Below are 57,104 nucleotides of genomic sequence, written 5' to 3'. Positions count from 1 at the left end.
GCTGCTTTCAGTATCCTGTAAGATTCTGGCAAATAAAGTTGCGATAACTGAAAGGAAAATGAAGGTGATTTAAACGAATATAGTGAAATAGGAATAACAAAAAGATAAAGAAGAATAGAGATGTTGAAATTTTTATTTTTAAGGGAGCGGGAAATACTTCAACCATTAAAACTTGGTAAGTTCTAACTTTTTGCCTATAAACTTCTGATCTATAGCGTCCTAAGCCGAATCGAGACCTTGTGGGTAAGTACTACACGCACGTGATACGTTACTGGTAGCAATCTACTCTTTTCGATCCCCTTTCACCCTTGAGCAATAGAATAGTCAAAAGCGGATGGGATTGTTTTCCTAAGCTTCGATGTTTTTTCATCTTTTTGATATTTTTTCTCACATCAAACGGTTTAGATAGAATTTTTTATTTTCAAGCTGCCATAATCATGATTCTTTTTCATGATTCCGTATTTTTCTGGAATATTCAGGCATAAATTATTCTGCCCGGTTCAGGACATCACAGATCTTTAATCTTGAGAGGTGAGCTGTTTAAAATAACTGCCCTTGAATGAGCTGGGCGCTAAACCACCAGCCACTTAAGGCTGACATGCCACAGAGCAAATTGGCCAAGACTTTATTCAGTTTAGATAAGGTCGATTGATAAATTTTGATATTCAGCATGTAAGCCAGCACGGCATAAACCACCCCAATGGCACCACCAAACAGCACCAGCAGTAACGACCAACCCGCCAGCAGATGCGCCTTGACCGGCAATTGAGTATAAGAATCGGCAGCTTGAGAGTTTGACATGGCTTTGCTCCTGATGATTTTTCTTTAAAACCAGCATCCACCCGAAAGTGGATGTGGCGCTCCTAGGAAGCATCATGAAGCAAAAAACAGGCCAGTTATTTATTTTAAATACAGCCAGCGAGTATAACGGTTGATATAGGCATTCAGCCCATCGCCATATTGGGCCAGCTGTTTCATATTCTCGACATGCTGCACACCGGCGCTGGCATAGCTATAAGTATAGACCCTGCTATTTTTACGGAACTGAACCCGAATAAACTCATGACCAATTTCATAATTGGCCACGCCAGAGTCATGGTTAAGATCAAGATAATGTTGCAAAGACTGCACCTGAAATATGCTATATGTCTTATTCCATATGAGGATTAATGGCTATTTTTCAAACAAAAACCAAACAATAAACACCTTAATTTTTATTATTCCTTTTCAATAAGATAGAGCCTTAAATCCAACTAATTTGTATCTCGATTTTGCGTTTTCTTTTTGTAGGGCTTCAACTGTTCTAACACCGCGAAAATTCAGCATTTTTGATTGATCCCATTAAAAAGCCCTATCGTGTGATAGGGCTTTCATTCAAAACAGAGGGTAACTGTTTGAGTGCTGTTGCTTAGGCATTCTTATTGTTAAATTGATTGCCTTGGCATTTGGTACACGGGGGTAAACGGTCTGTACCAATTTCTAAGTAAACGCGATGTCCGCATTGGACACAAAAATAGAAGCCTGTTCCTGGCTTGTCGCCTGCAGTTACCATCTTTGTTCTCCGTATGATTTAGAAATGGTCTATTCAGTATAACCAATCTGTGATGATTGTCTATTGTCCATTTCGACGAGTGATGATGGCGTTTGGGCGAAGGATAATTTTGATAGAAAATTAAGCTGGCTTTATAGAAATTTAATAAGAAATTTTTCCAATTTGAGTTGTAGATGCTAATTAATTTGGTATTAAATCCCGCAATCAGGAAAAGATTTTTTATTCTTATTTAATTTTTAAAATATATTTCTAATTCTATAAACGCTTATTTATCTCCCGTAATACCTATAAGTCTGCAAATCTGTCTTCTATAAAAAAATATCCCATTCAAAAATTGGATATTTTTTAAACCAATTTAGCAATTAGGATCGATAACAAAATTGGTTTGACTGAATTTCTGCCATGCCCCTATCGCAGCACCATCAACAACAAGAATTGAGATAATGCCCCAGTCGACCAGAATGCCTAATAAGGTGGTTGGGTCAAATGTCTTTTGAGGTGTGATGCTCGTGGTTTGGCAGCCTGGTTTTTCTGCCTTAATTACATAATTTTCTTTCTTCTTAAAAGTATAAACAGCACTACGCTGGCCCATATACTCTTCATTTACATATAGCTTGGCTAATTCATCATTACTACGAATATTTACAGTCTGTGTTGAACCATTAAACATCGTGGCACAGCCTGTCATAAACAACATAACACTCGCTAAAATTACAGCAGTTAATTTTCCCATAAACCCCTCATCAATTGCATTTTTACAAAAACGCTATTGCAAATTACAAAAAGAAAACAAACCACACTTTTCAATTAAAAAATTCAATTAATTTATTGAATTTATTTATTTTTTTAATTATTTTAAATTTAGTTTTATATATTTCTAATAAATTCTAAATCGCATTCAACCTTTAATATATTTTGAATAATGAATAGGGAATCAGCCTTAATATCGACCACTGGACGTATGACAGAAGTCCACTTTTTAATTCAATCTTAAAACCTCCTTCGAATCTTCTCTGTAAGCACCAATAAAAAACGCCCCAATGTACATTAGAGCGTTTTTAAACAATTTCAATAACTTTAATCTCCCCCTAACCCTGAGCCATACATGGCATAAGAAAAAAAGAGAAACTCCCTCCTTTCTTAAAGGAGGGTTGGGGAGGATTCATTTAATAATTAAGCCACATTCCCTTCCAAGAAGTCCTGCGCAAAGCGTTGCAATACACCGCCCGCCTCATATACAGATACTTCTTCTTCGGTATCTAAACGACAGGTTACTGGCACTTCCAGAATCTGATTTTTACCATCAGCGGTGGAACGCTCAATCACCAAAGTCAACGTCGAACGTGGCGCGATATTACCAATCACGCTATACAGTTCTGTACCATCCAAACCTAAAGTTTTACGGTCTGTGCCCGGCTTAAACTCAAGCGGTAACACACCCATCCCAACCAGGTTAGTCCGGTGAATACGCTCAAAACCTTCTGCCACAATCGCTTCAACACCAGCAAGGCGTACACCTTTAGCCGCCCAGTCACGGCTTGAGCCTTGGCCGTAGTCTTTACCGGCAACAATAATCAGCGGCTGTTTACGATTCATGTAGGTTTCAATCGCTTCCCACATCCGCATTACTTCGCCTTCAGGCTCGACACGCGCTTTGGAACCTTGCTTAATGGTACCGTCAGAACGTACCACCATTTCATTAAACAATTTCGGGTTGGCCAGCGTTGCACGTTGTGCCGTCAAGTGATCACCGCGGTGGGTGGCATAGGAGTTAAAATCTTCCTCAGGCAAGCCCATTTTCGCCAGATATTCACCTGCCGCCGAATCCAGAATAATTGCATTCGATGGAGATAAATGATCGGTGGTGATGTTATCGCCCAAAATTGCCAGCGGACGCATATTGGCCAAAGTACGCGGTGCAGCCAGCGCGCCTTCCCAATATGGTGGACGGCGAATATAAGTACTTTGCGGACGCCAGTCATACAGCGGACTTGCCGCCTGCTCCACTTCACCCAAGTCAAACATTGGAATATAAACTTTCTGGAACTGCTCAGGCTTCACCGAAGTTTTGACCAGTGCATCAATTTCTTCATCCGACGGCCAAATGTCTTTCAGATAAATTGGATTACCGTTCTGGTCGGTGCCCAACGCATCTTTTTCGATGTCAAAACGGATGGTACCGGCAATTGCATAGGCAACCACGAGTGGTGGAGATGCCAGGAAAGCCTGTTTTGCATAAGGATGAATACGACCATCAAAGTTACGGTTGCCCGACAGCACCGCAGTCGCATACAGGTCACGGTCAATAATTTCCTGCTGAATCTTTGGATCAAGCGCGCCTGACATCCCGTTACAAGTCGTACATGCATAAGCGACGATGCCAAAACCGAGTTTTTCTAAGTCTTTCAGTACACCCGCTTCTTCCAAATACAGCGCAGCTGCTTTAGACCCCGGTGCAAATGACGATTTCACCCAAGGTTTACGCACAAGACCGAGCTCATTGGCTTTACGTGCCAGCAAACCTGCTGCCACAGTATTACGTGGGTTTGAGGTATTGGTACATGAGGTAATCGCGGCAATGATGATGGCACCATCTGGCATCAAACCATCGGTACGCTGTTCAACAATACCGGCAATGCCTTTTTCTTTTAAGTCACTTGTGGATACACGTGCATGTGGATTGGATGGCCCTGCAATATTACGGGTTACCGTTGATAAGTCGAAACGCAGCACACGTGGATATTCCGCCTGTGTCATGTCAGATGCCCAAAGCCCAATTTCTTTGGCATAGGTTTCAACCAGTTTGACTTGTTCAGGCTCACGACCGGTCAGAGTCAAATAATCAATGGTGTTCTGATCGATATAGAACATCGCCGCGGTTGCGCCATATTCAGGGGTCATGTTGGAGATGGTGGCACGATCACCCACTGACATGCTGTCCGCACCTTCACCAAAGAACTCTAAATAGGCACCGACCACACGTTCTTTACGCAGGAATTCAGTTAACGCCAAGACGATATCTGTTGCAGTAATGCCCGGCTGACGCTGACCAACCAATTCCACCCCAATAATGTCCGGCAGACGCATCCAAGAAGCACGGCCAAGCATCACGTTTTCAGCTTCTAAGCCACCCACACCGACTGAAATCACGCCTAGCGCATCGGTATGCGGGGTATGCGAGTCTGTACCCACGCAGGTATCCGGGAATGCTACGCCATCACGGTTTTGAATTACCGGTGACATTTTTTCCAGGTTAATTTGATGCATGATGCCGTTGCCTGCCGGAATCACATCGACATTTTTAAAGGCTGTTTTGGTCCATTCAATAAAATGGAAACGGTCTTCATTACGACGGTCTTCGACTGCACGGTTTTTCTCAAATGCATCCGGATCAAATCCACCGTATTCCACCGCCAGTGAGTGATCGACAATCAGCTGGGTTGGCACCACCGGATTGACTTTGGATGGATCACCGCCCTGATCGGCAATGGCATCACGCAGACCGGCAAGATCGACCAGTGCCGTTTGCCCCAAAATATCATGACAGACTACACGTGCTGGATACCATGGAAAATCATGCTCCTGCTTGCGTTCAATCAGCTGGCGTAAGGACTGCTCTAAAATGGCTGGATCACAACGACGCACCAACTGCTCGGCCAGCACTTTGGAGGTATAAGGAAGTTTGGCATATGCGCCTGGCTGAATATCTTCAACGGCTTGTCGCACATCATAATATTCTAGCGGGGTGCCTTGCAGCGGTTTACGGTAGTTGTTATTCATAGCGTACCTGCCTTGTTCTGACTTCTTCTTTCAAAGTTTTGTTGTTTAACATTCATGCTGCTTGGCATTGTACGCTGCCCGAAGCCTATTTCCCAAATTTCATATATTTCATAAACTTAAGTTAAAAATAATACATTTTTGAAAAATTTGGTTACATCTAGTAGAAAATTCTGGCCAGAAATATGATTTTTTTTGAAAAATAGCGCAAAATTAACCTCATTCTTTAGTATTAGATACGGTTTCGAGATTAGAACATGAGTAATCTGACTTTCTCTGCATTCACTTTAAACGGTGTAGATGCGCAAAAATTCTTACAAGGTCAAGTCACGGTAGATGTCGAAAAACTGCCGCAAACCGAAACCCGTTATACTGCAATTTGTAGCCTGAAAGGCCGTATTCTGTTTGGTTTATGGCTGACCAAACAGAATGCTGAACAGTTTGAAATTGTAGTAACAGCCGATCAAGCTGAAGACTTTGCCAAACACATTAAAAAGTTTGGTGCTTTCTCGAAAATGAAACTGGAAGAAGCCGGTCAGGTTTATCCGGTCGTAAACGGTCTAAACACCCTGTTCACAAGTACTGAACAGGATATTCAAGCATGGCAATTAAAGGCGCTTGAAAGTGGTCAGGCCTGGATTCAGGCCAGCACCGCGGAACTGTTCCAGCCACAGGAACTGCGCCTGCATCAGCGTGAAGGCATTCATTATGACAAAGGCTGTTATTTGGGTCAGGAAGTGATTGCCCGTTTATGGTTTAAAGCCAAGCCAAAACACTGGCTGCATCTGATTCAAGGTACAGGCGATGCTCCGGCTATCGCCAGCAAACTGAACAATGATGTAGAAGTAGTGAATAGCCTGGCTATTGATAGCGGTTATCAAGCTTTGGTGGTAGCAAAACCGGATGCCTTAGCCGAGATGGATGTAACGGTTCTGGATTTACCTGAAGCTTTAAGCGGTGATGTGGCGCGGCCGCAAAATTAAGCGTGTCACTAGCAGATCTATGAAAAACAGCCCAAGTGACACGTGTAACTTGGGTTGTTTTTTTATCCGTCAAAAAAACGAGACTGATTTACAAATTGAAGCAATCCTTAAATTCAGGATTTTTTTATTATTGTTCCTACGTGGTTTGAAAAAATTACCGGATTCCGATACATCTATATTTACATTCTTTGATTTCATCTTATGATGATGAGTGACAATTTATTCCCCACACATAAATGGAATTATGTGGTCATTGATACAAGGTTTTATACAACGATGAAAAAACTGATTTTGGCAAGTCTGGTTGCCCTTTCGACACAATTTACCCTCGCCAACAGCAATAACAGTATTCCGACCGATCCGGCTTTCGCCAAAATTGAAGCCATGGTCAAAGCCAACAACCTGAGCGGTGCCTATCAGGAATTAGACAAACTGGCCAAAACCGGTAATCCGCAAGCGATTTATAATCTGGGTTATTTGACCCAAACCGGCCAAGGTACGGCCAAAAATGAAAAGAAAGCCATCGAGCTATATGAGCAGGCCGCGAAAAAAGGCTATCCGGTGGCGAATTATGTACTCGGTAAAAACCATCTGACCGGCACTTTGGGTCTAAAACAGGATACCAATAAAGCTAAACAGTATCTGCAAAAAGCTTCATCACAAGGCTTTCATGATGCCACCATTGATTTAGCGGTGGTGTATTTCTCTGAAAACAAAGCCGATTCAGATAAAAAAGGCCTGCAATTACTGGAACCCCTCATTAAAAAAGGCAACAATCAGGCCATTCATGCCAAAGCCTTATATGACATTAGCCTGGGCTTTAAAAACAAAAATGAAGCACCCATTCAGCAAGGCTTAAAGAGTATTCAGGATTTAGCACAAAAAGGCTATATTCCAGCGCTGATGGCAGTCGGCAATATGTTTACCAATGGCAACATCGTGCCGCAAAACCTGCCAGAAGCGAAAAAGATTTTCTCTGCCCTGGCCAAGGAAAATGTCCCGCAAGCCAAAGAATCGCTGGCTGTGGTGGACAAGATGATTGCCGATCAAGCCAAGAATCCACCAAAAGCAGCAGCCAAGAAAAGCTAATGCGCCTGACCGCAAAAAGCCCGATGATCGGGCTTTTTTTATTTGGGCCACATGAGGATTTAAAGAAAATACGATGACTGACTTAACCAGAAAGCCACCCCAATTAAACCCAATACCGTACTCATAATTAAAGGCTGGAGTGCCTGTTCATTCAGGCCATAGTTCTGGCCAAAAATCCCAAAGGCCACTGGCATCGGCAGTGCCGCCAGCAAGGTGCCGACAAACAGCATTTCCGAGCTGACATTGGGCAGACTCCACAACAAGGTGAAAATAACCAGCGGCATCAGCAGGACTTTCATCCCGACCAGCAACACACTTTGCAGATTAACCGAATGCAGCTGCATTCCGACCAGACTGCCGCCAATCACAAATAAAGCCAACGGCGATGCAGTTTTGCCGAGCATCTCCAGAATCTGATTGATACTGTCCGGCAGTTTTAAATTAAGCAAGACACAGGCCATCCCGGCAATAATCGACAGAATCACCGGATTTTTTAGCAGACTTTTTAAGGTTTTCAGATATAACGCCGAAAGATGATGGTTTTGCTTTTGCAAACCGGCTTCGGCCAGAAACAGCACCATCGCCACAATAATCAGGTTTTCAATAATTAGAGTTAATGACAGATAAATGGCGGAATGACTGCCAATCAGCAGGGTTAAAATAGCCGTGCCAATAAAACCGGTATTGGACATCGACGCGCCCATCGACAGTACACTGGCATGGGTCAGGCTATGCCGGAAATAGGTTTTATAAATGGCTAGCGCCAGAAAAAACATGATCAGCGAGCCCAGCCCATAACCAATAAAATAACCGGGATGCCAGATTTCGGCCAGGTCTTTACTGGCCAGGGCATACAGTAAAAAGGCTGGCAGTGAAACCTTCATCACAAACTGGCTCAGGGCCTGAATATGCGTGGCCGCCAGAAAATTGGTACGTACGCTGCTATAGCCCAGCGCCAGTACTGCCACCAAGGGCAGTAAAATATTCAGCAACAAAAGTGCCTTCCTTCTCTAGAGCGAGATCTAAAACGCATCATCCCTGATGCTGCTGTTGCTTATTCCTGAACAGGAAATGGATGGAACAAATCTTTTAAACCATGCGGCTGACAGCGCAAGTATTGCGGCGCGATGGCAATCTGCCCGCCCAGTTCAGCGGCGGCATGCCACGGCCAACGTGGATCATAAAGCATCGCTCGTGCCAGTCCAATGGCATCTGCATACTGATTTTGCAGAATTTCTTCAGCCTGCACCGCTTCGGTAATCAGGCCCACTGAAATCACCGGAATACGGTGCACCGCCTGTTTAATGGCATGAGCAAAAGGCACCTGATAGCTTGGCCCGATCTCGATACTCTGCTGGGCATGCAGACCGGCACTGGACACATGAATATAAGCCGCACCCAACTGTTCCAGCGCTTTGGCCACCCCAACCGTAGACTGGATATTCCAGCCGCCCTGCGCATCCATCCAGTCGGTAGCAGACAGACGCACCCCAATCGGATAACCTTCTGGCACCACCTGTTTCATGGCCTGGAACACCTCCAGGGTTAAACGAATCCGGTTTTCAAAACTGCCGCCATATTCATCATCGCGGACATTGGATAATGGCGACATAAACTGATGTAGCAGATAGCCATGGGCAGCATGAATTTCAATTAAATCAAAGCCAGCATCCACTGCACGCACCGCAGCACTGGCAAAGTCGGCAATTACCTGTTCAATTTCATTCAGACTTAGTGCATGGGGGGCATGATCGGTCGGGTTAAACGGCAAATTACTGGCCGATACGGTTTGCCAGCCCTGGGCATGATCCGGCGCAAACTGGTCTTTGCCCAGCCACGGTTTATCGGTAGATGCCTTACGTCCAGCATGCGCCAGCTGCACTGCAAATGGCATTGGTGACAAGGTTTTGACTTTGGCCAGCAAGGCTTTCATCTGCGCACGCTGCAAATCATTCCACAGGCCTAAATCGGCATAGCTGATCCGCCCTTCTGGCTGCACCGCCGTGGCTTCAATAATACATAAACCGGCACCCGACAAGGCATAGTTGGCCCATTGCTGCTCATGCCAATAGCTGAGCTCGCCTTTGTCATTGGCCGAATATTGGCACATGGGGGCAATAATAATTCTGTTGTCTAATTCAAGCGTGCCAAAATGGATAGGTTCAAATAATAATGCCATGGGGCGATCCTGCCTTATGATTTTCATGAAAATTATTCTAACCGAGATAGACGGCCGAATTGGCTAAAAGCTGTTTATTTTTACCGCTTTATGTAACCGAATTAAACTGTGGTGTTGATCAAAATACGCTGTGTTTTTGTCAGCCCGATGACAGCCATTTTTTCACAATCGCTCACACGTCAGACGCAGCGCGACAAGCCTGTTCCAGCCGGTTTAAATAGGCAGCAAAACCATCACTGACCCGGCTGTCCAGACGACTGCTGGTGGTGACCCGTACCTGGTTGCTCCAGACAATTGGCAAGTTTAAGCACTGCATCTGCTCGACCAGCTGCACATCTTCATGACAACTGCTGGCCTGAAAACCACCGGCTTTTAAATAGGCCGCAGCAGAAAAACTGAGATTGGCCCCATGCACATGCCGATGGTCCATTTTGTCCTGATAATGGCGCAGATATTTCTGCCGGGCGGCCGCAGATAAAGGCGACCAGTCTTTAATTTCAACCACGCCACAAATCAGTGCTGCCGGCTGATGGGCATATTGTGCAGATAACCACTGCGCATCGACCTGGGTATCGGCATCGGTACAGGCAATCCAGTCAGCACCTTTGGCAATCATGGCGCGCACGCCCAAATCCCGTGCCTTACCAACACAGCGTACTTCACAACACAAGTAGTCGATTCCGGCCTGTTGTACAATTTCAACAGACTGATCATCACAACTGTCCAGCACCACCAGCACCTTTACTTCAGACACAACGGGCGGTAATTGTGCAATGGCCTGCTGAATAGCCGCCAGACAGGCGCCCAGCGTTTCGGCTTCGTTATAGGCAGGCACCACCACCGCCATCCTCATATCAGTCCCTCCCGCGCAGCCACAGATTGTGCATCTTGAGTCCAGAGATCGAGCAGAAAATCCGGATCATTCATCTGCAAATAATGATGCAGCACCAAGTGTTGCCTTAAACAGGCATGTACCTGATCGCCATTCAGCTCAAAGCCTGCAATCGGGTAACGCCAGTGACAGGCCAGCAGCGTACCGTCTGCACTTAAACACTGCTGCAGCTGCTGCATTAGCTGCACTAATTCGGCCGGACGCAGGTAATAGGCCACTTCACTGAGAATAATCAGATCAAATAGACTATCATTTTCCAGCGCCAGATGGGTTTCAGGGACACGTTGTTGCCGCACCTGCACATGCGCAAACCTCGCCAGACGGGCCTGTGCCAGTTCAACCGCACGACGGTTGGCATCTACACAGATGAGCTGCTGACAACGCGGAGCCAGCAATTCACTGAAGATGCCATTGCTGCAGCCAATTTCCAGTACCCGCTGAAACCGCGCCTGCGGCAAGGCCGCCAGACACAGCTGCCGTTTACGCTGCTCATACCAGTGCTGCTGATAGTGCCAGGGATCATCATTGTCCTGGTACAGCTGGTCAAAATAGTCATCCGTGTTCAGTCGCATCAATATAGACCTCGTACGGGATTAAGAGTCGTGAAATAGTTTTTGCCGATACAATTGGCGGCTGGTGAATAGTGTCATCAGCCTCGATCTGAGTTTTAAAACATTGAATCGCCTGCTGTTTTAAAGCCAGCTGCTGTGCAGTTAAACGGAGTTTTCGTGCCTGCGCCCAGGGAATCCGTGCATCTGCCGGTATGGCCCAATGCCAGGCCCAAATCAGCACCTGATAACAGCGCTGCCGGTGCTGTCTGGCCCAATGCTGCACCACCCGTCCGGTGGCTTCATGATCGGGATGGCCATCTTGAGCGAAGGTGGTCACCAGAATATCCTCAGGCTGCACCCAGTTTTGTAGCTGCTGCAACAGTTCGGATTCAGCCTGCATCACCTGGCCATCTGCAATGTTCAGGGCAATGCGCTGGACCTTATGTTCCAGTCCCAGCACCGCCAAGGCATTCAGACTTTCTTGTGGCCGCAGCACATTCAGCTGCTCAACGCTATAACGTTTTGACCGAGGATGGCTGCCGGTACCATTGGTTACTGCAACCAGCAGCAGTTCACGCCCTGCCGCGGCCAGTTGCTGCATCAGACCCGCACAACCGAGAATTTCATCATCGGGATGTGGCGCGAAAATTAGTACCCGGCCACGCTCAGGAAAGTGCTGCGTCAGATTCAAATCCGGCAGCCCGGTCAGTCCAGACCAATTGAGCCACTGCGCCTGATCGGTACCGCTACCATAGATTTTCCGGTCACCGACTACCGGATCGATCAGAGTTGCCATGTTTGCCCCTCCTGTAGCGATAAGCGGCCAATTGCAGCCAGATCAAAAGCAGCATGACTCTGGCGCAAAAATACCGGCAAGTCGGCAGCCAACCGGGCAAAATGTGCCTGCTCGCAAAAAGGTCGTGCGCCTAGCGCTTTTCCGACCTTTTCCAGTACCAATAGCGCAGTATCCTCAACTTGGGCGCGTAACATCCGGATGATCAGTTCATGGCTGTGTGCCGGCGCTGCATCTATCTGGGCAGCCACATGGGTAAAAAACTGTCGTGTCACGGCCAGTCGGGTACTGATTTCGCCCAAATACAATTCATGATAGGCATGGGTTTTCTGCTGCACATGCTGCTGTAAATATTCAGCCAGACGTACTGTAGCACCATACCAGCAGGCCGCAACACCGGCTGCACCATGCCAGAAGCCCGGCCGATTCAGATAATCTCCGGGTTGTGCAATGCGTGTGGCTGGAGTGTGCTGAAAATGAACAGTTGCTGTGGCCGTCTGCTGCATACCGATGGCTTGCCAACTGCTATCATCTACTTGGATTGAAGGCTGCTGCATCTCGACCATCAATAATTGTGACTGGCCATCTGCACCGCGATAAGTCATTAAACCAAAATCCACCGCATATGCCGCCGAGCACCAAGCCTTATAACCGGAACAATAGCCCTGCTCATACTGTACAGGTTGTGGATGGCCTTCCGCGGCCCAGACTGCCCACCAGCCCGCCGGAACGGACTGAATCTGTAGTTCGTTTAAAATACTCAGCGCATCGAAATGTGATTCCAGCCATTTCACCAAAGTTAAATCGGTGGCCGCAACTTTGGCCAGCAGTTGCCAGCGCAGCAGGGTTTGCCCCCTGCCCGGATGAGGAAATTCAGGTGATACTGCCAGCAAACGGCGTAGTGTGGTGACGTAATCTTCGGCGGTAGGCGCTGTCTGCTGTTCAAATTCAGCCAGAATCTGGTCCATAGTGGTTCTATATTCCAAATATATAATTGTTCTCAATCTATCCGGTTGTCATCATTGCCAGCACAGTGACCACAAACGGGCATGAGTAGCCAAACTTGCAGTCACGGTACGGCGATGTTGATGTTTTTAACTGATGACCCTGTTTAGATTTAGCACGTGGCTGGGCAGATAAATATTGAAAATTGTTAACGTATTAGTGAATCACCGGCGAGACCTGGGCGCGAAGCGGCATCTTGTAGTGATACAGGAAGCTGTTATGGTGCAGATCATTTAAGAAAGTAGTACGCCAGTCGGCAATATCAAATTTTTTCAGACCATCCATTAAGCGACTGTAACGCTGTATCCGCTCTGCTCGCGGCATCTCCAGTGCCTGTTTCAGGGCTCGCGTCATGGCCTCGCGGTCATGTGGATTCACAATTAGTGCATCCGGCATCTGGTCTGCGGCACCGGCTTTATCGGACAGAATCAGCACGCCCGGATTATCGGCATCCTGAGCGGCAATATATTCTTTGGCCACCAAATTCATACCGTCTTTTAAAGAAGTGACCCAGCAAATATCCGACTGGCGGTAAATTTTCATCAGCACTTCATGTGCCAAGGTCTGATGACTGCAATTCACCGGCAACCAGTCTGCTGTAGCATATTGGCTGTTAATGGCGGCAATCTGGTCTTCTAAACGCTGGTACAGGCGCTGATAGGCGGGAATATCCATGCGGCATGGACAGGCAATTTGCAGGTCCACCACCTGCTGGTGATATTCAGGATAAGAAGCCAGGAAATGGGCAAAAGCATCAAAACGTTCTAGCAGCCCTTTGGAATAATCAATCCGGTCAACGCCGATAATAGTTTTTTGTTGGGCCAGGGAGTCAAAATCAAAGATATCTTGGGTGCTCGTTAAGGGCTGAGCGGCCGCGTGCTGGATGAGGTCTGGATTCACCCCAATGGGGTAACTCTTCATCATGGTCAGCTTATTCTGATAACGCAGGATATAAGGATGAATTTCCTCACCACTGAGCATGGTCTGGCAAATGCGCATACATTGCTGCTGATCGCGCTGGGTTTGCAGTCCAACTACATCATATTCACACAGGTCTTGCAGTAAACGTGATGCCACCGGAATTTCCCGCCACACCGCTTCATGAGCAAAAGGAATATGCAGGAAAAAGCCAATCTTGTTGTGCATACCTAACTGGCGGCAATGCCGAGCGATACTAAAGAAATGATAGTCATGCACCCAGATCACATCATCCGGCTCGGCAATCGCCTGTAGCTGTTCGGCAAACATGCGATTGACTTCCTGATAAGTCAGATATTCATCTGTGGAGTATTCAATTAAATCGCTGCGATCATGCATGGCCGGCCACAAGGCATTGTTGGCAAAGCCACAGTAATATTGCTGGTACTGCTGTTCAGTTAAGGGGCTGGTCAGATATTCCACACCCTGATGCTGCACCGAGTCGAATTTCAGCTGGGAAAATTGCTCGACTCTTTCACCATTCCAGCCCACCCAGATCCCGCCAATATCATGCAGTGCATCTTGCATAGCCACCGCCAGACCACCTGCGGCTTTTTTTTCAGGATTCGGTAAACTGACCCGATTGGATAACACGATTAGCTTTGACATTTTTACCCTCACATCCTCTTTTGATGGTCATTGCTCCTGTTTCGCAATGTATTTTTATTAAATGCAGCAACTCCGCCACGGCTTGGGTATTGGCCAGCCGATAGTGGGCCTGTGTCTCGCCTTCACCGACTTTAATACTCAAACCCTGATGCTGATTGACCACGGCAAATCCATCTTCATCCGTCACATCATCACCAATAAAAATGGGAAAAGTGCTGTTTTCTGGCATTGCTTCCAGTAAGCGACTAATTGCAAAACCTTTACTCGCTTGCTGAGGCAAAAGCTCGACCACACACTTGCCCTGCTTGAGCTTAAGTTGAGGATAACGCACTTGCAGCACCGCCATAATCTGCTGTGCAACCGGCGCAAGCTCTGGATATTCCCGGTAGTGCAGGGCTACCGAAAACTGCTTATCCTCAATACGTAAATTCGGGTAGGCGCGACAGGCCTGACTCAGGTCTGCCCGGAGCTGCTTATAATTAATATGACTTAAATCAAGTTGTAATTTCTTTGTACTATTCCACCAAATTTGTAATCCATGTAACTCAGCAATCGGCAGCGGTAACTGCTGTAACAGCTGTCTGGCCATCTCAATGGAACGGCCAGTAACCACACTCACCGGAATCCCCAACTGCAATAATTCGGCCAGGGTGTTTAAAGTCGAGGTGGGAATAAAACTGTGCTGCGGGTCAAGCTGAAAATCGGCCAGAGTGCCGTCTAAATCGAGAAACAGACTTAATTGACGTTGCTGCTGCTGACAGATCTCGATGATGTGTTGCGGCGTATGCATATTGCTCCTCATCTGGATAACTCATTTTTGTTTTGCCCTATCTTGGCGTTTTTTTATGGGCGGCATGTGATTTTCAACATTAATGATGTGCAGGCTTACATTTTTTTACCTGGACGCTGAATCGCTTTTATTTTTCTGTGAATGTTCAGTTTGAGCCGCAAGACTGATCCGGCTGCGCGGTACGGCAATTCACTTTATAATGCAGCCTTGCCCTGTCTTGTATTTTTCAAGATTCAACCCGATATTAGCTGCATCCTCATGCCGAAGCCTGTCCATGCCTGAATTACCTGAAGTTGAAACCACCAAAACCAGTTTATTACCGCTGCTAGAACAGCGTGTGCACGCCGTGCAGGTACGCCAGTCCAGCTTACGCTGGCCAATTCCAGACGATCTACACAAACTGGTCGGGCAAAAACTACTGAACCTGACCCGTCGCTCCAAATATATTCTGGCCCAGTTTGAACAGGACAGCATGCTGTGGCATCTGGGCATGTCCGGCAGCTTCCGCCTATGTGAGCCCGAGGCCGAACTGCGCAAACATGACCATCTGATTATCCAGTTTGATGATATTCAGCTGCGCTACCACGACCCGCGCCGTTTTGGCTGTATTCTCTGGCTAGATGAAAACTCGCAAAGCAAACTGATTGATACGCTCGGGCCTGAACCTTTAAGTGATGCTTTCAATGCTCACTATCTGGCCGATAAACTGAAAAACAAAAATGTCGGCATTAAAATTGCAATCATGGATAACCATGTGGTGGTGGGCGTGGGCAATATTTACGCCACAGAAAGTCTGTTTAATCTGGGCATTCACCCGGCACAACCGGCGTCGAGCTTAAGTCTGGAACAGATTGACAAACTAACTGTGGAGATCAAACGGATTTTAAAACAGGCCATTGATTTGGGTGGATCGACCTTACGCGACTATAGCAATGCCATGGGTGAAAATGGCTATTTTCAGCAAACCCTGCTGGCCTATGGTCGTGCCGGTGAAATGTGTGTCAACTGTGAAACCACACTGGAAAACCTCAAGCTTGGTCAGCGCGCCTCAGTGTTTTGCCCGGAGTGCCAACCGCTGAAGAAAGTCAAACTGGCTCGTCCTAAAACCAGCAAGCCAAAACATACAGCGAGGTAATACCCATGAAAACGGCCATCGTCCGTCATATTCTGGTGAAAGATAAAGATACTGCCGAGCAGCTAAAAAAGAAGCTGCAAGCGGGAGCAGACTTTGCCAAAATTGCCAAACAGTATTCCACTTGCAACTCAGCCAAACGTGGCGGTGAACTCGGTGAAGTGAAAAAAGGCCAACTGGTTCCAGTGATTGATAAACTGGTCTTTACGGCTGCTGAACGGGTGTTGCATGGCCCGGTCAAAAGCCAGTTTGGTTTTCATTTGGTGGAAATTAAATTCCGGATGGATTTTTAATCCCTCTAAATCCCCCTTTAGCAAAGAGGGACTTCTCCTCTCTTTATTAAAGGGAAGTTTGGGAGGGATTCTATAAAAAAATGGCGCCTTTGCGCCGTTTTCTTTTGCTTTCAATTACGCCTGCGGACGTTTTTTCAATTCGTCACGAATTTCACGCAGTAATTCAATATCTTCTGGAGTTGCTGCCGGTTCTGGCTCTGCTTCCTGCTTACGGCGCATTTTGTTCATCAGTTTCACCAACCAGAACACCACCCAGGCCAATAACAGGAAGTTAATGAAGATGGTCAGGAAGTTACCATAATGGAAAATGTTTAGACCCGCTTCCTGGGCAGCAGCCAGGGTTTGCACATTGTTCGGGTTATCACCCAGAATCAGGAATTTATTGGTGAAATCGACCTCACCCCCTAAAATCCATGAAATCAGCGGCATGATCACATCTTTTACCAATGAATCAATAATCTTACCGAATGCACCACCAATAATAACACCGACTGCCAAGTCCATCATGTTGCCTTTAATGGCAAACTCTCTAAATTCTTTTAAAATGCTCATATGCGCTCCAGAATATATCTTTATTTATGTGATGAAGTATACATAATTACTAGGATTTGATTTCTGCTTAATGTACGCTTTTTTCAATTATTTCCAAGTAGTTTTAGAACATTTAATACAAAAAAAACCGCCAAGTGGACCTGGCGGTTTCTTTTTTCTTCTTAATTTTAAAAATTAAGATTTGTTACGCTTACGTTCGTTTTCAGTCAGGTAACGCTTACGGATACGGATTGACTTCGGCGTTACTTCAACCAGCTCGTCGTCTTCAATGAATTCAAGTGCTTGTTCAAGTGTGAATTCAATTGCAGGAACCAGAGTTAACGCATCATCCGTACCAGATGCACGTACGTTGGTTAACTGTTTCGCTTTGGTTGGGTTCACCACCATATCATCTGAACGAGAGTTAATACCCACGATCATACCTTCGTAAACTTCTAACTGAGGTTTAGCGAATAGACGGCCACGGTCTTGCAAGCTGAACAGTGCATAGCCCAAGCAAGTCCCTTGAACCATAGAAATCAGTACGCCGTTTTGACGTTTTGCTACAGAACCCTGTTTCATTGGACCGTAGTGCGAGAAGCTAGAGGTCATGATACCGGTACCAGACGTCATGGTCATGAATTCAGAACGGAAACCAATCAGGCCACGTGAAGGAACAGTTGCTTCAATACGGATACGGCCTTTACCGTCCACTTCCATATTGGTCATCTCACCTTTACGGTTACCCATTTGCTCCATCACAGCGCCTTGGTGCTGTTCTTCAACGTCAAAAGTCACGTTTTCGTATGGTTCTTGCATTTCGCCATCAATCTCTTTCAAGATCACTTGCGGACGAGATACACCCATCTCGAAACCTTCACGACGCATGTTTTCAATCAGAACTGACAGGTGAAGTTCACCACGGCCAGACACTTTGAAACGGTCAGGACTGTCAGTATCTTCAACGCGCAGTGCAACGTTGTGAATCAATTCGCGGTCTAGACGTTCACGGATGTTACGTGAGGTCACGAACTTACCTTCTTTACCCGCGAACGGCGAGTTGTTGACCTGGAATGTCATCGACACGGTAGGTTCGTCTACAGAAAGCGGTGGTAATGCTTCAACATTTTTCGGATCACAGATGGTGTCAGAAATATGCAGCTCGTCCATACCGGTTACACATACGATGTCACCCGCAGATGCAGAATCTACATCAATACGCTCTAAACCGTGGTAACCCATGATTTTTAAGATACGGCCGTTACGTGTTTTACCGTCTTTGTCGATGACAGTGACAGGTGTGTTCAGTTTTACAGAACCACGCTGGATACGACCAACACCGATTACACCCACGAAGCTGTTATAGTCCAGTGAAGACACTTGCATCTGGAATGGACCATCAACGTCAACTGCTGGTGGTTCAACGATGTCTACGATGGTTTCAAACAACGGTGTCATATCTTCAGCCAGTTCTTCTGGAGATGGACCAGCAACACCACGTAAACCAGACGCATATACCACCGGGAAGTCTAGCTGCTCGTCAGTACCACCCAGGTTGTCGAACAAATCGAATACCTGGTCAATCACCCAGTCAGGACGCGCGTTTGGCTTGTCGACCTTATTGATGATCACGATTGGCTTCAAACCACGTGCGAACGCTTTTTGCGTTACGAAACGGGTTTGTGGCATTGGACCTTCTTGTGAGTCAACCAGAAGAAGTACGCAATCCACCATCGACATGACACGTTCAACTTCACCACCGAAGTCGGCGTGTCCCGGGGTATCCACGATGTTGATACGGTATTCAGTATCGGTACGTTTATCTAACCATTTGATTGCAGTGTTTTTTGCAAGAATGGTAATACCACGTTCACTTTCAATAGCGCCTGAATCCATGACACGCTCAATCTCGCCCGCTCGTTCACCGAGAGCACCTGATTGTTGTAAAAGTTTATCTACAAGAGTGGTTTTACCGTGGTCAACGTGCGCGATAATCGCGATGTTGCGGAGAGTTTTAATATCTGACATGTAAATTCGATACGCTTTAAATTTGAGGGCAAATTATACAGAAAAATACTCTCATTTAGTAGTGACACTTTATTGACAATCGAACTTTTTTCGACAGAAGCGACGATTTAAAGTTTGTAAAGACGTGTAACTCGATTAGAATACCGCCACCTAGCCTAATTTGCTTTTGACTTATGTCTGAATTTAATTCATCTCCTGATCAAAAACCGCAACTGGATTTGGTCTATGGTCTGAATGACCGTCCTAAACCATTTATTGCTTTTCTTGCTGCCTTCCAACACTTATTGGCCATTATTGTCCCGATTGTGACACCAGGTCTGTTGATCTGTCTGGCCTTGGGTGTTTCCAAAGAAGACACCAACATGATTTTATCGATGTCTTTGGTGATTTCGGGGATTGCAACTTTCCTGCAAGCTAAAAAAGTAGGCCCTTTTGGTGCCGGACTGTTAATTGTTCAGGGCACCAGCTTTAACTTTATTGGCCCAATCATCGGGATTGGTTCTGCAATGGTCGCAGCAGGTACACCAGTTGAGTCGGTTATGGCCGCTATTTTTGGTGTGGTGATTGCCGGTTCATTTATCGAGATGGGTGTTTCACAAATTCTGCCATGGGTTAAAAAACTGATTACCCCGCTGGTGACCGGGATTGTGGTCCTGCTGATTGGTTTAACCTTAATTAAAGAAGGTTTAATCAGTATGGGCGGTGGCTATCAGGCCATGTCGGACAAGACTTTCGCCAATGCCGATAACCTGATCATGTCTTGTACCGTTTTAGCGTTAATCATTATCCTGAACCGGATTAATGTGACCTGGATTAAAAGCTCCGCCATCCTGATTGCCCTGATCGTGGGTTATATTGTGGCTGGTTTTATGGGTCATCTGGACTTCTCTGGTCTGCAGGAAGCGCCACTGGTACAAGTGCCAACTCCAATGCACTTTGGTCTGGAATTCTCCTGGAGCCTGTTCATTCCAATGGCCTTTATTTACCTGGTCACGTCGTTAGAAGCGATTGGTGACATCACCGCAACCTCTAAACTGTCGAACCAGCCTGTGGATGGTCCAAAATGGATGCAGCGTATTAAAGGTGGCGTACTGGTCAATGGTGCCAACTCATTACTTGCGGGTATTTTCAACACCTTCCCAAGTTCGGTATTTGCACAAAACAACGGTGTGATTCAGTTAACTGGTGTGGCTAGCCGTTATGTCGGAATCTGGATTGCCGCGATGCTGGTGATTTTAGGTTTATTACCGGCTGTTGCTGGCGTGATTCAGGCTGTGCCTCAAGCCGTTCTGGGTGGTGCTGTCATGGTCATGTTTGGTGCGGTAGCCGCATCGGGAATTAACATTTTATCGGGTATTCATCTGGATCGTCGTGCCCTGCTGATTATTGCCATTTCTCTAGCACTGGGTTTAGGCGTTGCACAAGTGCCACAAATTCTGGAACATCTGCCAGAATTATTCCGTAATATCTTTAGCTCAGGTGTTGCGACCGGCGGTATTGCAGCGCTGATTCTGAATATTGTATTACCTGAAACCAAGAAGTAATTTCATGTCCAGAAAACACTGTCTGAGCCGGACTTGGACAGTGTTTTTCTATTGGAGAGCGACTCATGGATGCTAAAAGCGAAGTGCTATTACGACAATATGATTATTTATCAGGTCGTGTGTTACTGATCAATGCGCCTACAGACCAGCTGTTCGCTGAATTCGGTGAATCGGTCCAGCCTTTTTTCTGGACATGGAATTTTAACGATTACCACTATTTCCAGAACCAGACTGCCCCCGTTCATTTTGGTGCCGACTTTCCAGAAGGCGAATTTGATCAGGCGGTTATTTTTGTGCCGAAATCTAAAGAACTGCTGAATTATGTGCTGCACAATGTTGCCGCCCATCTGCAAACCGGCAGCAGTGTTTTTCTGGTCGGTGAGAAAAAAGGCGGCGTCGAACGTGCGGCCAAACAGCTACAGCCTTATGGTAAAGCCTTAAAACTCGACAGTGCCCGTCATTGCCAACTCTGGCAATTAACACTAGACTGCAGCGTCGAGAAAAAAGCACTGGCCGACTGGGCGCAGCGTTATACTGTAGCGACGCCGAAAGGCGATCTACAGATTTGTGCCCTGCCAGGTGTGTTCAGCCAGAACCGGCTTGATATCGGTACAGCGGTCTTCCTGCCTTATTTAAGCCAGGTGCCATCGGGTAAAATTGCCGATTTTGGTTGTGGCGCCGGCATTATCAGTGCCTATCTGGCCAAGCTGAATCCAGATAACCGTATCTTCGCGCTGGATGTAGATGCTTTTGCACTTGCTTCAACCCAAATGACTTTTGAGCACAACCAGCTCAATCCGCAGCAGCTTGAGATTAAAGCCGTCAGTGGCATTGAAGATGCACCGCTGTTTTTACATGCCATTGTCAGCAATCCGCCTTTTCATCAGGGGATTCAGACCGACTATGATGCCAGCGAAAAACTGTGTAAAACTGCGCGCCGCCACCTGAAATCGGGTGGTGAACTGTGGATTGTGGCCAACCGCTTTTTAAATTATCCCCTGTTGATTGAACAGAGTTTTGGCCAGTGTACGGTCAAGGCAGATCAACAAGGTTTTAAAGTGCTGTTCGCGAGCACTCAAAAAAATGTTAAGGAAGTATGATGAGCGAAACTCAACACAGCCGACAGCTGCAGCGTAAGCTCGGTGCTCGCCACTTAAATATGATCGCCATTGGCGGATCGATCGGGACCGGTTTATTCCTGGCCTCCGGTGCGACCATTGCCAATGCTGGTCCGGGTGGTGCATTACTGGCCTATGCCCTGATTGGCGTCATGATCTATTTCTTGATGACCAGCTTGGGCGAATTGGCGACCCACAATCCGACCTCAGGTGCATTCTTTACCTATGGCAGCAAATATGTCGAAGGTGGTTTTGGTTTCGCGCTAGGCTGGAACTACTGGTATAACTGGGCCATTACCGTGGCATTTGAACTGGTTGCGGTACAATTCATCATGAAGTTCTGGTTCCCGGATATTCCCGGTTTCTACTGGAGTGCCCTGTTCCTGACCGTGGTGTTTGCGATTAATGCCCTGACAGTCAAAGGCTTTGGTGAGTCCGAGTTCTTCTTCTCTTTAGTCAAAGTGCTCGCAATTATCATCTTTATTATTATTGGTCTGGTCATGATCGCCAAGATCATGATGACCCCGGATGTTGCAACTTTTGGTAACTGGAGCAAAGGTGAAGCGCCATTTGTCGGTGGTTTATCGGCCCTGATTGGTGTGGCGATGATTGCCGGTTTCTCCTTCCAGGGCACGGAAATGGTCGGTGTGGCTGCGGGTGAATCCAAAGATCCGCAGAAAACCATTCCGATTGCAATCAAACAGATTTTCTGGCGTATCCTGTTGTTCTATATCGTGTGTATTTTCATTATCGGCACCCTGATTGCCTATGATGATCCACGATTACTGCAGGCCGCTGCAACAGATGATGTGGCACTGTCACCCTTTACCTTACTGTATGAGCAGGCCGGTTTTGCCTTTGCTGCCAGTGTCATGAATGCAGTCATTCTAACGGCGATCCTGTCTGCGGGTAACTCAGGCATGTATTCATCTACGCGTATGCTGTTTGATATGGCACGTAAAGGCAGTGCACCAAAAGCCTTTGCCCGCCTTGATCCACGTGGCGTACCGATGAATGCGCTGTATGCCACTACAGCCATTGCTGCATTATGTTTCTTGACCACCTTTATTGGTGAAGAACAGGTCTTTAACTGGCTACTAAATATGTCAGGCATGTGTGGCTTTATTGTCTGGCTGGGTATTGCGGTTTCTCATTATCGTTTCCGCAAAGGCTATCTTGCTCAGGGCTATAAACTTGAAGATCTGGCGTATCGTGCCAAGTTCTTCCCGTTCGCACCATGGTTTGCCTTCACTTTATGTGCGATTGTGGTCTTGGGCCAGAACTATCAGGCGGTACTTGATGGTGAGTGGCTGGCTGTGCTTTCCACCTATATCGGGATTTTATTGTTCCTGGCCATCTGGTTAGGCTATAAATGGAAATACAAAACCAAGCTGATTCCTTATCAGCAGATGGATGTCCAGCCGATGAAGATCGACCGTGAATAATTGATTCAGCTTTCTTTAAAAGCACTCAACAAAAAAGCAGTCCAAGTGACTGCTTTTTTTATGATCTCGATAAATGTGGCTTAGCTATAACGCATCACAAAATTTCGGTCATCAATCACAATGGCCTGACGGCAAATGCCCTCTGCCTGACGCTGCTGCTCGAAAACCTGTGCTGGCATTGCATCAAAGCTGTCAAAGAAACAGACCTCTTCTGCATCCATCGAATAGATTAAGGAATGATTCCCCACGCCTTCTAGTGTGTCATAGAACACTATCACAAAGCGGCCCTGCTCAACACATGTCTGCAAAGCGCTATAGCTGAGTGCCGGCTGTAGCGGAATCTGTAATTGCTGCGCTTCCTGATAACACAGCACTTCCGTCGGGTGCTGGTGCGGATCAGGATCGGTATGAAAGCTCACCTCAAGCCCCAGCTTTTTCAACCCCACTGCTAGCGCAATTCCGAAAGTGCCATCTTCATTATTATGCCGGCACAGCTGGACCAGATCGGCAATTTCCAGATCAATCCCATAGTGCTGAAAAATCTTCCAAATAGCAAAAATACCACCATTGGCTTCAAGTTGAAGGAGTTGATCCGGAATTTCTGTGCTCATAATCCATCTTACCCAGACTGCGGGATTTTTAAGGCAATAAAATTCCATTATAAAAAAAAACGACTCCGAAGAGTCGTTTTTTCTAAGGTCTACTCAAATTATTGAGCAGCTGCTTCTGGTTGTACAGTAACTGTACGGCTACCAGTGATTGTCGCGAATACACGACGGTTCATAGCACGACCTTCTTTGGTGTTGTTGTCAGCAATCGGTTGATCCCAAGCGAAACCTTGAGTTGACAGACGAGCTGGGTCAACGTTGTATTCGTTTACAAGTGAAGATTTCACAGAGTTCGCACGAGCTAAAGATAAACGTTCGTTCAGTGCACGTGGACCAGTGTTGTCTGTGTGACCTTCGATACGCGCTGTTGCGTTTGGATACTCAACCAGTTTTTCAGCAACTTTAGCGATTTCTGGCTTGTATTGATCTTTGATGTTTGATTTGTTGGTATCAAAGAATACGCGAAGTTCCATGTTCAGGTCTTCAGTCAACTCTTGTGGAGCTGGTTGAACTGGAGCAACTGGCTCAACTGGAGCAACTTCTACCACTGGAGCAGCTGGTTTTAAACGGCCGCCAAGAACAACGTTCAGACCTGCTAAAGCAGTGTAGTTCCAGAAATCTTCATCGATGTTATAAGTAGCACGTGCTTCAGTACGCAGCGCTAATGCATCGTTTAAGTGCCAGAATGCACCCACACCAGCATTACCTAAAGTACCTTCATCTTCCCAACCTGCATCAGAAATTGAACCTTCACCTTCATATTTATAGTGACCAGCACCTAATAATACGTATGGCTTCACTTTGCTGTCATAGTTCTTAGTGATCAAATCAGAAGTCGCGTAGAAGTTACCATTGATTTGAGTTTGCTTATATTCAGCACCCGGAGCAACGCCTTCAACATCACCTTTCACTTGGTTATATTCAGCTTCGAAACCTAACCAAGGAGTCAGTTCAACACCGATAGCTGCACCAACGAATAAATCGTCTTGAAGCTCAGGACCACCAGTTAAGTGATCTTCCCAGCTGTTGTTGTGTTTAGTGTCTTGGAAAGTGTAACCAAGCATTAATGGAGTAACAGTTACGCCTGCGTTTGCAGCTGCTAAAGGCGCAGCTACGAGCATTGCCAATGCAATACGACTCATTTTCATGGATTTATCCTCCAGAGATAACAAATTGTTGTTCAAGCTCAAGCCTAAAGTTTTGGCTATCCTGAGATAGGCTTTTTTTACCCCAGTTTTCTTTTTAAGCTAGTCACTTTGAATCATACAAACACTTTATTCTTTTTCCAAGTGCTTGATAATTTTAATCAAGTAAATTATTGACAAAATTACTTACAATTTCCGTTGTAATTCGGTAAATTTTTACTCAATTTTTTGTTGTGGATAGCTTATTGTCACTTCCACTTTATTTTAGCAGCTTTATAGAAAGATGCGTAAAAATAATGACAACCTAGAAAAATATTACAAAACAATATTTTGTATTACAGAAACATAATAAAAATATAAAGATTATAGGTCTACTTAGTATGTACCCAATTAAATCTCACACTTCAGGCTTTAGTCTGTTTGAACTCATTGTGGTGCTTGCCATCATTGGCATCATTAGTGCGATTGCTTTGCCTCATTTTCAGCAATATCTGGCCCAGCAAGAAGCCAAGCGCATCCGTTATTTACTGCAATATAGTATTAACCTGGCCAAATCCCAAGCCCTCACCTATCGCGCCAATATTGTAATTTGCCCCAGTGCCGATCTGCAGCAATGTCAGAATAATCAATGGAACAGCGGTTTTATTATTTTTATCGATCATAACCGCAACCGAAGCCTCGATGCAGGTGAATCTATTGTCTTAACTGAAAAGACCCGCCTGAAATACGGTAACCTGGAATGGAAAGGCGCCCTGTCTCTGCCCAGTCTCAGATTTAACGCCCAGCAGGGTTTACCTTTAGGCTCTAATGGCAGTTTTTATTATTGTTCAGGTTTTACCCCCAATCAGCGTATTTTCCTCAGTAATCGTGGTTTTCTACGCATAGAATTTCCCAATAGCTGCTAAAACTTATGCGTCTAAAGATGTATGAAAATTACGCTTTATTCTGTGGATTTTTCCCCTATACTGCTAGGGCTTAAGCTCAAAATAAATATTGAATTGATTAGAAACAGATTGGAGATACAACGATGACGGATATCGTAATTGTTAATGGTGCACGGACAGCAATGGGTGGTTTTCAGGGTAGTCTTGCCAGTTTAACCGCACCCGACTTAGGTGCAGCCACCATTCAAGCCGCTATTTCTCGTGCTGGCTTACAACCGACCGATATCGAAGAAGTCATTATGGGCTGTGTTTTACCGGCCGGCTTAAAACAGGGTCCTGCACGTCAAGCCATGCGTAAGGCAGGCTTACCGGATTCAACCGGTGCTGTAACCATTAACAAACTGTGTGGTTCAGGCATGAAAGCGGTCATGCAAGCCGCAGATATGATTAAAGCCGGTTCAGCAACTTACGTGGTTGCAGGTGGTATGGAATCAATGACCAATGCGCCGTACATTCTGCCAAAAGCACGCGGCGGTTTCCGTATGGGCCATGGCGAAGTCAAAGACCATATGTTCCTAGATGGCCTTGAAGATGCAGAAACCGGCCGTTTAATGGGTTCTTTTGCACAGGACATGGCCAATACCAAAGGTTATACCCGCGAGCAAATGGATGACTTTGCTATTCGTTCATTAAAACGTGCACAAACTGCAGTGAATGAAGGTTATTTTACCGATGAAATCGTGCCTGTAACGGTGTCTACCCGTAAAGGCGATGTCGTGGTCGATAAAGATGAACAACCATTCAACGCCAATATTGAAAAAATTCCAACACTACGCCCAGCGTTTGCTAAAGATGGCACCATTACTGCGGCCAATGCCAGCTCTATTTCGGATGGTGCATCTGCACTTGTATTAACCTCAGCAGACAACGCTGCAGCAAAAGGTTTACAACCGCTAGCCAAGCTGATTGCCTATGCTTCGAATTCACAGCATCCATCTGAATTTACCATTGCGCCAGTCGGTGCAATTCAAAAAGTTCTGGATAAAACCGGCTGGACGGTTGCAGATGTGGACCTGTGGGAAATCAATGAAGCTTTTGCCATGGTGACCATGTGTCCAATGGACGAGTTCAAACTGGACCCAGAAAAAGTCAACATCAATGGCGGTGCCTGTGCACTTGGTCACCCAGTTGGTTCGACCGGTTCACGTATTATTTTAACCCTGATTCATGCCCTGAAACGTACCGGCGGCAAGCGTGGTATCGCAGCCCTGTGTATCGGTGGTGGTGAAGCAACTGCAGTGGCGATTGAGTTAATTTAATCTTTTAAACCCCTCTTTACCTTGCACTTCGTTAAAAGCAATACTTTTAATTTGTTCAGGGTTTGGGGAGATTTAATTCAGTCAATCCTCCCCTAACCCCTCCTTTATTAAAGGAGGGGGATTTTAAAAGACAAAAATAAAAAGCCTTCACTTGGAGGCTTTTTATCATCACAATTAAAGTAACCGTTTAAATTTTAATACTTAAAGAATTTCTTTACGCAGTTGTTCCGGTGACTTCATCGACAATAAACCTGGTGCAACATCAAATGCGGTTTTCGCACCGTACTGACCCATCTGGTTCATGCGGTAACACGCACGTGCATAAGCCACCAGTACGCTTGCCGTAAACTCAGGATTACTCTCCAGTTTTAAAGAGAATTCCATGACTTGATTATGGGCATCGCTGGTATTGCCACTACGAATCACGAATCCACCATGTGGCATACGATTGTGTTCATTGCGAAGAGTTTCTTCATCAATGAAGTTTACCGTTGTATTGTAGTCCGCAAAATAATCCGGCATGGTCACAATGGCCTGTTCAACCTTGGCTGCGTCTGCACCCCCTTCAAGTACCACATAGCACTCACGCGTATGCTTATCTCGGGTGCTTAACTCTGGACGTGAACCACTACGCACCTTGTCCATCGCATCGGTGGAGGGAATGGTATATTGCACACCCGCTTTCACACCCTCAACACGACGAATCGCATCTGAGTGACCTTGACTCAAACCTTTACCCCAGAAGGTATAGGTTTCACCGTCTGGAAGTAATGCTTCACCGAACAAACGATTGATGGAGAACATACCCGGGTCCCAGCCAATCGAAATCATGGCTGTTTTCTTGTTCGTAAGTGCTGGCGCATTTACAGCATCAAAGAACTCTGGAATACGTGCGTGTGTATCAAAGCTGTCGACAGTATTAAATTTACTTGCTAATTCAGGGGTCTGTTTAGGCAAATCATCTTTCGATCCACCACATAAAATCAGTACATCAATCTGATTCTGGAAGTCAACCAATGCATCCATATGAAAAACTTTGGTTTCAGTAAAGCAGGGTGAAACAGTTTCAGGCGCACGGCGAGTAAAAATACCCACAAGCTGTAAATCTGGATTCTTTTGAATGGCAGTTTCCACACCACGCCCTAAATTGCCATAACCAGCAATACCAATACGAATAGAATGTTGCATACAGACAAGTCACTTCAAGCTAATAGTTAAACTTTTCCAAATCAGATTCATAAAACGAAGATGATTGGGTGCTTCTTCTGTGGATTCAAGCCATGATTCAGCCTGCTCACAGAATGCACCATATTGTGCCACAATGTTGTATTTGCACCAAATTAAAGCAAAGTCAGTCGCGATGCTGATCTAAATCTATCGCATAAAAACAAAAAAACCTCCTGACGGAGGTTTTTCGCAACGGGTGAAATTAAGCACCCGTTTGATAACGTGCCTGAGCCACGGCCGTCGAAGCCTGATAAGGATGGGTAAAATCACCCAGACCGGCTGCCGCTTCCTGAATATCTTTACCTTCTTTAATCACGAAGGTATCGAAACCGGAACGCTTCATATAGTTCAGTACGTCTTTAAATACATCACCTGTTGCACGAAGTTCACCTTCAAAACCCTGACGGCGAAGCAGTGCAGCAAATGAATAACCACGACCATCATTAAAGCCAGCAAACTCAATAAAAATGGCATCGAGTTGATCTAACGGAAACTCATTGGTTTCAGGCGAAGCATCTACGGTTAAGTACAATGCTTTTTTACCTGAAACATTAGCAAGTTGATCGAGCTGCTCAACCGTTAAAACCACATCACCTTGTGGTAACACGCCATCTTCACCAATAATTTGGTAAGTATTGTCTGCAATCGTGCCATCTTTAGAGAGCACTTGTAGTGCGGTATTAAGCATATGCACGCTCCTTAAATGGTTGAATGCCAACACGGCGATAGGTATCAATAAACTCTTCACCTTCCTGGCGCAGGTCAAGATAAGTATTTAAAATTTCTTCCACCACATCTGGCACTTTTTCCGCAGCAAATGATGGCCCTAAGATGTCACCGATTGAGGCATCATGATCAGCATTACCACCCAGGGTAATCTGGTAGAATTCCGCGCCTTTTTTATCAACACCTAAAATCCCGATGTTGCCGACATGGTGATGACCACAGGCATTCATACAACCGGAGATGTTCAGATCCAGTTTACCCAGGTTGTAAATGGTATCAAGGTCATCAAAACGGCGTGAAATCGCTTCAGAAATTGGAATTGATTTGGCATTGGCCAGCGAGCAGAAATCACCACCTGGACAGCAAATAATATCAGTCAAGAAACCAATGTGCGCACGCGCTAGGTTGTGTTGATCCAGGGTTTGCCATAAGGCAAACAGGTCTTTTTGTGGTACATCCACCAAGGCAATATTCTGCTCGTGTGTAGTACGCAGTTCACCGAAGGTGTACTGATCCGCCAGGTCGGCAATCAGGTTCATTTCTTCCGTGGTGATATCACCCGGGGCAATACCGGCACGTTTCAGTGAAATGGTGACAATACGGTAGCCTTTCACTTTGTGTGCATTGGTATTGATGTTAAACCATTGCTTGAACTTCGGATATTGTGCAAACAGCGCGGTGAAGTCCTCATCTGCATAGTCCTGATAATCGAATGGCGTAAAGTTCTCATCCATTTTTTTCAGGGTGTCTGCATCGACTTTTAAGGTTTTCACCGTATGTGCAAATTCAGCTTCAACTTTCTCGGCAAATACTTCTGGCGTGAGTGCTTTTACCAGAATCTTGATACGTGCTTTATATTTGTTATCACGACGGCCGTGCAGGTTATAGACACGCAGCACTGCTTCCAAGTAAGCAATTAAGTCTTCACGTGGCAGCCATTCTTTAATCACTGCACCGATGATTGGGGTACGACCCAAACCACCGCCAACCATGATTTTATAGCCCATTTCGCCGGCTGCATTGCGTACAATATACACACCAATATCATGGAAAGCAGTTGCCGCACGGTCAATTTCTTCAAGTGCAGATACCGCAATCTTGAATTTACGTGGCAAGAAGGCAAATTCTGGGTGGAAAGTCGACCATTGACGGATCAGCTCACAGGTCGGACGCGGATCGGCAATTTCACCAGCGACCACACCGGCATACTGGTCCGTGGTGGTATTCCGGATACAGTTACCTGAGGTTTGAATCGCGTGCATCTGAACTGTGGCCAGTTCAGCCAGCATATCTGGCACGTTTTCTAGTGCAGGCCAGTTAAACTGAATATTTTGACGTGTTGAAACGTGGGCATAACCACGGTCATAGGCCTTGGCCAAGGCAGCGACTTTACGCAGCTGGGTCGAGCTCATTAAACCATAAGGCACGGCAATACGTAACATTGGCGCATAGCGCTGTACATATAAACCATTTTGGAGACGAAGTGGACGATATTCATCTTCTGTCAATTTGCCCGCTAAATAACGTTCCGTCTGGTCACGGAACTGCGCAACACGTTCATTAATCAGTTGCTGATCGAAATCAGTATATAAATACATGGCGTACAGCTAGTAGTTTCATTATAACGACCGACAGGATAGCGACATTTTATCTATCAACAAAATGCGTTTTTTACATATTTCATAGCGATTTTATTGATAAGTCAGCTGAACTTGCGCTGCAATCACGACTTTACAGCCATTCATTATTATTTTCTGGATCTTTCATTATTTTTTGCGTTATTTAGCATTTTTTTTCATAAGATGTTTATCCTCACTTTTGGGTCTGGATAAACATCTTATATTGGCTGATAGACCTCTTTTATAGACCTGACGGTTACCAGTTCCCCTGCCCCAAGCCTTGACCACGGAAATCATAACGGGCTTTGGAGCGCGAGAATTTAATCGGGCAGGCCAACTGCGCTTCAGTGTCTGGGCTGTCCTGTTCCAGTGGCACTTGAACCACCCATTCGCGTTGCTGGGCCAGTGGTGAATGCAGTGCTTCTTCTAAATACAGCACCGGTTCGACACAGACATCCTGCTCGGCAAATATTTGCTGCCATTCTGCCCAGCTTTTGGATTGAATTTTATTGCCAATGGCCTGTTTCACCACCTGCCGATCGCCTGAATCAAAAGAACTTCCTTTTTCCACAATTAGTGGCAACTCCAGAACCGTGGCCAAGCCCTGCATAAATTGTGGCTCCAGCCCACCGATCGAAAGATAGCGGCCATCTGAGGTACGATAGTAATCATAGAAAATCGCGCCATTTAAATGGCCAGCTTCGGGACGCTGCTGTTCCTGTCCGGCCAGGCTGGCTGCCGCAGCCATATTGTTTAAGGCCGCCACACAGTCAGTCATGGAAATATCAATATATTGTCCCTGTCCGCTGCTTTGCCGTTCAATGACTGCGGCCAATATGCCGACCAGCGCATGTAGCGAACCACCTGCAACATCAGCAATCTGAATGCCCATTGGCGGTGGCCCGGACTGTGCCCGGCCACTATGCCCGGCAATACCGGAAAGCGCTAAATAATTGATATCATGTCCAGCCTTGGCCTGATAAGGACCGCTTTGTCCATAGCCGGTAATGGAACAATAAATCAGTCCGGGATGAATTTCTGCCAATGTGGCATAATCCAGCCCCAAACGCTGCATTACCCCAGGGCGAAACTGCTCAACCACAATATCGTAATCTTTAATTTTGGCTTTAATTTGTGCAATGCTGTCCGGGTCTTTTAAATCCAGCGTCACCGACTGTTTATTGCGGTTCAGGTAACTGTGCGAAGTCGCCTGGCCATTGGCATAGGGCGGAAATAGCCGGACCAGATCGGGACGGTTCGGTGATTCAATATGCACCACTTCTGCGCCTAAATCGGCCAGATAAAGCGTGGCAAATGGTCCGGGTAACAAGGTGGAAAAATCTAAAACTTTGAGTCCGTTTAAAGCGTATGACATTGGAGTTTTTACTCTATTTGTGTTGATTTTTTCATCATCTTAGAAATATAAAAGCATAAACACAATGTCATGTTCAGCCATTTACCTTGATCATTTCGGCAATTTAATATGTAAAATGGCAAAATAACTCAAGTAAATTGCCAAAAACTTTATTTTTAATGTCATTTAGGTCAAACATACGTGATTACCAAAGACAAAGAGTCAGAAGGCTTTAATATGAGCCGCGATACCATCAGTATCCACTTCGTAAATGCGGCTCTAACCGGTGTCAAACGCCTTGGCATGGACGTCGAGACCTTATTATCACACGTGGGTATTGAGGCCGAGCTGTTACGCCAGCCCAAAGCGCGAATCTCGCCAGAACAATATACCCGTTTTATTAAAATGCTGTGGATGGTGACTCAGGACGAGCACATCGGCTTTGATGTTCAAGGCCGCCGCTTAGGTACTTTTGCCATCATGTGCCAGCTGATTATCCATGCCAAAACCTTGGGTGATGCCTTAGAACTGTCCTCCCAGTTCTATAAACTGTTTGGCGATGAATGGTCGGTGACGCTGGAACGTGACAAACACGAAGCCCGTCTGGTGCCGTTAATTCCTAAGAGCATGGACCCGGACCACTTTATTACTGAAAGTATGCTGATGATCTGGCATGGTCTGGCATCGTGGTTAATTGAACGCCGTCTGCCGCTGGAACGTGTCCACTTTGGTTATGAGCGCCCTGCCCATGCCGATGAATATGATGCGCTGTTCTTCGCCCCAGTGATGCAGTTTGATATGCCGCGTACCGAAATTACCTTTGCGGCCGACTATCTGGACTTGCCAATTCGCCAGAATGAAGAAACCCTGGAAGAATTCCTGAAAGCGGCACCGGCACAGTTATTAGTGAAATTCAAAAATACCAACTCTTTAACTTCACGAATTCGTGATGTCTTAAAGAGCCAGATTGGCGAAGAAATGCCAACCTTGAATGATGTTGCCTCAATGCTGTATCTGTCGCCGCAAACCCTGCGCCGCCGTCTGGCAGCCGAAGGTAAAAGCTATCAGGGCGTCAAAGATGCCTTACGTCGTGATGCCGCGATTCACCTGTTGCTGAATCCGGAACTGACGCTAGAAGATGTAGCGCAACAGGTCGGCTTTAGTGAAACCAGTACCTTCCACCGTGCCTTTAAAAAATGGACTGGAGTGACACCAGGGCTATATCGCCAGTTACACGGTTATCACTAAACATTTTTTAGACAACGTCTTTTCAGGTTTGATCTTCCTCTCCGCCCTCACCGCCAAGTGAGGGCTTTTTTTATTGGCGAAAAGCATCATCTGACCTCGCCCGTTCTCGTCATTGCACTTCATCAATTAATCATTACACTCAAAAAGCATAACAATTTAAAACTCATCAAAGGGATAGCACATGAGCGAGGCTTATATTATTGATGCCATTCGCACACCACGCGGAAAAGGAAAAAAAGATGGTTCGCTCTATGAAGTGAAACCGATCAGTCTGGTCACCACCCTGTTACGTGAATTAGAACAGCGCCATCAACTGGATACTGCCCAGGTCGATGATATTGTGCTGGGTTGCGTCACACCGGTCGGTGATCAGGGCGCCGATATTGCCAAAACAGCAGCGATTGCTGCCGGCTGGAACAATAATGTGGCAGGCGTGCAGATCAACCGTTTCTGTGCCTCGGGTTTAGAAGCCGTGAATCTGGCCGCGCAAAAAGTCCGATCTGGCTGGGAAGATCTGGTCGTTGCCGGTGGGGTGGAATCAATGTCCCGCGTACCAATGGGTTCAGATGGTGGCCCGTGGGCGCTGGACCCGGAAACCAACATGGCGTCGGAATTTGTCCCGCAAGGCATTGGCGCCGATTTAATTGCCAGCATTGATGGCTATAGCCGCGCCGATGTCGATGCCTTTGCCGAGCAGTCACAAAAGAAAGCCGCGGCTGCGCAGGCCAATGGTCATTTTGAGCGTTCAATTGTGCCGGTCAAGGACAAAGCCGGGGTGGTAATTCTAGTCAAAGATGAATTTATTAAACCGAATACCACCGCGGAAGGCCTGGCCAAACTTAATCCAAGTTTTGAAATGATGGGACAGATGGGTTTTGATGCCATCGCGCTACAAAAATATCCTGAAGTCGAGAAAATTCAGCATGTGCATCATGCCGGTAACTCCTCCGGTATTGTCGATGGTGCTGCGCTGGTGTTACTGGCCTCGGAAAAAGCCGTACAGGAACAGGGTTTAAAACCACGCGCCAAAGTGCTGGCCACGGCACTGGTTGGTGCTGACCCGACCATTATGCTTACCGGTCCGGCACCGGCAGCCCGTAAAGCTCTGGCCAAAGCTGGCTTAAGCATTGAGGACATTGACCTGTTTGAAGTCAATGAAGCTTTTGCGGCGGTGGTGATGCGGTTTATTAACGAGATGCAGGTCGATCCGGCCAAAGTCAATGTCAACGGCGGTGCAATTGCCATGGGTCATCCACTCGGGGCCACCGGTGCCATGATTTTAGGCACCCTGCTGGATGAGCTGGAACGTCAGGGCAAAAAACGTGGTCTGGCCACCTTATGTGTCGGTGGCGGTATGGGTATTGCCACCATTATTGAACTGGTTTAAGGAGGAGCCGCATGAGCGCTATTCAATTCGAAAAAAACGCCGACAATATTGTAATCTTAACGCTAGACTCGCCAAACCAGTCCGCCAACACCATGAATGCAGATTTCCGTGCAGCTTTGGCAGAAACTGTGGAAAAACTCAAAGCCGATGAACAGATTGCCGGAATTATCTTCCGTTCGGCCAAAAAAACCTTCTTTGCCGGCGGTGATCTCGATGAACTGATTCAGGCCCAGCCGGAACAGGCCAGCGACTTTTTCCAAATGGTAGAAGGCATTAAAGCCCAGCTGCGTTATATCGAAACGCGTGGTATTCCGGTGGTGGCTGCCTTAAATGGTACAGCGCTTGGCGGTGGCTGGGAACTGGCATTGGGCTGCCATCACCGCATTGCCTTGAATGACCCAAAAACCAGATTCGGTTTACCGGAAGTGACTTTGGGCCTGTTACCAGGTGGCGGCGGCATCGTGCGAATGGTACGTCTGCTCGGCCTGCAAACCGCTTTTCCATTTTTAATCGAAGGCAAACAGTTTGGGGTAGAAAAAGCTCTGTCTTTGGGCTTGATCCATGACACGGCCGACTCAGCAGATGAAATGCTGCAAAAAGCCATCGACTGGATTCAGGCACATCCGAAATCACAGCAACCGTTTGATGTAAAAGGCTATAAAATTCCGGGTGGTGATCCGAAACATCCGGCTGTGGCGCAGATGCTGGCGATTGCTCCGGCGATTTTACGTGACAAGACCAAAGGCTGTTATCCGGCACCGGAAGCGATTATGTCGGCTGCGGTCGAAGGCGCGCAGGTCGATGTCGATACCGCACTGACCATTGAATCACGTTATTTTACCTATCTGGCGACAGGTCAGGTCTCTAAAAATATGATTGGCACCTTCTGGCACGGCCTGAATGCCATTAAATCCGGCGCCAGCCGCCCACAGGATATTCCGCAGTGGCAGGCGAAAAAAGTCGGTATTTTAGGTGCCGGGATGATGGGTGCCGGAATCGCCTATGCCGCAGCCATTAAAGGCATTGCAGTCATCCTAAAAGATGTTGCTATAGAAAATGCCGAAAAAGGCAAAGCCTACAGCCAGAAACTGCTGGATAAAAAAGTTGCTCAAGGGCGGATGACTGCAGAAAAACGTGACCAGATTCTGGCACGCCTTACCCCAACGGCCTCAACCGCAGATCTGGCTGGTTGTGACCTGATCATTGAAGCGGTGTTTGAAAATCAGCAATTAAAAGCACAGGTGACCCAGGAAGCCGAAGGCTATCTGGCTGCCGATGGCGTGATGACCTCTAATACTTCGACCCTGCCCATTAGCGGTCTGGCGCAAGCCGCGAAAGATCAAAGCCGTTTTATTGGCCTGCATTTCTTTAGTCCGGTCGATAAGATGCAACTGGTTGAAATTATTAAAGGCCAGAACACCAATCGTGAAACCGTGGCCAAGGCCTATGACTTTGTCCAGCAGATTGGCAAGACGCCTATTGTGGTCAATGACAGTCGTGGTTTCTTTACCAGCCGTGTGTTTGGTACCTTTGTGCAGGAAGGTCTGCGTATGCTGGCAGAGGGCATCCATCCGGCCAAAATTGAAATGGCCGCGCTCAAAGCCGGGATGCCTGTTGGACCGCTGGCGATTCAGGATGAAGTCTCGCTGACCTTATCCGAGCATGTCGCGGCAGAAACCCGCAAAGCCTTGCAGGCGGAAGGCAAAGAACGCCCACGCTCAGGTGCAGATGAAGTCATTGAAACCATGATCCATCAGTTTAACCGTAAAGGTAAAGCAGCCGGCGCCGGGTTCTATGACTATCCTGAAGGTGGCAAAAAATCGCTCTGGGAAGGCCTCAGTTACTGGAAAAAAGAGCAGACTGTCGATGAGCAGGAACTGATTGACCGCTTCCTGTTTGTCCAATCGCTGGATACTTTGCGCTGTCTGGAAGAAGGCGTGCTGGAATCGGTGGTAGATGGCAATGTCGGCTCGATTTTCGGGATTGGGTTTGCTCCGTGGACCGGTGGTGCCCTGCAGTTCCTGAATCAATATGGCCTAAAAGATGCGCTAAATCGAGCACAAGCTTTGGAACAGCGTTATGGTGAGCGTTTTGCCCCGCCGCAGTTATTGAAAGACAAAGTCGCGCAAGGCGAACAAATTTAAACCCATCCAGCTTGGTAGCATTCAAGAGGCCTTTAGGGCCTCTTGTCTGTTCTGGCGACAGTATTAAGCCGTGCCTCGGCGCAAGGAAAGCATTTTCTTGGCTTGGACTTTGAAATAATTATGTTATAAAGTTTCAACAGATTCAGTTTTCTTTTTATCCAATTGGGCAGTTTGTTATGACCGACCACTCTTCTCCAGAAAAATCTCCTTGGGGTTGGAAAGCACTTATTATTTTCTCGGTTTTAGGTGCGTTATTTCTTGGCCTGTTCTATCTTGCCGTGAGCAATGAACCGGACTATATGCCAAGCCAGCAGAATAAACACAACACCCAGCAACATGCCTTTAAAAATGCGCCTGCCATGTCTGAAGAGGCTTTGGCCAAAGCTCAGGCTGACCGCGAAGCGCGTGAAGCTCGTGCGGCGGCCAGCGCAGAACAGCATCAGATGACCGAAGCGGAACACGCTGCCATGGATGAAAGCCATACCGATACCACGGGACACGGTCACTAATCAGCAAATATTAAAAAAGCGGACTTCACGTCCGCTTTTTTATGGGATGCAGATTGCTATTTTTCTTCGGTTGGATGCAATTCACGGCGCATCCGAATATGTGGAATGCCGCAGTCCAGATATTCCTCACCCTCGACCTGAAAACCAAGCTGCTGATAAAAACCGGTGGCATACACTTGTGCCGACAACACCAGAAACGGACGCTGTTCCTGCTGGGCCTGCTGAATAATGGCTTCCATCACTTTCTTGCCCAGACCTAAGCCCCTGTAAGACTTTAAGACCGCAACCCGGCCAATGCTATGGTTGGAGAGCAACCGTGCGGTGGCAATCGGCTGCTGCTGTGCATACGCGACAAAATGTAGCGCTACTGCATCCTCCTGATCCCATTCATCTTCCGGGGCAATCGCTTGCTCCTGAATAAAAACCGCTTCACGAATCTGTTTGGCATCGGCCTGCAAGTCCTGCCAGCTGCCAGCATGAATACTGATCTGGCTCATTGTTTTATCCTTAACATTTACGTCCGATATCCTGCTGGTCCCACTGATCATTCAGCAATAGCTCCAGCGAATGTTTCTGAATGCCATAGAGTTCTTTTAAGGCCTGAATCTGGGCCAGCACCGCCGCATCTGGCGCAGTATAGTCTTTGCGTTTGGTGGCCAAAATCATCTTGTTTTTGCTGGTATGTTCCAGTGACACAAACTCAAACACCTTGGTTTCATAGCCATAGGCTTTCAGCAATAAGGCCCGGATGGTATCGGTGAGCATTTCCGCCTGCTGTCCGGCATGAATCCCAAAATGCAGCATCGGTTGCAGCACTTTCGGTGCCTGTAACTGCGGACGCAATTCTTTATGGCAACACGGCGCACACATAATCATTTGTGCATTCAGGCGAATGCCAGTGTGAATGGCAAAGTCGGTGGCGACATCACAGGCATGCAAGGCAATCATCACATCCAGCTGTTCCGGTGCATAGGTACGAACATCGCCCTGGAAAAAGTCCAGTTGCTGAAAGCCAGAATCTTGCGCCACCTGCTGGCAGAACGCGACCATTTTCGGATTCAGTTCCACACCGGTCACATACGGCATCTGCTGATGCTTGGCCAGATAGTCATACAGGGCAAAAGTTAAATAGCCTTTGCCGGAACCAAAATCGACAATATGCAAGGGCTGATCTTGAGTGTTGAGCTGCTCCACTGCCCCGGAGAAAATTTCCACAAATTTATTAATCTGTTTCCATTTTCGTGCCATGCTCGGAATGATCTGGCCGTGCTGATCGGTAATGCTTAAATGCTGCAAAAATGGGCTGTCCTGTTCGACATAACGCTGTTTACTGCGGTCATGACCTTGCGTAGCAGTTGCCGGTGCAACCTCAGCTTTTTTCTTGTTCTTTTTCAGCTGCAGGTCTTCATCCAGGGTCAATAAATTGGCCTGTTTGCAGCAGTCAAGTAGCGCAGTGACCTGAGCCAATGCCTCAGATAAAGGATAGTTTTTGGTGACATCCTGGGTTTTATATCGGTACACACAGTTCAGTACAGCTTCATTTTGTAAAGAAATGACCCGGAAGGTCATTTTTTCCAGCTGTTCAAGTTCGCCTTTGTACTGACTCAGAATTAAACGCTCAAAACGCTGTGTTTCAATGGCTTGCTGAAACGCATCTAGAAATTGTTGTTCCGGATTGGGAGAAGTCGCCAATTGAGACATGAGTAAAACCTGAAATGAATTGCAGCTAAAGTGTAAAGCGTCTTACGCGAAATGCAAAATTGAATTACTATACATTTGTATATTTTAATTATAACGATCCCACGCTTATGAATGCACCCTTGGCACCTGACTACGATCCGGTTGAAGAACGAATGAACTTCATCAGCCATGCCATAGGCGCGGCTTTGGCACTGGTGGCCGGTATTTTTTTAGTGATTAAAGGCAGTTATTTGAGTATCGGACCCTGGATCGGGCTGTGGGTCTATGCGCTGAGTATGTTCCTGCTGTTTTCGGCGTCCAGTCTGTACCACTATGCCGACAGTCCGCAGCGCCGCGGCTGGTATAAAAAGCTCGATCACACCGCTATCTATTATTTAATTGCTGGCACCTATACCCCTTTTCTGTCTATCGCCATTCCCACTGCCAAAGCACAATATCTGTTAATCGCACTGTGGATTATTGCCCTGATTGGCACTGTATTTAAGCTGGTGTTCATCAACCGGTTTCAGAAAATTTCGCTAATTGCCTATCTGGTGATGGGCTGGTTAGCACTTCTGGTGATTGATGATATGCAACGCTTTTTAAGCCGGCCTGCGCTAACTTTTTTATTGATTGGTGGAATTTCTTATACGATTGGTGCATTGTTTTATGCGTTAAAACGGGTAAGATACACACACGCTATCTGGCATATTTTTGTATTGATCGGGGCAGGATCACATTTTCTGTCTATCTATCTGTACGTGATTTAATTGTTTTGATTCTCCATTTCAGTGACCCTGAGCGCGTTGAATCGAAACGATTGCCGTTGTTTTTTTAAGAAATTACGCCTTTTTTAAAAAGATTACGCTTGTAAAACTAATTTTTTATTTTTAATAAGTGTAAGGTCATTCATGGCGTCATCAACTTCTGCTGCAATCAATGAAGAAGCAGCACCAACGAACTCAAAATTTCGTGTCCTCACCGCGAGTCTGGTAGGCACTACCATCGAATTCTTCGATTTTTATATTTATGCGACTGCTGCGGTCATTATTTTCCCGTACCTGTTCTTCCCGACCAGTACCGATCCAATGACCGCCACCATTCAGTCTCTGGCCACCTTTGCCATTGCCTTTATTGCCCGCCCGATTGGCGCGGCACTGTTTGGTCACCTCGGTGACCGTATTGGCCGTAAAGCCACCCTGGTCGCTGCGCTGCTGACCATGGGGATTTCCACTGTCGCCATTGGCCTGTTACCCACCTATGCACAAATCGGCATTGCCGCACCGTTACTGCTGGCCCTGTGCCGCTTAGGTCAAGGTCTGGGCTTGGGCGGTGAATGGTCAGGTGCGGTTTTACTGGCCACCGAAAATGCGCCGGAAGGCAAACGTGCCTGGTACGGCATGTTCCCGCAACTGGGTGCTCCAATTGGTTTTATTCTGGCCACCGGTTCCTTCCTGCTGTTAGGCGCGTTCATGAGCGAAGAAGCGTTCATGAGCTGGGGCTGGCGTATTCCTTTTATTTCCAGTGCTTTACTGGTGATTGTTGGTCTGTGGATTCGTTTGAAACTGCATGAAACACCGGCTTTCCAGAACGTTTTAAATAAACAGAAAGAAGTGAATGTACCGTTTAAAGAAGTCATGACCAAACATTGGGGCATGCTGATTTTAGGCACCATTGCCGCGATCTGTACGTTCGTGGTGTTCTATCTGACCACGGTATTCGCGCTCAACTGGGGCACCACCCAACTCGGTTATAGCCGCGCCGACTTTCTGGAATTACAGCTGATTGCTACCCTGTGCTTTGCAGCGTTTATTCCACTCTCAGCAATTTTGGCAGAAAAATTCGGCCGTAAAGCCACGTCTATTGGGGTATGTATTGTATCGGCGCTCTTTGGTCTGGTTTTTGCCAGCATGCTGGAATCTGGCAATACCTTGGTGGTGTTCCTGTTCCTGTGTATTGGTCTGGCGATTATGGGGCTGACCTATGGTCCAATTGGCACCGTTCTGTCAGAAATTTTCCCGACTTCGGTACGTTATACCGGGTCTGCGCTGACCTTTAACCTGGCCGGTATTTTCGGTGCCTCTTTTGCTCCGCTGATTGCCACCAAACTGGCGACCGAATATGGTCTGGCTGCCGTGGGTTATTACCTGACAGCTGCATCTATCTTGTCACTTCTGGCCTTCTTGGCGATTCGTGAAACCAAGCATGATGATGTCAACAGCCAGATTTAAAATGTTCATCTGACTGAAAAAACCAGCGTAGATAACGCTGGTTTTTTTATTTGTGATGCAAAATCATACACAAACACACTATTGCATCTGGCCAAGTTTAGAAACAATAAAAGCTTATCCCCCACCAGCAGGTCATTGTATGGATCGTCTGATTGAAACCCTTCGGGAAGAACAACTGGTGAAAGTCATTTTGTTGCTGGATGATGGCAAACGCCATGAAGCGGTGCAGTACCTCAGAACAGACAGTCATTTGACTGAAGCAGAAGCCCAGCAGCTGATTGATGAACTGATTCGCCAGCACGGTCTGGCCATGGATGCCTCCAAGGGTGAATGTGCCCCCAAACCGATAGACGACATCAGCACACCCTATTTTGATACTGAAGATCCACCGCGCCCGCAGCTGCATACCGAAGCACAAGCCCCGGTCGAAACACCGGCAAATGGCATTGAAGATTTAAACCGGAACAATCACCGCCTGAATATTGGGGTGTTGGTCTTGATTGGCGTCGTGATTCTGATTGCCTTGCTGTGGTGGGTCTTTTAAAACACCTCCCCTTTGGCATTAGCAGAGTTCAATAATATCAATGGTTGGTGGTACCCGAAAACGAAATGGCACACCCACCATTCCAGTACCAACAGTGACAAACACATCGGCATGTTCATGCCGGTACAGGCCTTTTTTATGACCAACAATAGACACGCGTTTCATTACATAATCGGTCAGCCACGGCAATTCCACCTGACCGCCATGGGTATGCCCCGACAGCATTAAGGGATGAGTTGGCAATTTCGGCACCATATCAACCGTATCAGGGTTATGCGACAAAATCAGCCACGGCTTGTCTTGCGGTAAATCCGGCATATAGCGCATATCGGTACGGCCGGACCATAAATCGCCAATCCCAATCAGGCGAAACTCGTCAAATTCGACAATCTGCCCTTCAATATCAATCACATGATTAACCTCAAGCGCATGTTTGAGCAGTTCCTGAATCGGCGGACCAGGATACTGTTCATCATGATTGCCGGTCACAGAATAAATTGGCGCTTTAATCTCTTTTAGTATTGCCAGCTCATCGGCCAGTTTATTTTCCGGCTCATAGGTCCAGTCACCTGCCACCAGCACCATTTCCGGTTCTTCCTGGTTAATCTTGGCGACAATCTGCTTGAGCTGGCGTTCATGCCCGGAAAATAGACCTATATGCAGGTCGGCAATCAGGGCAATTCGGACTGGTCGTTGTAGCGGCTGATCGGGCAGCATCTGATAGCGGGTGGTTTTCACCAAAATCAGATGCGGTTCAATAAAACGCGCATAGACCAGCACACCACTGACCAGCCCGATAAAAATGGCTTCATGCAAGGAGTAATAGCCAATCCAGCCGGCATAAATACTAAAGAAAAACAGCGGAATTAATAAGTAAGACAGATAAAAGGCCAGCAGATGCACAAAGGCTTTAAAGGGATGAATCGTTTCTGTATTGGCCTGACTACGCCATGCCTGCGACACAGCCCAAACTGCCAATATGGCCAGGCCGATATAGAAATACAGTATAATTGATTGGCTATCCCACATAGTTATGCCCGACTCTCCCCCGGCGACTAAATTCGTCCGTTCTTATATTTATCTTTTCACAGCTGGCAATTATACTCAAACCAAATTTTGGACTTGTTTTAGACAATATGATACATCCTGACAAATTTAATTTGCAATCAAATACATACGCGAGAAGTTCTATGTCTTCTTCTACCGCGGCCATGCTGTTGAGTTGCAGTTTAGTGTTGGGAGTCAGTGGCTGTTCAACCCTGCCCAAACAGATTGAATATCCGGTTCAAATGGCTTTTGAAACGCCAACCGAGCATACCCATCTGGCCCAGATTGTATTGCCGCTGCGTGAAAAAAATCCGCAGCTGACCGGTTATCGGGTGCTGTACGATCCGCTGGAAGCCCTGTCAGCACGCTTGTATTTAATTGATAAGGCAGAAGAAACCCTAGACCTGCAATATTATATCTGGGACAACGACAAAATCGGGGCGCTGGCACTACATTCAATTATTCGCGCAGCTGATCGCGGCGTGAAAGTGCGCTTGCTGGTCGATGATAACAATGCCAAGAAAATGGAAGGTATTTATCTGGCGCTGGACCAGCACAGCAATATCGACGTCAAGCTATACAATCCGTACCGCTTCCGTAAATACCGCGCCATGGACATGGTGCTAGATTTAAAACGTATCAACCGGCGCATGCACAATAAAAGCTTTATTGCTGATAACCAGATTGCCCTGATTGGCGGGCGTAATATGAGTAACCAGTATTATAACGTCAGCGACAGCTACCAATTTTCCGATGTCGATGTGATGCTGGTCGGTTCTGCCTCCGATGAAATCATTCACTCCTTTGATGAATACTGGAATGATGATTATGCCTATTCGGTCAAGCAGCTGGTCAATCCACAGCAGCATCATCTGCGTTATGAAAGCCTGAAACAGCAGCTCGAAGACCATTCTGCAGAAGTGGCGGTACAAAATTATCTTGATTTAGCCACACGCTCCCAAGCCATTGAACAGTGGTTTAACCACAAAATCCAGTTTGACTGGGTCAAAGCAGAAGTGGTGAAAGACTCGCCAAGCAAGATTAAAGACCGCGCACCCAAAGAAGAATTACTGAATTTCCAGCTGCTCAGTCATCTGGAAAAACCGACTGAAAGTGTGGATATTATTTCGGCCTATTTTGTGCCGGAAGAATCTGGAGCCGACCGCTTAAAACAGCTGGCCAATGACGGCGTACAGGTGCGGGTACTGACCAATTCCTATAAGGCCAATGACGTTCCGCTGGTACACGCGTTTTATGCCAAATACCGTCAGGACTTACTGGAAAATGATGTCGAGCTGTATGAGTTTTTATATGCACCCGAGGCCGAGCATCTGAACAGCAATACCGAAGAACTGTCGAAAAAAGCCAAAGTCAGCTTAAAAGGCCTGAGCCGTTCCAGCCTGCATGCCAAACTGATGGCACTGGATGAAAAACAGGTCTTTATTGGCTCTTTTAACTTTGACCCGCGTTCGGCCTATTTAAACAGTGAAATTGGCGTATTGCTCAACAGTCCGACGCTGGCGAAATCGGTGCATCAGACCATGGATGCCAATTTATCCAAATATGCCTACCGTCTGGTGCTGGATGCACAAAACAACATTAACTGGCGCGTCGTCAACAGCAAAGGCGAAGAACGCGTATTTGTTAAAGAACCGAAAATGAAATGGTATGAAAAAGCAGCCATGAAAATCATTTCCTGGCTGCCAATTGAAGGCTTTATGTAAACCTGCAACACAGGTTAAAGCTTAAGCACTGGCCTGCTGAATCAGGACTTTTTGATGCAGCTGCTCTAAGCCCTCAATCATCTTGTTTTGAACCAGCGAGGTCAGGCTTTCCACCGTATGCCCTTCTACCGAAATCGGGTTTAGAGCCATTAAATGTGCGGTGACTTTCGGCATTTCCAGCACATTTTTAACATGCTCAATAAAGGTCATTTCATTGATAAACGGCGCTACGGTATCCAGCTCGCCCTGCTGGTTGATATAACAGATCAGGCAGATTTGCACCGGACGCTGCGCTTCAATTGCCGCACCCAATAAACGGCCATGTACTTTTTTAATTTTAGTCCCGTCCGAAGTGGTGGCTTCCGGGAAAAACAGTACCGGCACATCCTGTTTTAAAAACTGGGTAATCTGGTCGCGGATTTTAATTGAATCTCCCGAACCGCGTTTAATAAATAAGGTCCCGCCACCTTTGGCCAACTTTCCAAACACCGGCCATTGCTCAATTTCAGCTTTGGCCAGAAAAAATACCCGTGCGCCAGAACCGAGCACCGGCACATCTAGCCATGACACATGGTTGCTGACCCATAAGGCCGGCTGGGTGGGAATTTCTCCATGCACTTCAACTTCAATATTGAACACCTTGCACAGCTGACGGCAAAAATGCTGCACATAACGGGTATTCTGCGGATTATTCGGCTGCTTATACAAGCTGTGACGATACACCAGATAAAAGCCTTCGCTCACCGCTGCCAGACCGGCAGTGATTTTTTTAGAATAGAGAAAAAATTTGGACAAACTATTCATTGAAGCGGATGAAGATAAAGAAACTTGAGACATAGCATAATCGTGAATTGCGAAAATCACAGCAAGAATTGTTCAGAGAACTGTATTCTATCTTGAAGCAATTGACCAGACATTGATCATAAGCATCGAAAAACTGTCCAGATCGCTCAATTGAAATGCGCTATGCCAATTCTTCTACAGTCTTGCTGTAATGGATAGATCCAGAACGAATCCCTTGATGCAATGATCATCCTGAGGGATCAGATACAACGATCAAACTACCTATCCCCCTCTCACAAAGAGGATGATACTGATTCCAAATTGAGGATTGTGAGGATTCGCCTGCTTTTTGTCATGCTGCTGTAATCATCTTCATCTAGTTCACGCAGCTGGCGCTTTTTGCTCTAGAATAGAATTTTCATGAGGAGAAATGCCCAGGTGCCAGATTACCAGCAACATCAAGGTGGTGAACGCGTTGTGCTCGTGAGCGTCAGCGTACAGATTTTAGAAGACCTTGATGCAGAAGAATTTCATCTGCTTGCAAAATCTGCAGGTGCTGAAGTTTTGCAGCATGTGTTTGCCCAGCGGATTAAACCCGATGCCAAGTTATTTATCGGTTCTGGTAAAGCGGACGAAATTGCTGCGCTGGTTGCAGAACTCGAGGCTGAACTGGTGATTTTCGATCATGCGTTGACGCCGGCACAGGCACGTAATCTTGAAAAAATCATGAAATGCCGTGTGGTCGACCGGACCGAGCTGATTCTGGATATTTTCGCCCAGCGCGCCCGGACCTATGAAGGGAAATTGCAGGTCGAGCTGGCACAATTGCATCACCTCTCCTCACGCCTGATTCGTAGCCGCGGCAATCTGGACAGTCAAAAAGGCGGGATTGGTTTACGTGGTCCGGGTGAAACCTTGCTGGAAACCGACCGCCGCCTGTTAAGAATTCGTATGGGCCAGCTGAAAGCCAAACTGGATAAAGTCCGCCAGACCCGTATGCAGGGTCGTGTGGCCCGTCAAAAAGCCGCCGTTCCTACCGTATCACTGGTTGGCTATACCAATGCCGGCAAATCGACGCTGTTTAATATTCTGGCCAATAGCGATGTCTACGCCGCCGATCAGCTCTTTGCTACGCTCGACCCGACCTTACGCCGGCTGGAATGGGATGGGATTGGTACGCTGGTGCTGGCCGATACCGTGGGTTTTGTCCGTAATCTCTCGCACTCGCTGGTGGAATCATTTAAGGCCACGCTGGAAGAAACTCTGGAAGCGACCTTGTTGCTGCATGTGATTGATTCCAGCAGTCCGGACATGCTGGAACAGATTGAAGCAGTTGAGCGCGTCCTGAAAGAAATTGGCGCAGATGTGCCGGTGCTCAGGGTTTATAACAAAATCGACTGCACCGGCGAGCAAGCCAAAATTGTCTATGCCAAGCCACATCAGCCGGAGCGGGTTTATATTTCTGCGCATTCCGGTCAGGGACTGGAGCTGTTACGTCAGGCCGTGCATGAATGTCTGATGGGCCAGATTCAAAGTTTTGATGTGGTGTTAAAACCGGCCTATGGCAAATTACGCAACCAGTTTTATGAACTGAATGTAATCCAGTCCGAGCACTATGATGAGCAGGGACAACTGAATCTGCGCGTAAATATGGCCCCGGCCAAACTGGAACAGATGATCCGTCAGGCGCACTTGCCGCTGGACGAAATTCTGGGTGCCAAGGCTCAGCAATTTAAACGGCCTTTAGAAGAATTTGAAATTGATGATGAGATCAGTTAAAACTTGAACAGTAAAATATGACCGACTGATAAAAAATGAACAGGCTTAAACGTATCGACTGGCCAGCTTGGATTGGCACACTGCTCTTAATTATTGTATTTCGTGAAACAGCCGTCTGGATTGCGACCTATTTCAACCATCCTGAACTGGGCAACCTGATGGGTTTACTCAGCCTGCTGGTGGTGCTTTTCCTGTGGCGCCGACTGCATAAAATTCCAGCCCGGATTGTCGATACCAACAATAAAATCATGAAAGAAAGTGCGTTTGCCTTTTTACCGATTAGTGCCGGCTCACTGCTGATGCTGACCCATATGGGCAATAAAATTCCGGCTTTTCTGGTGGTGCTGTTTCTCAGCACCCTACTGCCGTTATGGCTGTATGCCAAAATGGCCAAACGCTGGCTCTAGGAGATTAAAACATGCTCGCAATTGTTTATGGCTTTTTAATCACCCTGGTGGCCTATCTGCTTGCCAAACCCTGTAACCAGAAACTGCCGCAAATTCCGGTCATTGTCTTTGGCATGATTTTTATTGTGCTGTTGCTGTATGTATTTGGCATTCCCTATGAAGATTATATGGCACAGGTCAATCCGCTGTTTAACCATCTGCTGGGTTATGTGACTGTGGCACTGGCAATTCCGCTGGCGGCCATGCGCTATGATGATCTGCCACTCAAAGCTATTTTGGGTATTTTGCTGTTTGCCAGCATCAGTGCCGTAGCCTTGCCAATGGGACTGGCCTATCTCTTACATATGGCCGGGGATGACATCATGGCATTTGCCACCCGTGCCGTGACCACACCCATTGCCATCAATATTGCCACCCTGCTGGAAGCGCCGGTCAGTCTGGCCATTCTGATTGTGATTTTATCTGGGGTGATTGGTGCCGCTTTCTCGCCGCTGCTGCTGCGTCATATTAATGATGAGCGCGCCTCAGGACTGGCCTTAGGCCTTGCTGCTCATGCAATTGGCACAGCGCAAGCCTGGCAACGCGGTAGTGTGGCCGGTCGTTATGCTGCTTTTGGGATGGCGGTGAATGCTGTATTTACCGCAGTCTGGCTGCCAACATTTATACTCTTTATTCAAAAAATGTGACTCAAGAATCAATATTTACATCTTGTGTTGATGAAAAAATATTCTTAAGATGAAAATTGAATTTTTTGAAGTGTATTAAAGGGATAGAAACATGGGGAAATTTAAATATACAGTGGCACTTCTGGCAGCCACATTCAGTGCCGGCGTTTTCGCGGAAGATCTCTCCGGTACCTGGCGCAATATTGATGATAAAACCGGTTCATCCAAAGCCATTTTAGAGATTCGTCAAGAAGCTAATGGCACTTATACCGCTAAAATCGTCAAAGTAACGCCACGTCCGGGTTACACAGCAAAAGAAACCTGTGTCAACTGCCCTGCGCCTTATACCAATCAGCCCATTTTAGGCATGGATGTACTAAAAGGACTGGCGTATAAGGGCAAACTCAACTATAGCGGCGGCAAGATTATTGATCCGCTGTCTGGCAATATTTACAGTACCAAAGCTAAACTGAGCAGCAACGGTAAACGTCTAACCCTCAGAGGTTATGTCGGTGTATCGGCCTTAGGACGCAGCCAAACTTGGATTAAAAGCGAATAATTAATCACTTCTCTTTTCACATAAAATGCCACACGTTCGTGGCATTTTTTATTGGTTTTTCTGCATCTTAGTTGCAACTTTAAGATTAATTACCTCTCAAATCGCTTGACTCCTTCCACAACTCGCTTTATACCTTGAATTAACCTCTGTGATAACTTTCGACAATCAAAGGAACTGATATGAAGAAAAATGTATTGATGGGCGCATTTGCAAGCTTCATCTTCAGTGGCTCAGCGTTTGCATCAGACCTAACGGGTATCTGGCAAAGTATTGATGACAAAACAGGCTCACCTAAAGCACTTATTGAAATTACCCAAGCTGAAAATGGCAGCTTTACAGGTAAAATTATTAAAGTCACACCAAGACCAGGCTATACTCCAAAAACTATGTGTGTGAATTGTCCTGCACCTTATACCAACAAACCTTTGGTGGGTTTGGAAGTTATTCATGGCTTAAAGCATGTGGAAAATAACAACTATGCCGATGGACGTATTTTAGATCCACTTACAGGCAAAATGTATAGCCTGAAAGGCCGTTTAGCGTCTAATAATAAACGTCTAACTTTACGTGGTTACGTCGGAATTTCAGCCATTGGTCGGACACAAACGTGGATTCGCCAACAATAAGCGAGTAATTGTGTCGCATCGGTCATTTTTTCTAGATACTCGGGACTTTGTGTCAGTCAATTCACAGATTAGACTAGCCGCAAAGACCGAGTAAGGGAAATAAAATGATTCAGAAATTGGCTTTAGGAATAGCCGTCATCTTCGGCAGTCTAAGCACTTTGGCGATGGCACAAGATTTAGCAGGGACTTGGCAACAAATTGATGATAAAACAGGCTCACCTAAAGCTGTCATCGAAATTCGTAAAGAAGCCAATCAAACCTATACGGGTAAAATTATTAAAGTAACTCCACGTCCAGGTTATACCCCACGTGAACTTTGTAATAAGTGTCCTGCGCCTTATACTGACCAACCTATTTTAGGGATGGATATTTTAAAAGGCTTAAAACAGATCAAAGACAGCAATAATTACGAAAAAGGACGCGTAATTGATCCATTGGCAGGTCGTATTTACGATGCAAAAATCCGCCTCAACTCGACAGGTAAGCGTTTGACTTTGCGCGCTTATATGGGGGTGTCTACACTAGGGCGCAGCCAAACTTGGATTCGAATTCAATAAAATTCAAAAAAACAGCCACTTTAATAGGTGGCTGTTTTCATTTCGACATCACATTTTTAAATTATAAAGATAAAATATTGTTACCATTCTTCCAGTGGATTATCCACTGTAAACAATTGCTGGTCTTCCAAACGATAAGCCACCAGTTGATGCCCCCAGACACAGCCCCCATCGACATTCTGAATCTGGGCGGAAATAGTTTTGCCTTGCAGCGCGGCCCAGTGCCCAAAAATAATCTGATGCGTTTCAGCTGCAGCCGAAACATATTCAAACCACGGTTTAAAGCCGGCCGGCATCGGATCGTCCAGACTGTCTTTAAAACTGAACTCCAGGCGTCCTTCTGCATCGGTCAGGCGCATGCGGGTTAGATAGTTGACGATACAGCGTAAGCGTTCATTGCCTTGCAAATCATCTGACCAGAGGGCTGGCTCTTTGCCAAACATCTCGGCCAGAAAATGATCCATCACCGCAAAATCGTCATGCTGAATCACCGCTTCGACTTCTTTGGCCAGCGCCTGAGTTTTTTCCGCACTCCACAAATGCGGAATACCGGCATGGGTAATGATGGTCGATTCATTCGGACAGACACATAACGGCTGCTTGCGTAACCAGTCAATCAATTCATCGCTGTCAATGGCATCAATCACATCGCGGGTCTGGTCTTTGTCTTTAATCTCTTTCAGGCCACGTGCACCAGCCAGCAAAGTCAGGTCATGATTGCCCAGCACTGTGGTCGCAACACCACGATCAGCCAGCTTTTTGACAAAGCGCAACACGCCAAGCGAGTTTTCACCACGTGCCACCAGATCACCGGCAAACCAGATAAAGTCCTGATCCGGATCAAAGCGGATTTCCTTGAGCAAGGCTTTCAGGGCTTCAAAACAGCCCTGTACATCGCCAATCACATAGTTATAACGTGCCATCGTTGTTTTACACCACCATTTGATCTGCCAAAGCCACAAATTCGGCCAGGGTCAGGGTTTCTGGACGTGCCATCGGATCAACACCGGCTTTTTCAAAACCATCTTCTGCCAGCATGCCTTTTAAGCTATTGCGCAAGGTTTTACGACGCTGGGTAAACACATGCGAAACCAGACGTGATAAAGCCTTTTCATTTTTTGCCACAATCGGTTTCACCTCATACGGCTCTAAACGAAACACCGCAGAAGTCACTTTTGGTGGCGGGTTAAAAGAGCCCGGTGGCACTTCAAACAGGAAAGTTGGTTTGCAGTAATACTGAATCATCACCGACAAACGGCCGTATTCTTTGGTATTTGGCGCAGCAGTAATCCGGTCGACCACTTCTTTTTGCAGCATGAAGTGCATGTCTTTGACTTTGTCACCAAACTCCAGGAGATGGAACAACAGTGGGGTCGAAATGTTATACGGCAGGTTACCCACCACACGGAGTGGACGGTCATCTTCAAACAGATTGCTAAAATCATATTTCAGCGCATCGGTTTCAATAATGGTTAAACGTTCCGGATGTGGCACACGCCCCGGCAAACCGGCAGCCAGATCACGGTCCAGTTCCACCACGGTCAAGGCATCACATTCACCAATTAATGGTGAAGTTAAGGCCGCCAGACCCGGGCCAATTTCAACAATATTATCGCCCGGACGCGGATTGACCGAGCGTACAATTTTCGCAATCACACGTTGGTCATGTAAAAAGTTTTGACCAAAACGCTTGCGCGTGTGGTGCCCTTCATCTTTCGGGTTTAAGGCATTAATCTGATACATAAAGATTTCCAACGTGTAATAAAGACAAGATCAGTGACGCGCTAAATCCAGCGCCAAATCAACAGCCACATTCAGGCTTGAGCTTTTCGCAAGACCGCTGCCTGCGAGGGAGAGTGCTGTGCCATGATCAACTGAAGTGCGAATAAACGGCAAGCCCAAAGTAATATTGATGGCTTCACCAAATCCTTGCGATTTTAGCACAGGTAAGCCCTGATCGTGATACATCGCCAGAACCGCATCGGCATCTTTTAGGTTTTCCGGAGTAAATAAGGTATCAGCCGGCAGGCTTAAACTCATCTGGATGCCCTGCGCGCGATAGCTTTCCAGCACCGGATTAATCACCTCAATTTCTTCCATGCCCAAATAACCGCCCTCACCGGCATGCGGATTTAAACCACAGACCAGAATATTCGGCTGCTCAATTTTAAATTTGGATTTTAAATCGTGGATGAGAATATCAATCACCTGATGCAGACGTTCAGCGGTAATCGCATCAGCCACTGCACGCAGCGGTAAATGCGTAGTGGCCAGGGCCACTCTTAGGGTTTTGGTGGCCAGCATCATCACCACGCGCGGCACGCCCGCAAACTCCTGGTAATATTCGGTATGGCCACTAAAGGCTATACCAGCGTCATTGATGACTGACTTCTGTACCGGCGCAGTCGCTACCCCGACACTTTTGCCTGACATGGCATAATCGGCCGAACGACGTAGCTGTTCCAACACATAAGCGGCATTTTGCGGATTCAGCTCGCCCATCACCACAGCTTGCTGTAAAGGCACATGCTCGACATAGAGCTGCCCTTTTTCTGAAGAAGCAGTTTGCCCGCTGTATTCAATCAGTTCTACCGGCATCTTCAACACTTGCGCACGCTGGGCCAGCATGGCCAGATCGGCCAGAACCACAACGGGACGCTCATCTACACTGTCGGCAAGATGCAGACAAATATCCGGGCCAATGCCGGCAGGTTCACCACTGGTCACATATAAAGGCAGCATGATTGATCCTAAACAATAAGGCATCTCCCATTATAAGCAGACTTTGACCGCAGCGGCCGTGAATTCTGCTGAAGATTCGGGCAGATTGGCCGGTTTTGGGGCAATCTAAACTGCTTTTGAAGGCGGATATTTAGCTGAAAGTTGATCAGTACTAGGCACGGCAGATGGATGTTCTTGGCAAGTCTTTTCTTTTCTCAGGATTTTGATTAAAATACAGCGCTTGAAATTTTATATTTTCATTGTGGTTCTCGACAATTTCGTTTAGAATCTCGTCTCCTTTTTGTTTGGACTGATTCACCGTCCAAACCAACTATAATAGGTAGTGGTTTAATGAAAACTCTCAGCGCTAAGCCAGCTGAAGTTCAACACGACTGGTACGTTGTTGATGCTTCTGGCAAAACTTTAGGTCGTCTTGCGACTGAAATCGCTCGTCGTTTACGCGGTAAGCATAAGACTTCTTATACTCCTCACGTTGACACTGGTGACTACATCGTTGTTATCAACGCTGAACAAGTTCAAGTAACTGGTAACAAGTCACTTGACAAAAAATACTATCGCCACACTGAATTCCCAGGCGGTTTAAAAGAAACTAACTTTGAAAAGTTAGTTGCTCACAAACCTGAAGAAATCTTCCAACGCGCTGTGAAAGGCATGTTGCCAAAAGGTCCTCTTGGTTATGCAATGATCAAGAAAATGAAAGTGTACGCTGGTAGCGAGCATCCTCATACTGCTCAACAGCCACAAGTTTTGGATATCTAAGGGATACAGCACATGGCTACTAACTATGGTACAGGTCGCCGTAAGACCGCAACTGCACGTGTTTTCTTATCTGCTGGTACTGGTAAACTCGTGATCAACAACCGTTCATTAGAGCAATATTTCGGTCGTGAAACTGCTCGTATGGTTGTTCGTCAACCTTTAGAGCTTCTTGAAGCAACTGAAAAATATGACCTTTACATCACTGTTGCTGGTGGTGGTATCGGTGGTCAAGCAGGCGCGATCCGTCACGGTATTACTCGTGCATTAATCGCTTCTGACGAGACTTTAAAACCTGCTCTTCGTCAAGCTGGTTTCGTTACTCGTGACGCTCGTGAAGTTGAACGTAAGAAACTTGGTTTACGTAAAGCACGTAAACGTCCTCAATTCTCTAAACGTTAATTCGTTTACCGAGTTGGACAAAAAGCCTTGGTTTATCCAAGGCTTTTTTATTGGCTGTTATTTTAAAGATAAAGGAATTTATTGTTCAGGTACATCTTTACCCCAACTGCCCTCATGCAGCCAGAAGGCCTTGCTGAAATAATAGTTCACTACCCCAATTCCTAAGCAGAACATCAGAAACACAAGTTTTATCATCATACTGCGCCGCTCCTGTTATTTTTTTATAATCTAACCCATTTTCACCCGATTCATCCTTTTTCGCTTCGTGCTTTTTAGGTTGAATTTTAGTATCCTAACTGATTCATTTTGCTGCTTACTGATTTATGTCCTTGGAAAATACACCGCTACAGGGAATTACACTATACAGTCATGCAGACGATTTCCGCTCGCACTGGATTCGCCTGGTACTGGCTGAGAAGAATATTAAATATCATCTGGTCCTGGTCGACCATGAAGATGAAGATTTAGCCAGCCTGAATCCTTATAATCGCTTACCCATGCTGGTAGAGCAAGATTTAAAACTGTTCCATGCCCCAATTATTTCCGAATATGTTGATGACCGCTACCGGCAAAACAAGCTCTATGCCGATGCACCAGCACCCCGCGCAGAGCAGCGCCAATACATCTGGCGTTTTGAGCAGGACTGGCTAAAGCTGGCCGATATCCTGCTTTGCCATGAAGATACCCTGAATAGCGCAGCACAGGCCAAGGCACAAAAGCAGCTTCGTGATACACTGGTCTCACTCACACCATTATTTCAGCATTTCCCTTATTTTATGGCGGAAAATTTTGGCATCCTGGATTGTATGCTGGCCCCAATTTTCCTGCGCCTGAAAGCCATGGGCATTGAACTGCCAAAACAGCATTGCCGCCCGATTCATTTATATTGCCAGCGAATTTTTAGTCGCCCTGCATTTGTAAAATCCTTAACCGTGCAGGAAAAAAACCGCTATAGCGAATTTTTAATAAATAAGTAGAGAGTAGATATGTCTGAACAGGAACTCAACTTAAGCCCAACCCGTCCCTATCTGGTGCGTGCCATTTATGAATGGATTTGCGACAACCAGCTTACACCGCATATTCTGGTCGATGCCACCCAACCCAACACCATGGTGCCAGAGCAGTTCATTCAGGATGGCCAGATTGTGTTAAATATCGTGCCACATGCAGTCCATGGCTTGCACATCTCCAATGATGCCATCAGCTTTTCGGCGCGCTTTGGTGGCGTAGCACGCGATATTTATGTACCCATTGCTGCAGTTTTGGGGATTTATGCTCGCGAAAATGGCCAGGGTTTATTCTTTGATCCAAGTGAATATGAACATATCCAAAATGATCCAAATGCTTTAAAATCAAGCACAGAGGAACAAACTGAAACACCAAAGAAAAAACCAAGCCTAAGATTATTAGATTAAAAAAGAAATAGGAGTAAATGCATGGCTTTTGATTTAGTACAATACTTTAGCGATCAGGTTAAAATTCAAAAGCCTCAGCTTTTGCAGCAGTACGATGCTGATAGCCGCAATGCATATATCCAGGAACTCAATGCGCTAACTCTAGGCAAACTGATTCGTCTGTGGCGCGAAGATGACAATAAGCTCTATCAGGAAATCAAGACCCTCGATCCGCTGTATATTCAGGAAGTGTCCCGTCATCTGACCACTTCGGTACACAACCAGTCTGAACTGCCTAAGCCAGAACTCGAACACAGTATTAGCGAAATTTTAAGCCTGCAACTGACCGAATTAAAACAGCTGGATGAAACCGGTAACTTTGGCAGCAACGGCTTAAAAGAGCTGTTACAGGGTCAAATTGAACATCTGTCAGGTCAGGCGGATGATTGGGTTTGGTCAACAAACGAGCTAACAGAGTTAAAGGGCTCTAAACCCCTTCCCCAAGAAGAGCTATCATTAGATGATACGATGAAGGAGTTTAATCAAATGTTACATCAACAAGCCGATCATGCACCGGTAGAAAGCACAGTCGCAGCAGAACCGACTGTTCCAGGCTGGGCCAAAGTTCTGGAACCAGTCGTAGCGATCGCGATTCTATGGATTCTATATTGCGCAGCAAGCCAAATGTTTGCTTAAGCAGTCTGATTCCAAACCGCCTGACATAGGCGGTTTTTTATGGCTGAAATTTTCCAATAAATAGTTCAGTCTCCTTGTACGTTTTGGCTTACATTGAATGAAGATAATTGAGGCTAGGCGTACACACAGAATTTTCGTATTCTAAATTCATCAGGAAACAGGATGTTTCCCAAACGGAAAACAACAATAATAAGTTTGTACACCAGGATCGTGAGGTGTGACAGGAGTTATACCTAAAGCACGAAATACGAAGAAACCCCGTCAGGATGATGGGGTTTCTTTTTATCTATTCTTTATTTTCTACAGCAACTCTACCATTACACTCACTACGAAAATAAATACCGTTCAACTTGCTAGATGGTGAAGGTATGATCTTGAGATGAGATTCTTACTTACCCCCTATCTCCCCTTTGAAGAAGACTTAAAGGACGTATTAAAGCATGCTGCTACGGCAGTTCAATGAGCCTTAGAGATGGTTTAGGGAGCATAATAAAAACTCATATTCCCTGTAGATAAGCCTGCAATAAACGCATATTCAACATAAAACTCTGTCATGTTGAATACATATAACACGGTACACACCAAGCCAAAGACCACTAATCCAGACATTACGGGTGCTGCCTTATACTCTGCATGCTTATATATTGGGGTTTGTACAATAGAATAATGTAATTTTTTTCGATTAATATAAAAGCGATTAAAAAGCGGTAAACGGATAATCAATATATGCATCAGCACAATTCCGAGAATCCAATGTATTACCACCATCCAGTAGTTCAATAATATATGCTCAGGATACATACCAATAGCCACGAAAATGACTGAAATGCAAATATTTAACAGCAAATAGCGGGGATAAAATTTTCTATACATGGGTTATTTTTTGATAATTTTATTTATATTGAAGCACTATAGCTTTATTAAAAGCATAAAAAAATCCCCCTGCTATTTAAGCTAGGGGGATTTTGAATTAATGAGCTGGCGATGACTTACTCTCACATGGGTAACCCCACACTACCATCAGCGCTAAGAGGTTTCACTTCTGAGTTCGGG

56 protein-coding genes are annotated in these 57,104 nt (G+C 46.3%); 28 read left to right on the top strand and 28 right to left on the bottom strand.

Annotated elements, in window-relative coordinates; translation table 11 throughout:
- Positions 1-540: 540 nt before the first annotated feature.
- The 5 genes from FTT64_RS11395 to acnD all read right to left on the bottom strand — a co-directional run bounded on the left by FTT64_RS11395 (position 541) and on the right by acnD (position 5,332).
- Positions 541-801 (bottom strand): hypothetical protein, encoded by a 261-nt coding sequence (locus FTT64_RS11395; RefSeq protein ID WP_168396992.1) that lies wholly within the window; start codon positions 799-801, stop codon positions 541-543.
- Between the two features lie 99 nt (positions 802-900).
- Positions 901-1,122, bottom strand: a complete 222-nt coding sequence (locus FTT64_RS11390) for a hypothetical protein (RefSeq protein WP_075167930.1) — start codon at positions 1,120-1,122, stop codon at positions 901-903.
- A 286-nt stretch (positions 1,123-1,408) separates the two neighbouring features.
- Complete coding sequence (locus tag FTT64_RS11385; RefSeq protein WP_075167893.1) at positions 1,409-1,552, bottom strand: zinc ribbon-containing protein; 144 nt, start codon at positions 1,550-1,552, stop codon at positions 1,409-1,411.
- Between the two features lie 355 nt (positions 1,553-1,907).
- Positions 1,908-2,249, bottom strand: coding sequence for a hypothetical protein (locus FTT64_RS11380; RefSeq protein WP_127800841.1), 342 nt, complete (start codon positions 2,247-2,249; stop codon positions 1,908-1,910).
- A 476-nt stretch (positions 2,250-2,725) separates the two neighbouring features.
- The gene (gene acnD / locus FTT64_RS11375; protein ID WP_127800825.1) at positions 2,726-5,332 is read right to left on the bottom strand and encodes a Fe/S-dependent 2-methylisocitrate dehydratase AcnD; all 2,607 of its coding nucleotides are present in this window, start codon (positions 5,330-5,332) and stop codon (positions 2,726-2,728) included.
- A gap of 254 nt (positions 5,333-5,586) precedes the next feature.
- Between acnD and FTT64_RS11370 the strand changes: the two genes are divergently transcribed.
- Together FTT64_RS11370 and FTT64_RS11365 are read left to right on the top strand one after the other, a co-directional pair.
- Positions 5,587-6,312, top strand: a complete 726-nt coding sequence (locus FTT64_RS11370; protein WP_127800823.1) for a folate-binding protein YgfZ — start codon at positions 5,587-5,589, stop codon at positions 6,310-6,312.
- Between the two features lie 276 nt (positions 6,313-6,588).
- Complete coding sequence (locus FTT64_RS11365) at positions 6,589-7,401, top strand: tetratricopeptide repeat protein (RefSeq protein WP_005175859.1); 813 nt, start codon at positions 6,589-6,591, stop codon at positions 7,399-7,401.
- Between the two features lie 59 nt (positions 7,402-7,460).
- Here the strand turns inward: FTT64_RS11365 and FTT64_RS11360 are convergent, their stop codons facing one another.
- From FTT64_RS11360 to otsB, 8 genes are all read right to left on the bottom strand, one after another.
- Positions 7,461-8,396, bottom strand: coding sequence for an AEC family transporter (locus tag FTT64_RS11360; RefSeq protein ID WP_127800821.1), 936 nt, complete (start codon positions 8,394-8,396; stop codon positions 7,461-7,463).
- Positions 8,397-8,455: 59 nt separating this feature from the next.
- Positions 8,456-9,580: an NADH:flavin oxidoreductase/NADH oxidase gene (locus FTT64_RS11355; RefSeq protein WP_016659829.1), complete on the bottom strand. Its 1,125-nt coding sequence runs from the start codon at positions 9,578-9,580 to the stop codon at positions 8,456-8,458.
- A 172-nt stretch (positions 9,581-9,752) separates the two neighbouring features.
- Positions 9,753-10,433 carry a glycosyltransferase family 2 protein gene (locus FTT64_RS11350; protein WP_168396993.1) on the bottom strand — a complete coding sequence of 227 codons (681 nt, stop codon included), beginning with the start codon at positions 10,431-10,433 and terminating at the stop codon, positions 9,753-9,755.
- Positions 10,430-11,044: an SAM-dependent methyltransferase gene (locus FTT64_RS11345; protein WP_168396994.1), complete on the bottom strand. Its 615-nt coding sequence runs from the start codon at positions 11,042-11,044 to the stop codon at positions 10,430-10,432. Before FTT64_RS11345 ends, FTT64_RS11350 begins: the two co-directional genes overlap by 4 nt.
- Positions 11,025-11,819, bottom strand: coding sequence for a PIG-L deacetylase family protein (locus tag FTT64_RS11340; RefSeq protein ID WP_180182399.1), 795 nt, complete (start codon positions 11,817-11,819; stop codon positions 11,025-11,027). Before FTT64_RS11340 ends, FTT64_RS11345 begins: the two co-directional genes overlap by 20 nt.
- The gene (locus FTT64_RS11335; protein ID WP_168396995.1) at positions 11,807-12,784 is read right to left on the bottom strand and encodes an acyl-CoA dehydrogenase; all 978 of its coding nucleotides are present in this window, start codon (positions 12,782-12,784) and stop codon (positions 11,807-11,809) included. Before FTT64_RS11335 ends, FTT64_RS11340 begins: the two co-directional genes overlap by 13 nt.
- A 193-nt stretch (positions 12,785-12,977) precedes the next feature.
- Entirely contained in the window at positions 12,978-14,408 is a 1,431-nt protein-coding gene (locus FTT64_RS11330) for a trehalose-6-phosphate synthase (protein ID WP_168396996.1), read from the bottom strand.
- Entirely contained in the window at positions 14,359-15,198 is an 840-nt protein-coding gene (otsB, locus tag FTT64_RS11325; RefSeq protein WP_005175835.1) for a trehalose-phosphatase, read from the bottom strand. Before otsB ends, FTT64_RS11330 begins: the two co-directional genes overlap by 50 nt.
- 274 nt (positions 15,199-15,472) lie before the next feature.
- Between otsB and mutM the strand changes: the two genes are divergently transcribed.
- Positions 15,473-16,333, top strand: a complete 861-nt coding sequence (gene mutM / locus FTT64_RS11320; RefSeq protein ID WP_127800807.1) for a bifunctional DNA-formamidopyrimidine glycosylase/DNA-(apurinic or apyrimidinic site) lyase — start codon at positions 15,473-15,475, stop codon at positions 16,331-16,333.
- A 5-nt stretch (positions 16,334-16,338) separates the two neighbouring features.
- Positions 16,339-16,623, top strand: a complete 285-nt coding sequence (locus FTT64_RS11315; RefSeq protein ID WP_005175832.1) for a peptidylprolyl isomerase — start codon at positions 16,339-16,341, stop codon at positions 16,621-16,623.
- A 114-nt stretch (positions 16,624-16,737) separates the two neighbouring features.
- On the opposite strand, the gene mscL is transcribed toward FTT64_RS11315, so the two are convergent.
- Both mscL and typA read right to left on the bottom strand, forming a co-directional pair.
- Positions 16,738-17,175 (bottom strand): large conductance mechanosensitive channel protein MscL, encoded by a 438-nt coding sequence (gene mscL, locus FTT64_RS11310; RefSeq protein WP_016659821.1) that lies wholly within the window; start codon positions 17,173-17,175, stop codon positions 16,738-16,740.
- 174 nt (positions 17,176-17,349) lie between these two features.
- Positions 17,350-19,182: a translational GTPase TypA gene (gene typA / locus FTT64_RS11305; RefSeq protein ID WP_005175828.1), complete on the bottom strand. Its 1,833-nt coding sequence runs from the start codon at positions 19,180-19,182 to the stop codon at positions 17,350-17,352.
- Between the two features lie 173 nt (positions 19,183-19,355).
- Between typA and FTT64_RS11300 the strand changes: the two genes are divergently transcribed.
- From FTT64_RS11300 to FTT64_RS11290, 3 genes are all read left to right on the top strand, one after another.
- The gene (locus FTT64_RS11300; protein WP_168396997.1) at positions 19,356-20,726 is read left to right on the top strand and encodes a uracil-xanthine permease family protein; all 1,371 of its coding nucleotides are present in this window, start codon (positions 19,356-19,358) and stop codon (positions 20,724-20,726) included.
- 65 nt (positions 20,727-20,791) lie between these two features.
- The gene (locus FTT64_RS11295; protein ID WP_016659819.1) at positions 20,792-21,826 is read left to right on the top strand and encodes a class I SAM-dependent methyltransferase; all 1,035 of its coding nucleotides are present in this window, start codon (positions 20,792-20,794) and stop codon (positions 21,824-21,826) included.
- Positions 21,826-23,289 (top strand): amino acid permease, encoded by a 1,464-nt coding sequence (locus FTT64_RS11290; RefSeq protein WP_075175150.1) that lies wholly within the window; start codon positions 21,826-21,828, stop codon positions 23,287-23,289. The genes FTT64_RS11295 and FTT64_RS11290 overlap by 1 nt, the downstream gene beginning before the upstream one ends.
- Positions 23,290-23,369: 80 nt before the next feature.
- Here the strand turns inward: FTT64_RS11290 and FTT64_RS11285 are convergent, their stop codons facing one another.
- Both FTT64_RS11285 and omp38 read right to left on the bottom strand, forming a co-directional pair.
- Positions 23,370-23,900, bottom strand: a complete 531-nt coding sequence (locus FTT64_RS11285) for a hypothetical protein (RefSeq protein ID WP_034597369.1) — start codon at positions 23,898-23,900, stop codon at positions 23,370-23,372.
- 98 nt (positions 23,901-23,998) lie between these two features.
- Positions 23,999-25,045, bottom strand: coding sequence for an outer membrane protein Omp38 (omp38, locus tag FTT64_RS11280; RefSeq protein ID WP_168396969.1), 1,047 nt, complete (start codon positions 25,043-25,045; stop codon positions 23,999-24,001).
- A gap of 377 nt (positions 25,046-25,422) precedes the next feature.
- On the opposite strand from omp38, the gene FTT64_RS11275 reads away from it, so the two are divergent.
- Complete coding sequence (locus FTT64_RS11275) at positions 25,423-25,947, top strand: GspH/FimT family protein (RefSeq protein WP_168396968.1); 525 nt, start codon at positions 25,423-25,425, stop codon at positions 25,945-25,947.
- 122 nt (positions 25,948-26,069) lie between these two features.
- Entirely contained in the window at positions 26,070-27,245 is a 1,176-nt protein-coding gene (locus tag FTT64_RS11270) for an acetyl-CoA C-acyltransferase (RefSeq protein ID WP_005175806.1), read from the top strand.
- Between the two features lie 201 nt (positions 27,246-27,446).
- On the opposite strand, the gene FTT64_RS11265 is transcribed toward FTT64_RS11270, so the two are convergent.
- The 4 genes from FTT64_RS11265 to FTT64_RS11250 form a co-directional block, all read right to left on the bottom strand.
- Positions 27,447-28,433: a diaminopimelate dehydrogenase gene (locus FTT64_RS11265; RefSeq protein WP_127800345.1), complete on the bottom strand. Its 987-nt coding sequence runs from the start codon at positions 28,431-28,433 to the stop codon at positions 27,447-27,449.
- A gap of 241 nt (positions 28,434-28,674) precedes the next feature.
- Positions 28,675-29,160 (bottom strand): DUF934 domain-containing protein, encoded by a 486-nt coding sequence (locus FTT64_RS11260; protein ID WP_005175797.1) that lies wholly within the window; start codon positions 29,158-29,160, stop codon positions 28,675-28,677.
- A complete protein-coding gene (locus FTT64_RS11255) occupies positions 29,153-30,796 on the bottom strand; it encodes a nitrite/sulfite reductase (RefSeq protein ID WP_163146096.1) in 1,644 nt (547 codons plus the stop codon). The genes FTT64_RS11260 and FTT64_RS11255 overlap by 8 nt, the downstream gene beginning before the upstream one ends.
- A 277-nt stretch (positions 30,797-31,073) precedes the next feature.
- On the bottom strand, positions 31,074-32,192 hold the full coding sequence (locus FTT64_RS11250; protein WP_168396967.1) for a CaiB/BaiF CoA-transferase family protein: 1,119 nt from the start codon (positions 32,190-32,192) through the stop codon (positions 31,074-31,076).
- 216 nt (positions 32,193-32,408) lie between these two features.
- Here FTT64_RS11250 and FTT64_RS11245 point away from each other — a divergent pair, with 216 nt between their 5' ends.
- From FTT64_RS11245 to FTT64_RS11230, 4 genes are all read left to right on the top strand, one after another.
- Positions 32,409-33,419 carry an AraC family transcriptional regulator gene (locus FTT64_RS11245; protein WP_034597576.1) on the top strand — a complete coding sequence of 337 codons (1,011 nt, stop codon included), beginning with the start codon at positions 32,409-32,411 and terminating at the stop codon, positions 33,417-33,419.
- Positions 33,420-33,600: 181 nt separating this feature from the next.
- Positions 33,601-34,806 carry an acetyl-CoA C-acetyltransferase gene (locus FTT64_RS11240; protein ID WP_163146097.1) on the top strand — a complete coding sequence of 402 codons (1,206 nt, stop codon included), beginning with the start codon at positions 33,601-33,603 and terminating at the stop codon, positions 34,804-34,806.
- A gap of 11 nt (positions 34,807-34,817) precedes the next feature.
- Positions 34,818-36,950 carry a 3-hydroxyacyl-CoA dehydrogenase NAD-binding domain-containing protein gene (locus FTT64_RS11235; protein WP_163146098.1) on the top strand — a complete coding sequence of 711 codons (2,133 nt, stop codon included), beginning with the start codon at positions 34,818-34,820 and terminating at the stop codon, positions 36,948-36,950.
- 176 nt (positions 36,951-37,126) lie between these two features.
- The gene (locus FTT64_RS11230; RefSeq protein ID WP_163146099.1) at positions 37,127-37,459 is read left to right on the top strand and encodes a hypothetical protein; all 333 of its coding nucleotides are present in this window, start codon (positions 37,127-37,129) and stop codon (positions 37,457-37,459) included.
- A gap of 56 nt (positions 37,460-37,515) precedes the next feature.
- Here the strand turns inward: FTT64_RS11230 and FTT64_RS11225 are convergent, their stop codons facing one another.
- The gene (locus FTT64_RS11225; protein WP_156189374.1) at positions 37,516-37,956 is read right to left on the bottom strand and encodes a GNAT family N-acetyltransferase; all 441 of its coding nucleotides are present in this window, start codon (positions 37,954-37,956) and stop codon (positions 37,516-37,518) included.
- Positions 37,957-37,966: 10 nt separating this feature from the next.
- Positions 37,967-39,160 carry an SAM-dependent methyltransferase gene (locus tag FTT64_RS11220; protein WP_180182398.1) on the bottom strand — a complete coding sequence of 398 codons (1,194 nt, stop codon included), beginning with the start codon at positions 39,158-39,160 and terminating at the stop codon, positions 37,967-37,969.
- A gap of 107 nt (positions 39,161-39,267) precedes the next feature.
- Here FTT64_RS11220 and FTT64_RS11215 point away from each other — a divergent pair, with 107 nt between their 5' ends.
- The 3 genes from FTT64_RS11215 (at position 39,268) to FTT64_RS11205 (ending at position 41,914) form a co-directional block, all read left to right on the top strand.
- Positions 39,268-39,909, top strand: a complete 642-nt coding sequence (locus tag FTT64_RS11215; protein WP_180182397.1) for a hemolysin III family protein — start codon at positions 39,268-39,270, stop codon at positions 39,907-39,909.
- A 141-nt stretch (positions 39,910-40,050) separates the two neighbouring features.
- Entirely contained in the window at positions 40,051-41,370 is a 1,320-nt protein-coding gene (locus FTT64_RS11210; protein WP_104490129.1) for an MFS transporter, read from the top strand.
- A 139-nt stretch (positions 41,371-41,509) separates the two neighbouring features.
- The gene (locus tag FTT64_RS11205; protein ID WP_016659804.1) at positions 41,510-41,914 is read left to right on the top strand and encodes a hypothetical protein; all 405 of its coding nucleotides are present in this window, start codon (positions 41,510-41,512) and stop codon (positions 41,912-41,914) included.
- Between the two features lie 18 nt (positions 41,915-41,932).
- Here the strand turns inward: FTT64_RS11205 and FTT64_RS11200 are convergent, their stop codons facing one another.
- Entirely contained in the window at positions 41,933-42,943 is a 1,011-nt protein-coding gene (locus tag FTT64_RS11200; protein WP_104470660.1) for a metallophosphoesterase, read from the bottom strand.
- A 161-nt stretch (positions 42,944-43,104) separates the two neighbouring features.
- On the opposite strand from FTT64_RS11200, the gene FTT64_RS11195 reads away from it, so the two are divergent.
- Positions 43,105-44,685: a phospholipase D family protein gene (locus tag FTT64_RS11195; RefSeq protein ID WP_227554591.1), complete on the top strand. Its 1,581-nt coding sequence runs from the start codon at positions 43,105-43,107 to the stop codon at positions 44,683-44,685.
- Positions 44,686-44,706: 21 nt separating this feature from the next.
- Here FTT64_RS11195 and FTT64_RS11190 read toward each other — a convergent pair whose 3' ends face one another.
- The gene (locus tag FTT64_RS11190) at positions 44,707-45,522 is read right to left on the bottom strand and encodes a 1-acyl-sn-glycerol-3-phosphate acyltransferase (RefSeq protein WP_034597361.1); all 816 of its coding nucleotides are present in this window, start codon (positions 45,520-45,522) and stop codon (positions 44,707-44,709) included.
- 366 nt (positions 45,523-45,888) lie between these two features.
- Between FTT64_RS11190 and hflX the strand changes: the two genes are divergently transcribed.
- From hflX to FTT64_RS11160, 6 genes are all read left to right on the top strand, one after another.
- Positions 45,889-47,247, top strand: coding sequence for a ribosome rescue GTPase HflX (hflX, locus tag FTT64_RS11185; protein ID WP_034597358.1), 1,359 nt, complete (start codon positions 45,889-45,891; stop codon positions 47,245-47,247).
- Positions 47,248-47,282: 35 nt separating this feature from the next.
- Positions 47,283-47,654, top strand: a complete 372-nt coding sequence (locus tag FTT64_RS11180; protein ID WP_045794996.1) for a hypothetical protein — start codon at positions 47,283-47,285, stop codon at positions 47,652-47,654.
- Positions 47,655-47,665: 11 nt separating this feature from the next.
- On the top strand, positions 47,666-48,340 hold the full coding sequence (locus FTT64_RS11175) for an LrgB family protein (RefSeq protein ID WP_016659801.1): 675 nt from the start codon (positions 47,666-47,668) through the stop codon (positions 48,338-48,340).
- Between the two features lie 91 nt (positions 48,341-48,431).
- Positions 48,432-48,878, top strand: a complete 447-nt coding sequence (locus tag FTT64_RS11170; RefSeq protein WP_005175751.1) for a DUF2147 domain-containing protein — start codon at positions 48,432-48,434, stop codon at positions 48,876-48,878.
- Positions 48,879-49,057: 179 nt separating this feature from the next.
- Positions 49,058-49,504, top strand: coding sequence for a DUF2147 domain-containing protein (locus FTT64_RS11165; RefSeq protein WP_005175748.1), 447 nt, complete (start codon positions 49,058-49,060; stop codon positions 49,502-49,504).
- A 104-nt stretch (positions 49,505-49,608) separates the two neighbouring features.
- The gene (locus FTT64_RS11160) at positions 49,609-50,061 is read left to right on the top strand and encodes a DUF2147 domain-containing protein (RefSeq protein ID WP_005175746.1); all 453 of its coding nucleotides are present in this window, start codon (positions 49,609-49,611) and stop codon (positions 50,059-50,061) included.
- 80 nt (positions 50,062-50,141) lie between these two features.
- Here the strand turns inward: FTT64_RS11160 and FTT64_RS11155 are convergent, their stop codons facing one another.
- From FTT64_RS11155 to pdxA, 3 genes are read right to left on the bottom strand one after another with little or no spacing between them, the layout of a single operon-like run.
- Entirely contained in the window at positions 50,142-50,984 is an 843-nt protein-coding gene (locus tag FTT64_RS11155) for a symmetrical bis(5'-nucleosyl)-tetraphosphatase (RefSeq protein ID WP_005175740.1), read from the bottom strand.
- Between the two features lie 7 nt (positions 50,985-50,991).
- A complete protein-coding gene (gene rsmA / locus FTT64_RS11150; protein WP_005175739.1) occupies positions 50,992-51,804 on the bottom strand; it encodes a 16S rRNA (adenine(1518)-N(6)/adenine(1519)-N(6))-dimethyltransferase RsmA in 813 nt (270 codons plus the stop codon).
- Between the two features lie 30 nt (positions 51,805-51,834).
- Complete coding sequence (gene pdxA / locus FTT64_RS11145) at positions 51,835-52,803, bottom strand: 4-hydroxythreonine-4-phosphate dehydrogenase PdxA (protein WP_127800331.1); 969 nt, start codon at positions 52,801-52,803, stop codon at positions 51,835-51,837.
- Positions 52,804-53,133: 330 nt separating this feature from the next.
- Here pdxA and rplM point away from each other — a divergent pair, with 330 nt between their 5' ends.
- The 5 genes from rplM to FTT64_RS11120 all read left to right on the top strand — a co-directional run bounded on the left by rplM (position 53,134) and on the right by FTT64_RS11120 (position 56,051).
- Positions 53,134-53,562: a 50S ribosomal protein L13 gene (gene rplM, locus FTT64_RS11140; RefSeq protein ID WP_004857442.1), complete on the top strand. Its 429-nt coding sequence runs from the start codon at positions 53,134-53,136 to the stop codon at positions 53,560-53,562.
- Between the two features lie 12 nt (positions 53,563-53,574).
- Positions 53,575-53,961 (top strand): 30S ribosomal protein S9, encoded by a 387-nt coding sequence (rpsI, locus tag FTT64_RS11135; RefSeq protein WP_004785251.1) that lies wholly within the window; start codon positions 53,575-53,577, stop codon positions 53,959-53,961.
- Between the two features lie 323 nt (positions 53,962-54,284).
- Positions 54,285-54,938, top strand: a complete 654-nt coding sequence (locus FTT64_RS11130) for a glutathione S-transferase N-terminal domain-containing protein (RefSeq protein WP_104470663.1) — start codon at positions 54,285-54,287, stop codon at positions 54,936-54,938.
- A 9-nt stretch (positions 54,939-54,947) separates the two neighbouring features.
- Positions 54,948-55,376: a ClpXP protease specificity-enhancing factor gene (locus FTT64_RS11125; RefSeq protein ID WP_005175725.1), complete on the top strand. Its 429-nt coding sequence runs from the start codon at positions 54,948-54,950 to the stop codon at positions 55,374-55,376.
- A gap of 21 nt (positions 55,377-55,397) precedes the next feature.
- The gene (locus FTT64_RS11120) at positions 55,398-56,051 is read left to right on the top strand and encodes a hypothetical protein (RefSeq protein ID WP_104470664.1); all 654 of its coding nucleotides are present in this window, start codon (positions 55,398-55,400) and stop codon (positions 56,049-56,051) included.
- Positions 56,052-57,104 lie beyond the last annotated feature (1,053 nt).

The sequence above is a fragment of the Acinetobacter sp. Q186-3 genome, assembly GCF_013420655.1.
GTDB lineage: Bacteria > Pseudomonadota > Gammaproteobacteria > Pseudomonadales > Moraxellaceae > Acinetobacter > Acinetobacter indicus.
The sequence above is the reverse complement of the archived record's forward strand: the minus strand, read 5'-3'. Positions and strand labels throughout refer to the sequence as shown.

What these genes read in the sequence shown, in the direction of transcription:
- FTT64_RS11395 (WP_168396992.1), bottom strand. Translation starts at nt 801, where the DNA reads ATGTCAAACTCTCAAGCTGCCGATTCTTATACTCAATTGCCGGTCAAG.
- FTT64_RS11385 (WP_075167893.1), bottom strand. Translation starts at nt 1,552, where the DNA reads ATGGTAACTGCAGGCGACAAGCCAGGAACAGGCTTCTATTTTTGTGTC.
- FTT64_RS11380 (WP_127800841.1), bottom strand. Translation starts at nt 2,249, where the DNA reads ATGTTGTTTATGACAGGCTGTGCCACGATGTTTAATGGTTCAACACAG.
- acnD (WP_127800825.1), bottom strand. Translation starts at nt 5,332, where the DNA reads ATGAATAACAACTACCGTAAACCGCTGCAAGGCACCCCGCTAGAATAT.
- FTT64_RS11370 (WP_127800823.1), top strand. Translation starts at nt 5,587, where the DNA reads ATGAGTAATCTGACTTTCTCTGCATTCACTTTAAACGGTGTAGATGCG.
- FTT64_RS11365 (WP_005175859.1), top strand. Translation starts at nt 6,589, where the DNA reads ATGAAAAAACTGATTTTGGCAAGTCTGGTTGCCCTTTCGACACAATTT.
- FTT64_RS11355 (WP_016659829.1), bottom strand. Translation starts at nt 9,580, where the DNA reads ATGGCATTATTATTTGAACCTATCCATTTTGGCACGCTTGAATTAGAC.
- FTT64_RS11350 (WP_168396993.1), bottom strand. Translation starts at nt 10,433, where the DNA reads ATGAGGATGGCGGTGGTGGTGCCTGCCTATAACGAAGCCGAAACGCTG.
- FTT64_RS11345 (WP_168396994.1), bottom strand. Translation starts at nt 11,044, where the DNA reads ATGCGACTGAACACGGATGACTATTTTGACCAGCTGTACCAGGACAAT.
- FTT64_RS11340 (WP_180182399.1), bottom strand. Translation starts at nt 11,819, where the DNA reads ATGGCAACTCTGATCGATCCGGTAGTCGGTGACCGGAAAATCTATGGT.
- FTT64_RS11335 (WP_168396995.1), bottom strand. Translation starts at nt 12,784, where the DNA reads ATGGACCAGATTCTGGCTGAATTTGAACAGCAGACAGCGCCTACCGCC.
- FTT64_RS11330 (WP_168396996.1), bottom strand. Translation starts at nt 14,408, where the DNA reads ATGTCAAAGCTAATCGTGTTATCCAATCGGGTCAGTTTACCGAATCCT.
- otsB (WP_005175835.1), bottom strand. Translation starts at nt 15,198, where the DNA reads ATGCATACGCCGCAACACATCATCGAGATCTGTCAGCAGCAGCAACGT.
- mutM (WP_127800807.1), top strand. Translation starts at nt 15,473, where the DNA reads ATGCCTGAATTACCTGAAGTTGAAACCACCAAAACCAGTTTATTACCG.
- FTT64_RS11315 (WP_005175832.1), top strand. Translation starts at nt 16,339, where the DNA reads ATGAAAACGGCCATCGTCCGTCATATTCTGGTGAAAGATAAAGATACT.
- mscL (WP_016659821.1), bottom strand. Translation starts at nt 17,175, where the DNA reads ATGAGCATTTTAAAAGAATTTAGAGAGTTTGCCATTAAAGGCAACATG.
- typA (WP_005175828.1), bottom strand. Translation starts at nt 19,182, where the DNA reads ATGTCAGATATTAAAACTCTCCGCAACATCGCGATTATCGCGCACGTT.
- FTT64_RS11300 (WP_168396997.1), top strand. Translation starts at nt 19,356, where the DNA reads ATGTCTGAATTTAATTCATCTCCTGATCAAAAACCGCAACTGGATTTG.
- FTT64_RS11295 (WP_016659819.1), top strand. Translation starts at nt 20,792, where the DNA reads ATGGATGCTAAAAGCGAAGTGCTATTACGACAATATGATTATTTATCA.
- FTT64_RS11290 (WP_075175150.1), top strand. Translation starts at nt 21,826, where the DNA reads ATGAGCGAAACTCAACACAGCCGACAGCTGCAGCGTAAGCTCGGTGCT.
- FTT64_RS11285 (WP_034597369.1), bottom strand. Translation starts at nt 23,900, where the DNA reads ATGAGCACAGAAATTCCGGATCAACTCCTTCAACTTGAAGCCAATGGT.
- omp38 (WP_168396969.1), bottom strand. Translation starts at nt 25,045, where the DNA reads ATGAAAATGAGTCGTATTGCATTGGCAATGCTCGTAGCTGCGCCTTTA.
- FTT64_RS11275 (WP_168396968.1), top strand. Translation starts at nt 25,423, where the DNA reads ATGTACCCAATTAAATCTCACACTTCAGGCTTTAGTCTGTTTGAACTC.
- FTT64_RS11270 (WP_005175806.1), top strand. Translation starts at nt 26,070, where the DNA reads ATGACGGATATCGTAATTGTTAATGGTGCACGGACAGCAATGGGTGGT.
- FTT64_RS11265 (WP_127800345.1), bottom strand. Translation starts at nt 28,433, where the DNA reads ATGCAACATTCTATTCGTATTGGTATTGCTGGTTATGGCAATTTAGGG.
- FTT64_RS11260 (WP_005175797.1), bottom strand. Translation starts at nt 29,160, where the DNA reads ATGCTTAATACCGCACTACAAGTGCTCTCTAAAGATGGCACGATTGCA.
- FTT64_RS11255 (WP_163146096.1), bottom strand. Translation starts at nt 30,796, where the DNA reads ATGTATTTATATACTGATTTCGATCAGCAACTGATTAATGAACGTGTT.
- FTT64_RS11250 (WP_168396967.1), bottom strand. Translation starts at nt 32,192, where the DNA reads ATGTCATACGCTTTAAACGGACTCAAAGTTTTAGATTTTTCCACCTTG.
- FTT64_RS11245 (WP_034597576.1), top strand. Translation starts at nt 32,409, where the DNA reads ATGAGCCGCGATACCATCAGTATCCACTTCGTAAATGCGGCTCTAACC.
- FTT64_RS11240 (WP_163146097.1), top strand. Translation starts at nt 33,601, where the DNA reads ATGAGCGAGGCTTATATTATTGATGCCATTCGCACACCACGCGGAAAA.
- FTT64_RS11235 (WP_163146098.1), top strand. Translation starts at nt 34,818, where the DNA reads ATGAGCGCTATTCAATTCGAAAAAAACGCCGACAATATTGTAATCTTA.
- FTT64_RS11230 (WP_163146099.1), top strand. Translation starts at nt 37,127, where the DNA reads ATGACCGACCACTCTTCTCCAGAAAAATCTCCTTGGGGTTGGAAAGCA.
- FTT64_RS11225 (WP_156189374.1), bottom strand. Translation starts at nt 37,956, where the DNA reads ATGAGCCAGATCAGTATTCATGCTGGCAGCTGGCAGGACTTGCAGGCC.
- FTT64_RS11220 (WP_180182398.1), bottom strand. Translation starts at nt 39,160, where the DNA reads ATGTCTCAATTGGCGACTTCTCCCAATCCGGAACAACAATTTCTAGAT.
- FTT64_RS11215 (WP_180182397.1), top strand. Translation starts at nt 39,268, where the DNA reads ATGAATGCACCCTTGGCACCTGACTACGATCCGGTTGAAGAACGAATG.
- FTT64_RS11210 (WP_104490129.1), top strand. Translation starts at nt 40,051, where the DNA reads ATGGCGTCATCAACTTCTGCTGCAATCAATGAAGAAGCAGCACCAACG.
- FTT64_RS11205 (WP_016659804.1), top strand. Translation starts at nt 41,510, where the DNA reads ATGGATCGTCTGATTGAAACCCTTCGGGAAGAACAACTGGTGAAAGTC.
- FTT64_RS11200 (WP_104470660.1), bottom strand. Translation starts at nt 42,943, where the DNA reads ATGTGGGATAGCCAATCAATTATACTGTATTTCTATATCGGCCTGGCC.
- FTT64_RS11195 (WP_227554591.1), top strand. Translation starts at nt 43,105, where the DNA reads ATGTCTTCTTCTACCGCGGCCATGCTGTTGAGTTGCAGTTTAGTGTTG.
- FTT64_RS11190 (WP_034597361.1), bottom strand. Translation starts at nt 45,522, where the DNA reads ATGTCTCAAGTTTCTTTATCTTCATCCGCTTCAATGAATAGTTTGTCC.
- hflX (WP_034597358.1), top strand. Translation starts at nt 45,889, where the DNA reads ATGAGGAGAAATGCCCAGGTGCCAGATTACCAGCAACATCAAGGTGGT.
- FTT64_RS11180 (WP_045794996.1), top strand. Translation starts at nt 47,283, where the DNA reads ATGAACAGGCTTAAACGTATCGACTGGCCAGCTTGGATTGGCACACTG.
- FTT64_RS11175 (WP_016659801.1), top strand. Translation starts at nt 47,666, where the DNA reads ATGCTCGCAATTGTTTATGGCTTTTTAATCACCCTGGTGGCCTATCTG.
- FTT64_RS11170 (WP_005175751.1), top strand. Translation starts at nt 48,432, where the DNA reads ATGGGGAAATTTAAATATACAGTGGCACTTCTGGCAGCCACATTCAGT.
- FTT64_RS11165 (WP_005175748.1), top strand. Translation starts at nt 49,058, where the DNA reads ATGAAGAAAAATGTATTGATGGGCGCATTTGCAAGCTTCATCTTCAGT.
- FTT64_RS11160 (WP_005175746.1), top strand. Translation starts at nt 49,609, where the DNA reads ATGATTCAGAAATTGGCTTTAGGAATAGCCGTCATCTTCGGCAGTCTA.
- FTT64_RS11155 (WP_005175740.1), bottom strand. Translation starts at nt 50,984, where the DNA reads ATGGCACGTTATAACTATGTGATTGGCGATGTACAGGGCTGTTTTGAA.
- rsmA (WP_005175739.1), bottom strand. Translation starts at nt 51,804, where the DNA reads ATGTATCAGATTAATGCCTTAAACCCGAAAGATGAAGGGCACCACACG.
- pdxA (WP_127800331.1), bottom strand. Translation starts at nt 52,803, where the DNA reads ATGCTGCCTTTATATGTGACCAGTGGTGAACCTGCCGGCATTGGCCCG.
- rplM (WP_004857442.1), top strand. Translation starts at nt 53,134, where the DNA reads ATGAAAACTCTCAGCGCTAAGCCAGCTGAAGTTCAACACGACTGGTAC.
- rpsI (WP_004785251.1), top strand. Translation starts at nt 53,575, where the DNA reads ATGGCTACTAACTATGGTACAGGTCGCCGTAAGACCGCAACTGCACGT.
- FTT64_RS11130 (WP_104470663.1), top strand. Translation starts at nt 54,285, where the DNA reads ATGTCCTTGGAAAATACACCGCTACAGGGAATTACACTATACAGTCAT.
- FTT64_RS11125 (WP_005175725.1), top strand. Translation starts at nt 54,948, where the DNA reads ATGTCTGAACAGGAACTCAACTTAAGCCCAACCCGTCCCTATCTGGTG.
- FTT64_RS11120 (WP_104470664.1), top strand. Translation starts at nt 55,398, where the DNA reads ATGGCTTTTGATTTAGTACAATACTTTAGCGATCAGGTTAAAATTCAA.